This is a genomic window from Pseudoalteromonas sp. OFAV1 (assembly GCF_021532595.1).
GTDB lineage: Bacteria > Pseudomonadota > Gammaproteobacteria > Enterobacterales > Alteromonadaceae > Pseudoalteromonas > Pseudoalteromonas lipolytica_C.
In genome coordinates, this window is record NZ_JAKGBG010000044.1 from 1 (window position 1) to 40,694 (window position 40,694).

Genomic DNA, 40,694 nt, shown 5'->3' on the forward strand with positions numbered 1-40,694 from the left:
TTTGATGGCAAGCTTAGCGACACCGTAATGGACGAAGCGCTATTAGGTGAGTTCCAAGCAGCTTCTGCAAGCATCGCAAATCACTATGAAAACCGTGATTACAGCCGTGCAATTCGTGAAATCATGGCCCTTGCTGATAAAGCAAACCAATTCATCGATGCTAAAGCGCCGTGGGTGTTAATTAAAGACGAAACAAAACAACAAGAAGCACACGATGTATGCTCACTTGGTTTGAATATGTTCCGTGTACTTATCACTTACTTAAAGCCTGTTCTGCCAGGTATGGCAGCAAACGTTGAAGCCTTCTTAAACGACGGTTTAACATGGCAAGGCGCGCAAACAGCGCTTGTTGGTCACGCAATCAATAAATTCAAACCGTTAATGCAACGTGTTGAAATGGATAAAGTAAACAAAATGATTGAAGAATCAAAAGAAAGCCTAGTTGCTGAAAAAGACAAGATTGATCCAAACAGCCCACTAGCTAAAGAGCCAATCAGCCCTGAAATCGAATTTGACGACTTTGCTAAAGTTGATTTACGTGTAGCGAAAATTGCGAAAGCAGAACATGTTGAAGGCGCAGATAAGTTATTAAAACTAACTTTAGATTTAGGTGGCGAAACGCGCCAAGTATTTGCAGGTATTAAATCTGCGTATGCACCAGAAGACATCGAAGGCAAGCTAACGGTTATGGTAGCGAACCTTAAGCCTCGTAAGATGCGTTTTGGTATGTCTGAAGGCATGGTATTAGCAGCAGGCCCTGGCGGTAAAGAAATTTATATTCTTAACCCAGATGAAGGCTCAGAGCCTGGTATGCGTGTAATGTAATTACACAATTACTAGCTTATAAATGAACCGTTGTGTCTAGGCACAACGGTTTTTTTGTTTAGCTAAGGTGCTAAGTATAAATCATGCAAAACCCGCTCTTTTCGAGGTAAGTAATAATCATCATAATCGAGTGATACAAGCACTCTTTTAGCTTTACCTAATAACTCACTGCGAGGCACTAAGCCAATTACTCGCGAGTCTGCACTATTATCGCGGTTATCGCCCATCGCTAAATACATGTCCTTGGGGATAACGACAGGGGCAAAATGCTGCATCACCGAAGGCGTTTTTGATACTTGAATAGCGTGTTGAACACCAGCAAGGTTTTCAATAAGTGTCTGCTGCTGTTGCTCATCATTATCTAGTTCGTAATCAAGCGCTTTGCCGTTAATGATCAATTTATTATCTACTAATGTCACTGTATCTCCCGACACGCCAACGACACGCTTTATTAAGCGATTATTTGCAGCTTTAGAGTCAAATACAATGATATCACCGGCTTTTGGCTCATCTGTGCGCATTAGAGAAATATGACTAAATGGCACACGCAGATCATAAGCCATTTTATCCGTTAAAATTCGATCCCCTTCAACGATGGTCGGGTTCATTGAACCTGTTGGCACTTCATACCAATCAGCCACCGCACTTCTAAAAACACTCATCAAGCAGATAAATAAAATCAAAGAGCGGTTATTTTTCCATACTTTCAAAAGCCAGTTCATATTCGTTCCTTATTTGTTGTTTGTTTTCATAAGAGCCACTGCGGTTCGAATTAGTTCTTAACTAAATGTAACGAAATACGTCAATGATAAAAATACCATACATGATGTCAAAATTATTTGACACCACAAGTAATGAGTAGTTTACTTAACATCAAGTCAAATATTTTTTACATTGGATAATAACGATGAGCTACAAAGAAATGACAATTTGGGGCACCTTAGTGGTAACCATTGGCCTTTTAAGCTATTACCTTTTAGGGATTAATTCACTTCAAGCTGCAGGTGAGCTTAACCAAGATACCATGGTGTCTTATTTGTATAAGGTTGTTGTAGTAGCGGTGATCTTAGAGATCATTATGCAATCTCTGCTTGCGGCTATTAAACACAAAGAAGCAGACTTAGGAGATGATGAGCGCGATAAGCTTATTGAGCTAAAAAGCACCAAACTTGGTCATTGGTTTTGCTCTGCAATTATTTTAATGTGTGTATTTTTAACAACGCAAATTGAGCGTGTGTCTGGACGTATGCTGTTACCTGAGGTCTCTGATCTATATAATATTATGCACTTTCTTATTATTGGTTTTTTAGTGAGTGAAATTATTACTATTGCTAGCAAAGCGTATTTATATCGAAGAGACAGCTAAATGACAAAACAGCTCAGTAATACCATTCGAGAACTTCGATTTCATCACAATGAAATGACTCAGCAAGCATTAGCAGAGGCTGTTGGTGTTTCAAGGCAAACCATTGTAGCGATTGAAAAAGGTAAATATTCCCCCTCTCTTGAGGTGGCTTTTAAGATTGCACAGTTGTTTGATAAAAAACTGGACGACGTGTTTTCGTATCAATAATACTAACAAAAAAGGTTAGCCAAATAGCTAACCTTTTTTCAATTCGAATCATTCAATTTTATGACTGCTGATTTTTGAACTGCGCTTTGGCTTGTTCAACTTCATCATCACTGATGCCAACTGATTCAGCCGCTTCTTTAATAAGATGTGGCTGAGTCATCACTAATGCCATCAATTGTTGAAGCTTCTCTGGTGGAATACCTAACTGTTGAACCAAACCCATTGCCATCATTGGGTTTTCCATAAACGCTTGGAACAGCTCACGCACTTTTTCATCACTGACATTGTGCTCTTTGAGCATTGCAATAATTGGGTTCATACTAACCTTTACTTTTAACTACTAATAAAACCAATAATATGGGCAAATTGCTGTTATTCAACTAACAGAACCACTTTTCCCGAATTTTCGTTGTTATCTAAAATGCGGTGCGCCTCATTTGCCTCTTGCCAATTTAAGGTTTTATAGATATTGCAATCGAACAACCCTTTAGCCAAATCATCATAAAAGCGCGATATAAACTGCTCTTTTAAATCGCGCTTAAATTCAATTGAACGGTTCCGTAACGTTGATGCATGAAATGAAATCCGCTTACTAAGCAGCCTTGCAAAGTCAACCTCAGCAAAGCGTGCATCTAAAAATGCTAACATCACAATTTGGCAATCCATGGCTGCAACAGCAGCATTTTTATTTAAATAGCTTCCTGATACAGGATCAACAATGGTATTGGCCTGTAAATTATTAGCTTTAAAATATTCTACAAAGTCGGTGGTTTTATAATTGATAGTATGGTCTGCGCCAAGCTGCTTGGCATGCTCGCACTTTTCATCGCTGCCCGCGGTAATCACTACTTGAGCGCCTGCGCGCTTTGCCATTTGAATTGCCGCACCACCTACACCACTGGCTCCCGCATGGATCAGTGCCGTTTGCCCTGCTTTAAGCTGACCAAATTGAAATAAGGCAGAAAAAGCCGTTAAGTATACTTCGCTGATAGCTGCGCCCTGTGCCATGCTCATTGCATCTGGTAAAGGCATCACTTGCGCAGCATCAACGGCAACATATTCACTATAAGCACCACCCGCACACAAGGCAAAAACGCGCTTATTAAGCAGGTCACCCGATACTGCACTACCTTGCTCAACAATGGTTCCGGCGCATTCTAAACCTAATATTTCACTGTCACCTTTGGGTGCTGGATATTTGCCCTGTCGCTGTAAACAATCTGCGCGATTAACGCCGATCGCCGCTACAGCAATAAGAACTTCGTTATCTTTTAGAGTTGGTTTATCTGTTTGCGCAAAATGTAACTGTGAGTCTTCGTGCTTAATATAACGCATATCACCTTCTATTTAATTCGTTGCCAGACCTCAGCTTCGACTAATTTGCCATTTTCATACAAGGTGTGGTGCCACAAATCACCTTCTATTTTGTAATCAAATGCCATGGTCTTACCAAGTAATGAAGGTACATTACCATAGGAAAAAGTTTCGATAAATTGCTGGTCTTGCAAAACATATTTGCCGCCACCAGCATAATGAAAGTTGCCTTGCTTTTGGGTGATATAGCTAAAATGACTGGGTGTAATCAGTTTAACAGAGGTAATTTCTGGCGCTTTTGCCGTCACATAGCCGTCATTGGTTGCATATTTGCCTTCAACAAATTGCCAGCTACCTAATAACGGATTGGCGCTTACCATAGACGAAATAAATAAACTCGATAATAACAGTGTGTTTTTCATAGTGCGTTCCTTAGCAATTTTTCAATAGCATACGCTAACACTATGTTCCTATTAAACAGTTGTAGGATGAGATTTTTTCATTTGAGCTCTCATCGAAGAAAAACGCCAAGACTGTTTATAAGGATATACATCAAGCAATTGCCCATCGTTTATAGCCGCTTGGAGTTGCTGCCACATAGTAGCTGTAAATATATCTTGATGGGCTGCATTAAAGTGCTCAAAGGCCCGCTTATTGGCACTAAAAAACACTTTAAACTGGCTCGGAAATACGTCGTTTTCGGCAATATCGAAGTAGCTCTCGCTACTGAGTTCATCCAATGAATCCTCTGTTTTTGGCAGCTCTCTAAATTGACACTCTGTCAAAGGGCAAATTTCATCGTAGTCATAGAACACCACTCTTCCCCAACGTGTAACACCAAAGTTTTTCATCAGCATATCACCGGGAAAGATATTAGCCCCCGCGAGCTCTTTTATTGCCTTACCGTAATCAACCATAACTTGCTGCAGTTTTCGCTCATCACAGTCGTTGATGTACAAATTAAGCGGTGTCATTTTGCGCTCTACATACACATGGCGCAAAATAAGTGCATTTCCCGAAATCACTAGGCTATCAGCAATTTGCTGCTGCATAGTTTCTATAAGCTCATCACTAAATCGGCTTAAATCAAACGCTAAATAGCGAAATTCATGGGTATCGACTAGCCGTCCTACTCGGTCGGCTTGTTTAACAAAGTCGTACTTGGCCATTACTTGTTGTTTGGTGGCCGTTTTTGGCGCACTAAATTTATCCTTTATTACCTTGTACACATAATCTGAGCCTGGGGTGGTAAATACCAGCATCACCATGCCCGGCGTACCCGGCGCAAGTATGTATTTATCGTCAACGGGGCTATTACGCGTGGTATCAACTTTATAACGATAAAACTCGGTTTTCGCGTGTTTGATAAAGCCTATGGCATTAAACAGCTCAAAACGTTGCTTATGAGGCATTAAAACACTGAGGTAATCAACATATCGGGCGGGTTGGTCAGTGTCGACCATAAAATAAGTACGCGCAAAGCCAAACAACAAGCTGAGTTGATCAGCTCCCATCATTACAGCATCAATATGAAGACCTTTTTCACTGTTTAATAGCGCAATCGCAAATGGCATGTTATCGCCATTTTTAGCAATACAACGACCTATGATGTAGCACGCTTTATTTCTGAAAAACAATGAATTAGCGTATTCAATATAGCCATCGTTAAGAGCAAGCAGCTCATAAACTTGTGGGCATTGCTGTTTTGCTCCGGCAATCAAGGTGCGCTGTAACATGGCAACATCATCAGCAAAGTTAGCGTATTGTGAGCGAAACACATGACGTTTGATCAAGCTGCTGATCGCAGTTTCAAAGCCATTTTGCAGGGAAATACGGCTAACCAATGAATCAAAGGGCCTTGGCCCCAATTGATAGCGCGCTTTTAGTACAAACAAGTGCACATTGCGGATTTTTCGAGAGTCCCAGATTGCACCGAAGGTTGAATTAAAAAACGTATGAGCAATGGGCTGATTTTCGTGGCTTTGCACCATCTCTGCGTATATTTGTTTGGCTAATAGCCAAAGCGCTGGGTCGTCCACTTCACTATAAGCAATAATTTTTACCGCTTGGCTTACCTTTTTGACTTGCCCCTCGTAAACCTGCAATCGCGATTTCATAGCCCCTTGAACTTGATGCCACTGGCGCTGTTCAAAGCGACTTTGCGCACCGAGGGTAATATTTAAAAATTCTGCAAACATAGCCTCAAAGCCAGCATACACCGCACGGGCAAGCTTAGTCGCTACGACCTGATTTAACTGTTCGCTGTGTGATTTAACAGCCAAATGTGAACTCTGCTGTGGCATTATTTTTATCGCTTATGCTGATTATTTTAGTTGCCTTGTTTACACACAATAGCAAGCGCGCTTTAATTTAGGTAATTAATAAAGATAATAAATAAGATTGATCAAATGAATATTAGGCACGTCGACCTCAACCTATTGGTGTATTTAAATGTCCTCATTGATGAACAAAGTGTGTCTAAAGCCGCCAATAAACTGGCTTTGACTCAACCTGCAATGAGTAACGCACTTAAACGTTTGCGTGATTTATTTGATGATCCATTATTAGTGAGAGCCGCAGGCACAATGACGCCAACTGCAAAAGCACTCAGCCTCAAACCTGAAATAGAATCACTGTTAAAAATGGCCGAAGAAATTACTCAGCCAAGTGAAATATTCGACCCGAGCACAGCAAATATTACGTTTCGGATCATGGCAAACGACTACCTTGAATCAACGCTTATTGCGCCGTTTATCACCCAGCAACTAGCAAAAAATCCGGGGCTTAATTTTGATATTTTGAGCCCAAGCGATGTTAACCTTCAGGATATGGAAAAAGGCACCATCGACCTTGCAATTAATCGCTTTAACGGCCTACCCCGCTCATTCCATCAAGCCAGTGTGTGGCGCGACAATTACTGCTGCTTAACACACCCAGACAACCCTTATTTACAGCAGCAAAACCTTGAAGGCTACCTTGCACAAGAGCACATTTGGGTGAATCGGGCTGGTTGGGGCGTAGAAGCGGCCGTGACGAATAAATCAGGCAGCCAAAAACTCGGCTGGGTCGATGAGGCCTTATGGCAACTAGAACAAACCCGCAATATTCGTGTATTCACCCGCCATTACATGGTGGCAAGCTTGCTGTGCCAATCACCAAAACTTATCGCCACACTCCCTCGCCGCCAAGCCATGTTATTAGCAAAACACACTGATTTGGTGATAAGTCCAGTGCCATTTCAAATAGTTCCTATTGAAGTGAAAATGTTATGGAGCCCTTTGTTACATCACGCAAACCCGCACCAGTGGCTGCGCAGAGAGCTACTTGCCTTTGCCGGTACGGTGGCTGATCGCTAAAAACAACATAATATTGATTAAATCAATATCAGTTATTGAAAACAACAATTTCATAAATAATGAGTGAAGGGCTAGAGTGAAGTTAAGCACATAAACAAAGAGAAAATGATTATGGAAACTTCAGCGCAATTCACTCAACAGGACGGCCTTTACATCAATGGTCAATTACACTCATTCATCGAGCAGCAGCTTTGTAAAAAAAGCGATTTAGCTTGCGAAGAAATTTACCAAACACTGGCAACGATGGTTGATGAGTTTGGCTGCCAATGCCGTAAAACCAAACATCAAGATGATGATGTTTTACAAGCAGACACACTGTTAAAAGCATATAGCTCTGTATGTTCTCACCCGCATTGTCATGTAGATGCGCAAACTACAACCGCAGTGCTCGATGAATACTGTTGCCAAGTACCGGCAATTTTAGTGGTAGCGTTAATGGACACATTAACAGGCATAACAAGTAACGAACCAGGTGCAGAGCACATTTACCAACGTGCAGCACAATTAACAGGTAAACCATGTGTCTACGCTGTTAAAAATGCCAATGCCGCTTAATATGGTTAATTATTTGGGTTACTTATTCGAGCGATGATGCTTTTTGCAAAATCACTGCAACTAAGCATCGTCGCACCGGCTACTAGGTTAGCTAAATCAAACGTCATTTCATTTGCGCTAAGCGTCTGTTCAAGCGCTTTTTCAATGCTATCCGCAGCTTGATGCCAGCCCATAAAACGTAGCATCATGACCGCACTTAAAATACTGCTTGTTGGATTTGCACTGTCTTCACCGGCGATGCGATTAAATGTACCATGAGTCGGTTCAAAAAAAGCCACTTCATTATTCAAATTTGCTGCAGGCATAATACCCACGCCACCCACCTGAGCTGTAAGCATATCAGCCAAGTAATCACCGTTTTGATTTGTTGTCACCACCACATCGAACTGCTCTGGGGTGAGCAGCGCTTGTTGAAGCATGTTATCGGCAATCACTTCTTTGATGATTAAATCATCTTGATCGTCTCGTTTGATCACTAACCAACGACCATTTTCATGCGCTACAGCGTTAAACTCTTGCTCAGCAAGTGCAAATGCCCAGCGTTTAAACGCGCCATCGGTAAATTTGAGTACATTGCCTTTGTGCACCACAGTAAGGGATTCACTGTGCTCTTTAAGGGCAAAGTTGAGAGCGTAACGCATCAAGCGTTCTGCCGCCTCTTTCGAGCTATTTTTAATGCCAATGCCGCATTGGTTATCAAAACGAAGTCGGGTAACACCCATTTCTTGACACAAAAAATCAAGCATACGCTCGTTATCAATACTGCCAGCCTGCCACTCAATGCCCGAGTAAACGTCTTCAGAGCTGTCGCGTATTACAGTGATATTGGTTTTTTCAGGTTCTTTTAAAGGTGATGGTAAGTGTGGGTAACTGCGAATGGGCCGCATGTTTACGAATAAATCCATCTCATGACGAAGAGCCACATTTAAAGAACGAAAACCACCACCAAGAGGAGTTGTTAACGGCCCTTTGATAGCAATTTTATATTGCCTGACAGCATGTAAGGTTTCTTGCGGGAACCAATCACCATCGTAAAGCGCGGCAGCTTTTTCGCCATTGAACACTTCCATCCAATGTATTTGTTTATCACCTTGATAAGCATGACTCACCGCAGCGTCGACAATATCACGCATCACTGGGCTGATATCTTGACCAACACCATCGCCTTCAATATAAGCAATAACCGGATTGTCAGGAATATGCCATCGCCCTTTACTATCGATAGTAATTTGTGCGCCCTTTGCTGGCACCGAAATGTGTTGATACTGCATCAAACTTTCCAAGCAATATGTTTTAACATTATTAGTATCAAGAAATAGCTAATTTGTCTGTGCTCATAGCGAAATAACGAGCATTCAACTAATTGATGTATCAATTATTAGTGAATGACATTGGCTATCTCATCTTCCATCGCGCAGAACAACGAGGCGATAAGTTGTGTATCAATCGTGACGGTGTCGTTTTTGAGCGCAGTATCTACAGCAACGGCCTTAACATAAAGCTTTTCACATTCGAACATATTGGCTGCGCCTTTTAACATATGCACATTTCTACTTAAACCATCGATATCCATGTTTTTGTACTGTTCACGCATTTCTACATACTGGCTTTCAAGGCCTTTAATATAGTCATCTTTGAGGGCCTGAAACTCTTTTTCGGGCAACTTGATGTCTGCCAATTCATCACAATCTAAATAGCTGGCAATTTTGTGGCTAAAACCATTTCTGTCAATTGGTTTGGCTATTAAATCATTAAAACCTTGTTTCATATAACGGGTGACTTCATGTTTCATAGTATTGGCTGTTAGGGCAATGATAGGTGCAGTAACACCTGTTGCCTGCATCATTTTTAATGCTTCTTGACCGTCCATAATCGGCATTTGAATATCAAGTAAAATAAGATCAAAGCTGTCTTCTAAGGTCGCTTGCACAGCGTCTTTGCCATTTTCGACTGTGGTCACTGTTAGGCCCATTCGCTCTAATATTCTTGCAATTAAACGTCGGTTATCTGGGTGGTCTTCAGCAAGTAGCACGCGCCCTTTTAGATTTTCTGGCGCATCGAGTTTACTAAATGGTGAGGTTTCAACGAGCCTAACTTCACTCATATCATTAAGCCAGCGAGTATTATCGGTAATGTATACTGACATAGAAAAAATAAACTCACTGCCAGAACCGACATTGCTTTTAACAAAGATATCCCCATCAAGCTTCTTAGCAAGACTTTTTGAAATATTTAAACCAAGCCCGGTGCCACCATACTGGCGAGAAATACTTGAATCAGCCTGATAAAAAGCACTAAATAAAGCTTGCTGCTCTTTATCTGTCATGCCGATACCTGTGTCTTTTACACTGATCGAAAGCACGTCATTTTCACAACTAACCGTAAGTGTTATTCTGCCGACTTGTGTGAATTTAAGTGCATTGGTAGTTAAATTTAACAGAATTTGTCGTAAACGACTTGGGTCAGTAATAATATAATCTGGTAGTGGAAACTGATAATCCACACTGAATTTTAAGCCTTTATCGCGTATTTGCTTACCGATCAACGACTCAATATTGGCAATGGTGGCAAACAAATCTGTTTCGACTAAATCAATCTCTAGCTTGTTTGCCTCAATTTTTGACATATCGAGTATATCGTTTATTAACCCAAGAACATGGCGACTATTTTGTAAAATAACGCCAATACCATGATTACGCTCATGTGGCTTGATATCACCAAGCATTATGCCGTCTGCATAGCCAATTATTGAGGTCATTGGGGTACGAATTTCGTGGCTGATATTTGCCAAAAAGCGACTTTTGGCTTCATTGGCATCTCGTAATTCATCAGCCAACTCTTCAAGCTCTAAGGTTCTTAATTGTACTTTTTCTTCTAAGTTTTTGTTTAGCTCTACGTTGTCATCATGTAATAACCTAAACTTGTCAGCAACAGCAAATGCTAGCAACATAGCGTCCATTGCCGTGCCTATCAAACCCAATAAATACAAATTAATTGAGGTGGCTGGCAACAAGCCTAAATTAGTTAAATTCCCGACCATGTTCGGTAGCATCATGGCAATATAGGCAAGCACAAAATAACGTGCCGGCTTAAAGCCAATCAGCATACAACGAATACCAATGTACAAGCCTAAACACAAAGCAACACCGGTAACTAATGTCGCCCAATAAAAACCAAAGCTTGGCCATAAAACACAAAAAGGGATGCCTAAAGTCGCAATAACCCCTACCGTTAAGGATAATTGAGCGAGCTTAGGGAACGTTTCTTTTAATTTGAGTAAATTATTGTAAAACAGAATATTGGTTAATGGTGTTAAGGCAAAACCTAGCCAATGAAGGTGCGGGTTATAGTAGCCAAACAATTGGTCTGATATATGAAAAAAATGACTCCATGCAAACACCCAAGATGCCGTAAATAACGCATAGTAAAGGTGAGTAACATCACGTGAGACTAAATAAATTAATAAGTTATAAAGTCCTAACGCAATCCCCACTCCAAAACAGAGCATCATGATCATATTTTCAAGAGTAATGGTTTCAAAATAATCTTGATAAGGTGTTAGTACCAGTTTTGCTGGGGTATAAAAGTAATCACTTTCAAAATAAGTGATTAGCGTATAGTGTTTATCTTTTTCAAGAGATAAGCGGTTACCATAGTGAAAGGCAAATTGATTTGGTTTTACACCGCCTGTAACAAACTGCTGAACCGGTGAGTTTGGATCAGTCATGTCGTAGATTCGACTTTCTATTTTTGATACAAGAGTGTTGTAGGGATAAAGTACTAAATCTTCAAATTCACTTTGATTTTCTATTTCAACGATTAGCCAATAACTGCCTCCGACTGAGCTAATACGAGATTGTGGCTTTTTATTTGCGCGCCATTTAGAGATCTCAGCCACTGACGACGGAAACATATTATCATTTGCGCTTAAAACTTGCCCAACATCATGCAGGTTTTGCTCCGCTGAGACATTCGTGTATACAAATGTCTCTTGTGCAAAGACCGAAGAACATAATAATAGAAAAAGCAGACCACAAATACACAGCTTTAACCGCATTCACTAGACTCCTTCACTACAACAAGCCTGCTGGTAATTAAAATTGAAAAGAAACGTCAAAACCATATCGTCTCCCTTCTCCTTTAAAGTCTTCAAGCATGCCTAGGAACGAGCTTAAATCGAACTTTAACTGACTGTATTCAGTATCAAATAAATTTTTGCCCCACAAAGTAAATGACCAATTATCAACATCGTATTTTAGATGCGCATTAACAATACTAAAACCTTCTTGGCGGGCATAGGGATTCATGTTCTGGTCAAAATAAAACTCAGACTGATAATCGTAAATAATGTTGGCCGATAACGGATACGACGCCAAGCTGGTATCGTATTTTAATCCCGCTGATACATTCCATTTAGAGGTAAAAGGCAGTTGATTATCGGTAATGCTATTACCAAGTGGGTCAACATAGTCCTCAAATTCTGCATGGGGGATATAACCCACTGCAAGTAACATGGCTAATTGCTTAGTTGCTTGATAGTTAATTTCAGTTTCAAGACCATAGATTATTGAATCAGCAACATTTTCAAGTAATTGCACAGGCGGCATTTGCGGTGTTTCTGACGCTTGGTTCATAAACACTTGTTGGTCGTTGTAATCATAATAAAACGCCGCCCAGTTCATTCTTAATTGTTGCTTAGGCCAGTACGACTTTAAGCCAATTTCATGGGCATTCAAGCGCTCTTTACCGTAATTCGCTAAAATTGCTTGTTCTTCAGATGATAAGAAGCCGCCATTGTAGCCGCCACTTTTACTGCCATTTGCAAATCGATAATAAACATTGCTTGCATCAGAATAACGGTAATTAATCGCAATTTGCCCTGTAAAACCGTTATCTGATTGCTCATCAGTAACGCGGTAAAATGGCACCAGCACACCAGTTAAATCGTTCACATCAACCACGGTATTTAATGTGGCGATTGAGTCATACTCTAGTGATTCATAGTCATATCTAAGGCCTGCTGTAATCATCCACTGTTCTGCGACAGGCACTTCAATTTGGCTAAACACGGCCAAATTCTGCATCTTGATTTCATTATCGTAGATAAAGGTAGCAGTTAAGTTTGTTGGTAAAATGCCGCGAAAATCGCGTAAAATATCATTTAAATTATCTTGCTCAATGGTTTCATCCGCGAAATAAACACCACTCGTTAGCGTGTAATCTGCAAATTCATTTAACAATCTAAATTCTTGGCTAAACATTTGGGTATCTAACCCAAGTACCCCTTCGCATAAGCGAGCTGGTGAACCATCGCAATTAAAGGCATGGCTTCTTTGAAGATCATTAAAGCTCGACAATGAAGTAAATGTAGTTTGCTCGTTTACATGCCAATTTACTTCAGCGATAAAGCCATAGCCATCAGATTTATGAGGTGAGTCATTATTTACGCTTACCTCAAAAAAGTCATCACTACCATCATTAAAGCCAAAGTTATCAGAACAGCGTGTTGACCCCGCATCTGCTGGTGAACAAAGTTCACCGGTTAAAGGGTTCGCTACAACACCAATACTCCCTACAGGCTGGACAATACCGTCCCAATCTTCAATATGCGCTTGCAGGTAAAGATCAACCTCATCCCATTCAGACGAAAAAGATACACGGGCATTTTTTTGCTCCATGCCTGCCGTTGGCGAGTCTGCAAAGGTATTTTTTGTTGAGTATTGGTAGTCTTGATAGTTAACAGCAACACGTAATGCACTAGAGTCAGTTAATTGCTGATTCCACACGCCATCGAGGCTCGTGCCATTGTTATTGGCTACTCCTAAGCTCAATGATCCATAGCTATCAAGCTCAGGCCGGTTTGAGCGAATAAGGATAGCACCACCCGTTGAATTACGACCAAATAAAGTCCCTTGTGGGCCGCGTAAAATTTCGAGTTGCTCAATATCATACAAATTCACAATTTGGTTATTGGCGGAGCCAACGGCCACACCATCAAGATACATGGCAACAGGTGACGTATTTGCGGTGTTGTAGTCAAGAAGGCCCACCCCACGAATACTTACTGCGGGGGGTGTCCCCTCTGCGGCGTTTTGCGTTATTTTTACATTAGGTGAGAATAAACCAACCTCAGTTGAATCTTTAATATGTTGATTCTTGAGTAATTGTCCTTTCACTTGGCTCACCGCCACGCTAACGTCTTCAATTGCTTGAGGACGCTTTTGTGCGTATACACTAATGACTTCCATGTCTTTTCTAGTCTCTGCAGCCTGCGCAACAGCGCTTGCAATGACACAGAGTACCAAGCTTGAACAAGATAGTGTCTTCAGCTTTGGATCAATAAGAAAAGGACGCTTCATTCGCATTTTGACCTTAAAAGAGGGAAACCTGTTAAATTCTTGTAATTTCCAGCTTAGTATAGACCAAAACAAAGATTAAAGTCGCATACAAATAACAAAGACTAGTTATTTGTAATCAACACCATAATTGCCATCAGCATGATCATTCTTTTTCAAACGCATGTTCACCGCTAATCGTTTTGGGTAGACCGCAAATAGAACGTGCCGTTTGCATACCAGCCATTACAGCAGCTTCAACACAGCCCGCATTAACTCCGGTTTTTATCCAATCGCCAGTGATCCGTAAATTGACAAACTGACTACCATCAGTCGCAAGGCGGTATTTACTCGAATCAACCACAGATAACACATAGCGCTCACTGGGGTCTATATTAACGCGCCAGTACTGCTGTTCTGATACTGGTAAAATACTGTGAGGATCACTATAAAAAACCTGCCAATCAAATTTGTTATCAACATACGCATCAGGCCAAAGTGCCTGCATATCTGAACTAAACAAATTATGTATATTGCGTTTGACTTCTGCCTTCATTTGCTCTGGAAACTGATGCGCAGTTGCAGGAGGGTAACTATCACAACTAAATGCACTACAAAAATAAGCAATATTTTGTGGGCCACTGTCGCTTGGCCAATCTTCTTTATCGACTAAATTACCCATCGCAGCCCAGGTATCAAACGGCTCAACAAAACCACTTAAAATAGGCCCCTCATTGCTTGGCACTGTGTCTTTAAAACCCAGTTGCTGGTTAGTTTTATTCAACCAGACTTGGCAAGCTTGCGTAGCCACACTTTGAACTTTTGTTGCTTGCAGAGAGAGCGCATAATCAACAGCAAGTAATTCTGGGGCTACATGCTCAAGTGAAGCAACCGACACACCTAAAATAAGCGTATCAAAGTCGATACCATGACGAAGAGTGATAGATGGCAGTGCTGTATTAAAATGCTCTTGATAAACTTCTGGCCAGTTACTCCAAAAAGACTCAAGGTTTATTTGATACTCTTGCAGAAGGTGTGCTTGTTCAGAATTAATTTGTGAGTAAATTGGCTCACTTGGCCAACAAGGTAATTGTTTAACATCAATTAACGGCGCATAGTCTTCATTTTTTAGGCTCACTTGCTGACAAAGCTCTATTTCACTTACCAGCGGCTCACCTTGGTCAGTTTGCCCAGCAGATAAGTTAGTTAACTGATGGAAGAACTTAAACTTAACGCCACGCTGTTTTAATAATTCATAAATTGGCGCAAAAATAACATCGCCCATACCCGCTTGCATTTTCCACATTACACCGCCTTTATAGCAAAGGCCAATACGTAACATAGCAAGCGCAGCCACACCGGCTTCAACATTCGGCTTGTTAAAATCACCATTTGGATAAGCAAACACTAAATCATAAAAACCGCGTATCGGTGCTGAATTCACACTGTAAGTTTTATTAGCTCCATTTTTTTCAAGCCACTGACGAAAATCGTAGCAATTAATGACACCAAAGCCATCTCGGTAGACTTTATCTTTTATCAGCCCTGTGAGCATAGCAATGGCTAAGTCAGCGCAGATATAAAGTCGTCTTAGTTCTGCGTTTTCATCCAGTAAGTCAATTATCTGCTCTTTGAACCAACGCTTTATCTTGCGAACGATATACCAAATAACGAGGCGATCAGCTTGTTTACTTGTGTGGGTTGTTTGCTGCGAAGTAAACTGCAATAAGTGCGTCAGTAATGAGCGAGGGCTTGATACTACTTCTGCCGCTCCTGCCTCAATATCATCGATAAATTGCCTTGCCCCACTAAGCTGCGTATCAATATCCGTTTTGATCTCTTGGTACATATACTTAAGTAAAGACTGATCTCGTGATTTTTTGGTCACCAATTTTGTTTTAGCTTGGTGCTGCTGACACACTAGTTCAATGCCTTCTGTCCATTTTTTGAGCCATGCTAATGTCATGGTGATAAAATCCCACACCGAAAAATCAAGGCTGCCATCAGCAGGATTTCCAGCAACAGTTGGAAAATCAATAGGCCAAGTTTGCCATTCGTTATCAATGAATTCTTGCAAAGCAATAAAACTATGCGGTTTGAATGCCTGCTGCCAGGTTGCCAGCGAACAACTAGCAGGTCGGTTGAGTGAGTTATATACTCCTTCAAGGGTACGAAAACTATTTACATAAGCACCAAACCACACGTGTAAACCATGCTCTTCAATACGCTGACCAAAATGGCTATTACGACCACTTGCGCCCTTGCCTCCTAAGCGCCAGCCCTGTTGATACACGGTTATTTCACGATGTTGCTGCCAGTCTGACTGCTCTGTCAGATAAACTGCTGCGGTCATTGCTGCTACACCGCCACCGACAATAGTAATTTTTTCTTTTTGCATGGTTATCCTTTACTCTGGTAAAACTTGAGTTGCGCCAAGTTGGTCAAAATCCATATTGACGTAAAACGGTAAGTGAACAGATTGTTTGCCAAGTGCTATGCCGAACATGTCATTAAGCGGAAAACTCGCCAGAGATTTAACATTAAGCTTAAAATCATTATGTAAAAGTGTTAACTGATGGACTTTTTTGATTACAGACGGTGAATGAACCACGCTCTGATAAACTGCTTTATCACCCTCTCCATCGGGAAATTGCTTAAACAAAATTTGATCCATCTGGGGATGAATGAAACCCTCTAACAATTGTTTTAGCAGTGCTAAGTCAATACCTTTAACTTGAGGGTCAAATAAATCAGCAACGCGTTTTGAAAATCGTGAAACGTTGTCGAGCAAATATTCAGAGATGCTCGCGTCCGTTTGTTCAATAGTTAGTAACTCATGCATTGCTAATTTAGAATCAGGTTTAAACACATCAAAGCATTCAAGGGATATAGCAAACCGACCAGCGTCATCTAACGCAGATGGCATTTGATATTCACATAAATATTTATTGTAACCCCACGCCTCTCTGCCATTAATTAAAGCATAAATGTTATTTACGCTGATAAACGCCGGATACCAATAGAGGTGATTAATATCTCCCTTGACCATTTTTGCTACGGGAAGCCAAATAATGATATCCGTTTCTTGCATCCACCCATGCTCTGAAAAGGGAGGTGTCAAAGAGGAGATTTTTTCTATGTCAGTGAAGGTGAGCAAGCAACTGCTACCTAATACATTAAAAGAGACTGAATCTGTAGCCAGTAAATTCAATGTGGTATCAACATAAGCCTGCATCTTTTGCTCACATGCTGAGACAAAAAAACCATACATTTGCGCATTCGTCATGCGACAGGGAGGTTTAGCAACAGGGTTCGATAAAAAGTGGCTGTAATTTGAATGGTCCGACATAGTTATTACTTATAATATTGTTTAGTAATAACTATAGACTAGTATTTATGCATTAGTCACGAGTTGTTCGCAATCATGGCTGAGCAAAAGTTGTTTTGTAAAGTACTGAAAAGCGCGTTGATTAAAGTTATCTGATAAAGGGTTCATAAACCCATGCTCATATTGTGTAATATCACATTGAACACCTGCTTTGGCTTTTAAAGCAGACACCACCGGAGCAAGCTCAAAATGCGTTTCTTTTTTAGGAAAAATGAACCTAAAAGGAATAGACGCTTCAAGCTCAAGGTGATTTCTCACTTGTGATGGGTAAAAAGCAATAACCCGTTTTATCGCTGTATTTTTCAACTCTGCTTGAGCACGCCAAACGGCTGTTGCTCCAGCACTAAACGCGATAATTGTTGTAGGCTCACGCAGGGATGACATCTTCAGATGCACTTTTTCGAGATAACCGTCATGGCCACAATGAGTCAGAAAGTGTTGATATTGAAACTGTTCATTAATAGGAAGTTGAATTTGACCCGAATATGGATCACATAGGCACGTTTTGCCACGAAGCTGCTGAGCAAGCTGGGTTAAATGCGCAGTTTTCCCAAAAATATCCGTTACTAACAGGTAATTCATGGTCATACCTATTTATTGTTGTTTTTGTGCCAATTCACACTACACTTGTTTCGAAAAAATATCCAGAAATTAATTGCTGTGTTTAAAAAATAAACCTTGCACTATGAAAAATCTTAACGTAATCTAGTCCTCTGGTTTTAAAAAACCTCGCGGTTAACCCCTTACCTTGATCCAGTAATTCCCGCATATTCGTATAAACACTTGCAACCCGAGTTGCTAAATGACATTTAGATGAATTTATAAATCATCACTAAACTGTCACAAACTTAGTCAACACTGTATGCAAGACAACAAATGTCGGTCTGTATTTTTTAATGCCTTTTAAAGCTCTACAGACACAGACAAAAAGAAAGAGTGAGTTTTATTATGTCATATAAATACAATGGATCTTTGATCCAAATCGCACATCCAGTGCAATCAATTTCGGTTAACAAACAGCGTGTAATCTTTAGTGACACGCAGGGCTTGAAAAATGCCATTTTCCAAAAGGCGAGTGATGCCCGTCAATTTGTTAAGTGGTTAAAAGCCAACTAAAACCAACCGATTAACGCCAGCTACAATGCTGGCGTTATAGTCTACATACCTACTATCACAAACCTAAATCCCTGCTAAACTTAGATTTAACAATACTTAATTATAGGTAGTAACAATGCGTCGTTTCTGGTTGCTTTTGTTATTTTTTTGCAGTGCTGTTTCACAGGCAACTGAACAACCAAAAGTCATTGAGTGGGTCATGGTTGATTTTGCTCCCTACTACATCATGAATGACAAGTATGAAGGTACAGGGCGAGATGAGAGCGTAATCAAACTGCTTGAACAAGCGATGCCTGATTACACTTTTAAGCGCTCCCTGTTTCCTGCAAGTCGCGCAGTGCATGAGCTATCAAATCCATATAATAATTACTGTATGCTATCTTTGTACCAAAGTGAGCACCGCCGTCAGCATATTGTTTTTTCTAAACATACATCAACAGTTGGGTTATCCCCTTCTATAGCAATTAGAAAAGAGTTAGTGAACACTCTAGATCTGAACACAGCAAAGCCTGTTTCATTAAAAACATTACTTGCAGATAAACACCTTGCTCTTGGAGTGTCTATGAGTCGCTCATTTGGCAAAGACATAGATAATGTTATAAACACCAGCCATGATGCCAATATTATCTCAAGACCCGGTCGCGACACTTTAGCAAGTTTGACATACATGCTTAATAAGAAACGAATTGATATATTGCTTGGCTACCCCAGCGAGCACTACTATTTAGCTCGTTCAATGGGATTTGAAGATGAGCTCACACAATTGACACTGTCAGAGGCGCCCGATTTAAGCCTTGGTTATATTGGCTGTACGAATAACGAACAAGGTAGTGAGCATATAAAACAGTTAGATATTACGCTTGAAAAAATAGCCCATACTCAGGCTTTTCACGATGTGATGATAAGGTGGCTACCCGATAATTTGCAGCCTATTTTGGAAAAGAGATTAATTAAAAGAAATGAAAGTGCCGCCCATTAAGCGGCACTGATTTAAACTGTTGTTACTTACGAATACCTTCAATAAATAAACCAATATCAACATGTGTTGATGCTGGGCCAAGGTTGTAGTCAATACCATAGTCAGCTAGTTTTAGGCTTGTTTCACCTTCAAAACCAACACGGTAACCACCCCATGGATCTTTACCTTCACCAATTTTATCAATTTCAAAAGTAATGGTTTTAGTAACACCATTTAAGGTAAATTCACCTGTTACATCTGCTTCATCACCGTCTTCATCAAACTTGATTGAGGTACTTTTAAATGTTGCAGTTGGGTATTTATCAACATTTAAGAAGTCTTTGCTGCGTAAGTGCTTGTCACGCTCAGCATGGTTTGAGTCGATGCTTTTAGTATCAATCGTTACATTGATTTTAGATGCATTAGGCGCTTTATCGTCATAGCTAAAATCACCTGAGAAAGTATTAAAGCGACCATGTAACCAGCTGTAACCTAGGTGCTTAATTTTAAAAGTTACAAATGCGTGTGCACCGTCTGTATCAATAACGTAGTCAGCTGCATTTGCGTTTGCTGTTGAGAAAAGTGCAGCACTTAGTGCTGTGCCTAATAGTAATTTTTTCATATTAATCATCCTTCAATGGTTTGATCATTCTAATTAAGGTTTTATCTTTATCGATAAAATGATGTTTTAGTGCCCCTAAAGCATGTAAAACAACCACAGCTATTAGCCCATACGCGGCATAAAAGTGAATTTTACCTGCAATATCTTCTTGGTTTGCGACCGACTCTGGTAATGCCGGTACAGCAAATAAATTAAATACTTCAATTGCACGGCCATCAGCCGTAGAAATTAAATAGCCCGATGTCACAATAACGATTAGAGCTAAATAAATCAGTTTATGTACTGAGTGAGCAACATGATTCATTGCCTTTGAGCTACCAGCAACAGGCTCAGGTTGAGTACCTAACAAGCGCCAACCAAAACGAAACAACAATAATGCCGCTAAGGTAATACCCACGCTTTTATGTAAATCCAAAGAGCCTTTGTACCATGCATCATAATAGGTTAACTCAACCATATACACGCCTAAGCCAAACAAACCAAACACCCCAAGTGCCATTAACCAGTGCACTAAGATGGCCACCCAGCCATAACTTGACTTTGAATTCTTTAACATACTCATTTCCTATGAGAATTACGAAACTAAGTACAGCTTAGCTTAGGATTTATATAATGAAAATAGCGTAAAACGAACAGCTTCTGTGCGTATATGCACACTTCAGAGTAAAGAGGAAAGTTAAAAGGCAAAGGTCATTTAACTTTTAACTTTGAGTAGCTTAAGAAAATTAAGTTTTATATTTTACTTGCTGTTATTTCAATCCTGTACACTTCAACCCCCTCAGTACCAACCTCAATCGTTGCAGGTTCGTTAAGGTTTACCATTAACTTAGGTTCTTGAAATTTATTGTAAGCGCCATTTTCAAATTTATAGAGTGCTGACGTTAGTGTCACAGTTTGGTCGTTCAATGTAGGGGTTACATCAAATTTAAGAATATCATCTGCGGTCACTGTTTGAGTTTTGTCTTCTTCAGTTTTAACAACGTGCGTTTTTACAAGTTGATTATTCAATTAAAGGTTAAGGTCTAATTGCAAACTTTCTGCAGCTGAGGCACCAAATGCAGCGAGAGATAACAGTAGCATTCCTAACTTTTTCATTATATTTTCCTTAATAGTAGGCTTACCCCAAAATGGGAAAAACTAACTTATCAGCTACTGAGTCTTGGCGCAATTGTTTAACACTTTGTAAGTTAAGTGTTTTATTAGAATACAAAGCACACTTTAGTGATTATCTTTATCTTGACTGGTGATGACCTACTTGCCATGAAGAAGTCACAGATTTTGAAACTTAAATCTAACCACTTAAAGCTTTAAATAGAAAAATTTTAGCTTCCAGCTATTCGCTTTCTTCCACTAAACCAACATATATCTGGCTATTGGCATCTACCTGAAAGCAGCTGATCAGGTTTTCTTTCACCAGTTCTAACATGGCGATAAAGCTAACTACAACACCGCTTCTGCCCTCTTCTACCGTAAAAAGAGTACTAAAAGGCAACTGTGATTGCGCTTCTGAGAGCTTATCTAAGATTAAGCTCATACGTTCACGGGTCGATAAAGCCTCTGCAGTAATATGATGGTGCTCAAATGTTTTAGCTCGGGCCATAACGTCGCTTAGTGCAACTAACAAGTCTTTCATGTCAACGTCAGGTAACAGTGACTCACGCTCACCAAATTCTGGCACCATTGCTTCGGCTACAAAGATATCGCGGCCTTCGCGAGGAATTTCGTCAAGATTTTCGGCAGCTTTTTTAAATTGTTCGTATTCCTGTAAACGTCTTACAAGCTCAGCTCGTGGGTCTTCTTCCTCTTCAAGCTCTTCATGTTTTGGTAGCAATAATCTAGATTTAATTTGTGCTAATAACGCTGCCATGACAAGGTATTCACCAGCCAGTTCAAGCTGAAACTCACTCATCATTTCAACATAACTAACGTATTGCTCAGTAATGCTAAAAATAGAGAGCTCTAGCACATCTAGTTTGTGTTTTTTGATTAAATACAGAAGTAAATCAAGAGGGCCTTCAAAGGTCTCTAAAATGATCTCCAACGCATCGGGAGGAATATATAAGTCTTCAGGTTTGTCGACCACCGCTTTGCCATGCAAAAAAGCCAGTGGCAGCTTTTGCTGTACTGGCTCTTGTAAGTTATCTTGGGCATCAAGCTCTTGGCTAGTCAATGAAATCTCTACAGTTCAAATGGTTTAGTATCACCACAACCCACACGTAAAATTTCGATATCATCATCCGACAAATCAATCACTGTGGTTGCCTGTTCAGGAAGATAACCACCATGAATAATTAAATCAACTTGCTTTTCAATGCGATCGCGAATTTCATCAGGATCAGCTTCTGTAAATTGCTCACCCGGTAAAATTAAAGAACACGACATTAAAGGCTCACCTAACTCAGCCAATAAAGCACAAGTGATCGGATGTTCTATAACACGAATACCAATGGTTTTTTTCTTCTCGTTCAATAAACGCTTTGGTACTTCTTTAGTGCCTTTGAAGATAAAAGTATAAGGCCCTGGAGTGTTATTTTTAATTAATCTGAATAACTGATTATCGACGCGAGCATAGGTTGATAGCTCCGATAAGTCGCGACATACCAAAGTAAAGTTATGATGTTTTTCAACACCACGGATACGCTCAATGCGCTCTTTTGCTTGCTTATTACCAATACTACAACCAATTGCGTAGCCTGAATCGGTTGGATAAACAATCACACCACCTTGTTTAATTATATCAACCGCTTGGCTGATCAAACGTGGTTGCGGATTATCTGGATGAATATGAAAAAACTGACTCATTATACGCTCCTATTGCCCTTCCCATGCTTGCCAAACCCCTTGGCAATCTTTTGGTAAGTATAAATTTTTACCCAGCTCTAACCAACTTGTCGGAAAATGAAAATCTGAGCCTTGCGATGCAAGTAACCCGTATTCACGACTCAATTCACCTAAAAACTGGCGCTCACTCGGCGCTTGCTGTGGTTGTGCCACTTCCATAGCATCGCCACCCGCGTCTTTAAATTCAATAATTAACTTACGCAGCCACTTGTTCGACATTTGATAACGCCCAGGATGTGCAAGTACAGCAACTCCACCAGCTTGATGAATAGCAGCAATTGCTGTTTGCATATCGCACCAACTACTTGGCACATAGCCTGTTTTTCCTCGCCCTAAGTATTTTTTAAATACGCCTGGGAAGTTTTTAGCTACACCACGCTCAATCAGTGCACGGGCAAAATGCGCGCGTGTGATTTGTGCGTTTTCAGCAAATGTTTTTGCTTGGTCGTAAATGCCTTCAAAACCATTTTTAGCAAGGCGGCGACCAATCTCGGTTGCTCGCTCTTCACGTTTGGCTTGTTGCGCTTGTAATAATGACAACAGTGAGTCATTTTCATCATCAACATTTAAGCCAACAATATGAATTTCGAAGCTTTCCCATTTTGTTGATACTTCAACACCAGCAATTAATTTAAGCGGTAAATTATCATCAGCTATGACTTGGCGAGCTGGTTTTATGGCACTTAACGTGTCGTGATCGGTAATTGCAAACACATCTATGTTTTTCTCAACCGCGCGGTGTAACAATTGCTCGACTGATAGCTGACCATCAGAGTATGTGGTGTGGCTATGTAAATCGTATTTTATCAAAGGGAAAGACTGCTTTACGTAAGTTCTTGAATCAATGATGTGAGTATAACAAAAATTTACTGCGAGGGCGTGATTATCTTTTTATGTTAGACATATAGCTGTGTGTACTAGTCACATAAATGGGCAATTTCGATAGGTAAATACACAACACGTATTAATATGTAAATTAATGCTTGACAGTATCGGCTCAGGTACGCTTTACTGTATGCACTTTCAGACACGTTAAATAAGAAACAATAATGAACAAAACAATTCAAATCACAATTTGGTGGTGGCACTCGTAACAAGCGGGTGACGAATTGTCGTGTCTAACGATTTCTAAACCCGCTCATGTAGCGGGTTTTTTTATATCTAAATTTTAAGGTTTTATAATGAATTACATAGCAACTCTTACACATCATTGGTGGTGGCGCCTGGCTTAGCGGGACGGTAAGGGTCTATCTAATTTATAGGCATCTTTATACGAACCCCGCCAAGCATCGCTTTGCGGGGTTTTGTTTTTTAGAGAGTTTTTGGGAATGAGGGAGAATGAGGTTTGATTTTTAGTCATATAACAACGACACCGGGTGAAGTAACCAGTATCACTCAAGTGCGCGATTACATAAGTAGCCCACTTGCGTTATACAGTTTACTCGATAAGCCTAACTCACTGCTGTTAGAGTCTGCTGAAATTGATTCTAAAGACAGTGTAAAAAGTCTAATTTTGGTTGACTCAGCGCTACGTATTGTTTGCCAAGGCAAACAGGTCACACTCACTGCACAGTCAAATAACGGCAAACAATTACTGCCTTATTTACAAACTCATGTGCAAAATTGCTCTGCTGAGCTTGTAGAAGACACATTAACCTTAACCTACAACGAGATTGCCAGCGATATTGATGAAGCCAGTAAACTAGTTGCAGATAACGCATTTAGTGCACTACGCAGCTGCATAAATAGTATTAAAAGCACCACAGACAATCCGTTTTCTGTGTTTTTAGGTGGTGTGTTTGCCTACGATATGGTTGCTAATTTCGAAACTCTTTCTGATGTGCCTGACGGCGAAAACAGTTGCCCTGATTATGTTTTCTACCTAGCCGAAACGTTAGTTGTCATTGACCACCAAGCAAAAACAACTGAGCTAATTGGCAATGTGTTTAACGGGCCACAAGTCCATGCTAACTGCTTTGAGGTTGGTCAACAGTTAGAGCGTTTAAATACTGTTTGCGACAATGCACAAAGCTACCAAGGGCAAAAGCAAGCAGGCTCAAACCCAATCTCTGTGGATGTAAGTGACGAGCAATACTGCGAACATGTCATCAAGTTGAAAAAGAACATCGTTGATGGCGATATTTTCCAAGTTGTTCCGTCACGTACTTTTTCTCTCGCCTGCCCTGACTCACTTCATGCTTACAGCCAATTAAAACTACAAAACCCAAGCCCATATATGTTTTATATGCGCGATGAAGAATTTGTGTTATTTGGCGCATCGCCCGAGTCAGCCCTCAAATATTGCCCAGAGAGTAAACAAGTTGAGGTATACCCTATTGCCGGCACTCGCCCTCGAGGCAAGTTTGCTAACGGGCAAATTAATCCAGACCTAGACAGCCGCATTGAGCTTGAACTTCGCAACGACCAAAAAGAGCGTGCTGAGCACCTTATGCTAGTTGATTTAGCGCGAAATGATGTTGCCCGTATTAGCGTACCAGGCACACGTCACGCGAAAGAATTATTAAAAGTAGACCGCTACTCACAAGTGATGCACTTAGTTTCACGCGTTGTTGGCACTTTAAAGCCTGAACTCGATGCGCTGCATGCCTACCAAGCCTGTATGAACATGGGCACCTTAGTGGGCGCGCCTAAAGTTCGCGCCGCTGAATTAGTTCGTCAAACCGAACAAAAACGCCGTGGCAGCTATGGAGGTGCAGTGGGTTATTTAACTGGCGATGGCGCTATGGATAGCTGTATTGTTATTCGCTCTGCCTTTGTTAAAAACGGTACAGCCTATGTGCAAGCAGGTGCAGGTGTGGTGTTTGATTCAGATCCACAATCAGAAGCCAATGAAACCCGCGCTAAAGCACAAGCTGTGATCACTGCGATTCAATCGACTTACGAGGCACAATAATGACGACAACATCAGCCTATAAAATCTACTTTTTAGATAACTTTGATTCATTTAGTTATAACTTAGTCGATGAACTTTCTATGTTAGGGTGCCAGTTAGTGGTATACCGTAATAACATCAGTGCACAAAGCATCTTTGAGAAAATGTGCCAAGAGACAGTACCGGTGTTATTAGTGCTTTCACCCGGCCCTGGCGCGCCATCTGATGCGGGTTGTTTAATGGAACTCATTGAACTATGTAAAGGCCGCTTCCCGATGCTGGGTATCTGTTTAGGACAGCAAGCTCTAACACAAAGCTACGGCGGGGTTATTGGTCATGCAGGCGAAACTGTGCATGGCAAGTCATCAATTATTACGTTGACTGAGCACCCAGTATTCGCAGGTATGGGCGATAAAATGCCAGTTGCTCGTTATCATTCATTAATGGCAACTAAAGTCCCTGATGATGTTGAAGTAATTGCTTGTTATGAAAATATTCCAATGGCAATTTACCATCAACAAGATAATGCCCTTGGCTATCAGTTTCATCCTGAGTCAATTTTAACGCCAAATGGCGCATTGCTATTACAGCAAAGCATTGAATTTTTAACCGCACGCGTGCAGTAGAGGAATAACATGGAAGCAACAACTCAAACCCAGTTAAACCAATTATTAGCAAAGCAAGATTTATCGTTTTCGCAAGCAACTGCATTGTTTGATGCCATCATGAATGGCCAGCTTAATGATATTGAATTAACTGCTGCACTTATCGCCCTAAAACTAAAAGGCGAAACAAGTGATGAAATCGCCGGTGCGGCAGCATCAATGCGCGCCAATGCAGTGCCATTTAAAACCAGCAAAACCTTGCTTGCTGATAGCTGTGGTACCGGTGGCGATGGCTCAAACACCATTAATATTAGTACTACTGCTGCTATTGTAGCCGCCGCTGCGGGCATCAACATGGTCAAGCATGGTAATCGCAGTGTATCGAGTAATTCTGGCTCAGCGGATTTACTAAAAGCCTTGGGTATCAATATCGATATGAGCCCTGAGCAAGCGGCCTATTGTTTAGAAAATACGGGGTTTGCATTTTTATTCGCACCGCATTATCACAGTGGTGTACGCCATGCGATGGGCGTGCGAACAGCCCTTAAAAGCCGCACAATTTTTAATATTTTAGGGCCGCTGGCAAACCCTGCAGCCCCTGAGGTGCAATTGCTTGGTGTTTATAACCCTTCGCTGTGTTTACCAATGGCCGAAACCTTAAAAACCCTTGGCACAAAACGCGCCATGGTGGTTCACGGTGCAGGCACTGACGAAATTGCCTTGCACGGGACAACCAAAGTGGTTGAGCTAAATAACGGTGAACTGAGCGAATACACGCTAACAGCGAGCGATTTTGGTCTTGCAAACTATTCACTTGAACAACTTGCAGGCCAAGGGCCAGAATATAACGCAAAAGCAAGCTTAGCAATTTTACATGGTCAAGGTGAGATGGCGCATAACGCAGCCATTATAGCCAACGTTGCCGCCCTTCTTTATTTAACCGATAAAGCAAGTGATTTAAAAGCAGCCGCAGATCAAGTAAGCGAATTATTAGCATCAGGCAAAGCGATGGACACATTGAACGCAATTATTGAGGTAAGTCATGGCTAACGTGTTAGACAAAATTGTTGCCGACAAACGCATTGAATTAGAACAAAGAAAAGCACAGCGCCCGCTTGAGTCATTCATTGGCGATGTTGTGCCAACCAAGCGAGACTTTGAAGCGGCGTTAGCAGCAACAGGCACACAATTTATTTTAGAGTGTAAAAAGGCCTCACCGTCAAAAGGGCTTATTCGCGAACCATTCAATTTAGACGAAATTACATCTGTTTATAAAAAGTACGCAACCTGTATGAGCGTACTAACTGACGAAAAATATTTCCAAGGCAGCTATCAGTACCTTGAATACGTGCGCAGCCAAGTGGAGCAGCCACTTATTTGTAAAGACTTCTTTATTGATGAGTACCAAGTTTACTTAGCACGCTTATCTGGTGGTGATGCCATTTTATTAATGCTCTCAGTCCTTGATGACGAGCAATATTTAGCGCTTCACAAAGTGGCTGACTCTTTAAACATGTCGGTACTAACAGAAGTCAGTAATGAGCAAGAAGTAAGTCGTGCACTTGCACTTAATGCCAGCCTAATTGGTATTAATAACCGCGACCTTCGTGATTTAAGTACTGATCTTGCAACAACAGAGCGATTACGCCAGCTTATCCCAAATGACAAAGTGGTTATTTCAGAGTCGGGCATTTATACCCATAAAGATGTAAAACGCCTTGCGCCACTGTGCGATGGCTTTTTAATTGGCAGCTCACTAATGGCTGAGCGCGACTTAGAAGCCGCATGTCGTAAAGTCATTTTAGGTGAAAACAAAGTGTGCGGTTTAACTCGCTCACAAGATGCGATGGCAGCCTATGCCAGTGGTGCTGTGTATGGTGGCTTAATTTTTTATCCTAAATCGCCACGTTATGTCGATATCGACTGCGCCAAGCAAGTTACGCAAAGTGCCCCACTCGCGTATGTAGGTGTGTTTGTCAATGCACCGCTTGAACAAGTGGTCGATTATGCACAAAGCTTGAAACTAGCTGCAGTGCAATTACATGGCGATGAGAATAGCGAATATATTCAAAGCCTCAGAAAGCAATTACCGCTTGGCTGTGAAATTTGGAAAGCCCAAGCCGTTAAAGGTGAATTACCTAAACCGCTTGAAGGGGTTGACCGCCATTTATACGACACTTACAGCAAAAACCAAAAAGGCGGCACAGGCGAAGCATTTGATTGGTCAGTGCTAGAGACGGCAACGGTACCTTTTATGTTAGCCGGGGGTTTAAACCCAGAAAATATTCATGCAGCGCTTTATCGCGGTGCTAATGGCCTTGACCTAAATTCTGGCGTTGAAGCGTCAGCGGGCAAAAAGTGCCAAACAAAATTACAAAATGCGTTTTCGCATATCAGAAATTATTGAGGTTAGAATGCAAAATCCAGCTTATTTCGGTGAATTCGGTGGTATGTTTGTACCACAGCTGCTTGTGCCAGCACTCAAGCAACTAGAAGCAGAGTTTAATAAATCACAAAACGATCCAGCTTTTCAGGCTGAGTTTGAAAAACTATTAAATGAATACGCAGGTCGTCCTACGCCATTAACTCTGACACGTAACTTAGTTAAAAATCCTAAGGTAAAACTGTATTTAAAGCGTGAAGATTTACTCCATGGTGGTGCGCACAAAACCAACCAAGTACTTGGTCAGGCATTGCTCACCAAGCGTATGGGTAAAAAAGAAGTGATTGCAGAAACAGGTGCCGGCCAACACGGTGTTGCAACGGCCCTTGCGTGTGCCCTACTTGGCTTAAAATGCCGTGTTTACATGGGTGCAAAAGACGTTGAACGTCAGCAACCAAACGTATTTCGTATGAAACTAATGGGTGCAGAGGTTATTCCTGTCACAGCAGGCTCTGGTACTTTAAAAGACGCAGTAAACGAAGCACTGCGTGACTGGTCAGCAAATTATAAAGATGCTCACTATTTACTAGGCACTGCAGCAGGCCCTCACCCATTCCCAACCATGGTGCGTGAGTTCCAAAAAATGATTGGTGAAGAAGCAAAACAACAAGTGCTTAAAGCTGAAGGTCGCTTACCGGATGCGGTGCTGGCTTGTGTAGGTGGTGGTTCTAACGCCATTGGTATGTTCACAGACTTTATTGATGAGCCAAGCGTAAAACTAATTGGTGTAGAACCCGCTGGTAAAGGCTTAGATACCCATCAACACGGTGCTACGCTATGTAAAGGCACAAAAGGCATTTTACACGGTACCTATACTTATATTATGCAAAATGACGATGGCCAAATTGAAGAGTCTTATTCTGTATCAGCAGGTCTTGATTACCCAGCTGTAGGCCCACAGCATGCTCATTTGCATGAAACTGGCCGTGCAGAGTACGTTGGTATTAGCGATACTGAAGCGCTTGAAGCGTTCCAACTACTGGCTAAAAACGAAGGGATTATTCCAGCGCTTGAATCAAGCCATGCCCTTGCATACGCCCTTAAATATGCCGAACAACAAACCGAAGACACTATTTTAGTAGTAAACCTAAGTGGCCGAGGCGATAAAGATTTGGCTCACGTACACAGTGTTTTATCAGAAGGAGGCGCGCTATGAGCCAGACCAACCGTTACGGACAAATGTTCGCCACATTAAATGAAACGAATCAAGGTGCCTTTGTACCGTTTGTTACTATTGGTGATCCTAATAAAGCACTCAGTGTAGAAATCATTAAAAGCTTAATTGATGGCGGTGCTGATGCCCTTGAGCTTGGTATTCCGTTTTCAGATCCGATTGCAGATGGCCCGGTGATCCAAGCTGCCAACATTCGCGCGCTTGATGAAAACATTAATACCCAAGATTGCTTTGATATCATCAAACAAGTGCGCCAGTACAATGCCGATATTCCAATTGGCCTGTTATTGTATTCAAACCTTGTGTTTAAGCGTGGCCTTGAAAAGTTCTATCAAGATGCTAAAGAAGCAGGCGTTGATTCAATTTTAGTGGCTGACGTACCGCTGCATGAGTCAAAGCTATTTCGCCAAACAGCAATGAAAAATGGTATTGATCCAATTTTTATTGCAACACCGAATGCAGATGATGACACTCTTCGAGAATGTGCGTCATATGGTCGTGGTTATACATACCTTCTTTCACGCGCAGGTGTAACAGGTACAGAAACCAAAGCACAAATGCCAGCAGATTCATTAGTTAAAAAGCTAAAAGATTACCATGCTGCACCGGCATTATTAGGCTTTGGCGTATCAACACCGGAAGATGTTAAATCAGCACTCGATTCAGGGGCTGCTGGTGCGATTTCAGGCTCTGCGGTTGTTAAAATCATCGAGGCGAACCTTGATGACCAAGCAGCAATGCTAACTGGTTTAAAAGAGTTTGTAGCCAGTATGAAAGCCGCTACAAAGTAAGTTGTTTTATTACTTAAAAAAGGGCCTTAAAGGCCCTTTTATGTATCTACTCATTAATTTTTAATGGTGGCGGTGCACACCCTCTTTAATCTCTTCGATAAACTTACGATTAAAAGCCTCTAAGTCGGCTGGGCTTCGGCTTGTGACTATGCCATCATCAACACACACCTCTTGATCAACCCAATTTGCACCAGCATTGATTAAATCAGTTTTGATACTTGGGTATGACGTCACTTTGCGGTCGCGTAGTTTGTTAATTTCGGCTAGTAACCATGGGCCGTGGCAAATCGCGGCAATAGGTTTGTTTTTGCCTGCACTAAAAAAGCCATCAACAAAGGCTTTAGCTTCACTGTTTTGGCGTAAAGTATCTGGATTAAATAAACCGCCCGGTAGTAATAGAGCATCATATTCACTTGAATCTGTCTCACTGACTATGCGGTCAACGCTTACACGTTTTCCCCATTGATTTTCATCCCAACCAGTAATGTCATCTCTTTCAAGCGAAACAACTTCGACTTCAGCTCCTGCTTCAAGCAACGCACTGCGCGGTGATAGCAGCTCACTCTGCTCAAAACCATTTGTTGCTAATATCGCTACTTTCTTACCGTTTAGTTGGCTATTTAGATTTGACATGCTATCTCCTTATTTGTGAAAACTCACACTAATACAGCAGACACCATGCCAAATATAACCAACTGAAAATATTGCATTTATTGAAAATTCAAAGCGACACACCCTGTAAAAGCTACAAGACCTTTGCAAATCCTGCTTATAGGGCGTCTTTTAGGGCTTTTGCAGGTTTAAAAACAGGTTTGTTGGCGCCTTCAATTTCAATTTCTTCACCAGTTTGCGGGTTGCGCCCTTTTCGTGCAGGGTAATAACTCAAGGCAAACGTACCAAAGCCATTAATTTGCACTTGGTCACCCTCAGAAAGAGACTTTTCGATAGCATTTAACATGCTCGTTAAAGCTGCTTGTGTGTCTTTTTTTGTTAATTCGCTGTAGGCAGCCATTTGAGATACTAGTGCGGCTTTATTCATAAAAATGCTCCAAAATACGCCGCTTAATCATCTGAGGTTAAGCGGAAAAAGATAAGGTAAAACAACCTAAACGCAGGTTTAGGCCAGATTGGCTCGGGAGGCTAAGCTTTCAGGGCAACTAAGTCAACCTTGTATCTTGCGCAATAACTTGATACAACCCAGTATCTTTTTAAATTAGAGCATTTATAAATTTATGCATGCGATTATTGAATACATCCCGCTGATTTTATTTTTTGCGGTTTTCAAGTTAGTTGATATTTATTGGGCAACAGCCTTGCTGATGCTAACCACCTTAATTCAAGTTGCTTATTGTTATTTTAAAGATGGCAAAGTACCAACCCGTCACTGGGTGTTTTTTGCTATAGCGGTGGTATTAGGTACGCTGACCTTAGTATTCCACGACGAGCAGTTTGTAAAATGGAAAGCCACCATTGTTTATGCCATTTTCAGTGTCACTTTGTTAGTAAGCCGCTATGTGCTTGGCAAAAATCTTGTGAAAAAAGCACTTAGCTCAGTTTTAGAAAATGCCTCTGAAAGTAAACAAGAAATTGATGTACCAGAAGCACTATGGAATAAACTTAACCTGTTTTGGGTTGCAGTGACCGCAGGTATCTCTGCGCTAAATATCTACATTGCCTATAACTTCTCGCTCGATTTTTGGGTTAACTTTAAAGTGTTTGGTTTAATGGGTATTACCTTTGTTTGCGTGTTAGCAACGATCATTGCCCTTTTCAAATACTTACCTGAAGATGACGAAAAGAAAGATCCTAAGCGATCTTAATGTCATAAATCTGTCGTCTTAGCTTGTTAGCGTAAATAAAAAACACGCTGAGACGACATTGAACGCTAACCAATACCGCTGGTTTGAATTTACCCTCATATTTGTTTCTTTACCGCTATTAGGCTTTTTTCTGCGTGCCTATCTCGCGAACTGGCTTATTCCTGCACTTATTATTTTAATGACTGTTTGCGGCATGTTGCTGTTATCAGACCCCCATTTTAAGCGTTTTCGTTTAACTAGCCTTGGGCAATTTAGTGCGGTAAAACGTCGCTTATTTAGTTTTTTCTTTTTAGGAGCGCTATTCTCAGGGATGTTTTACGGCATCATGAATCAAGAAAACTGGTTTTCACTGCCAAGAAATTCATTTAACGATTGGCTAATGTTGTTATTGCTCTACCCCATTTTATCGGTGATGCCGCAAGAGCTTATTTTTAGAACCTACTTTTTTCACCGCTATAAACGGATTATGCCAAGTAAAACCGTGCGTATCATCGTCAGTGCATCGGTGTTTGCGTTGGCTCACATTGTCTATGCGAATGTACTCGCAGTACTGCTGGCATTTTTAGGTGGGCTGCTGTTTTCTTACACCTATGCGCAAAGCCGTTCTACCTTCGTGTGTGTTATAGAGCACAGCTTATGGGGGTTATGGATGTTTACGCTTGGCTTAGGTGATGTGCTTGATGCAGGGGCATTCTAGGGCTATAAAAAAGCCGCGCAAGTGCGCGGCTGAGTATTGAGCTGGCTTTTAAAATCCGAAAATACTAAATGCAAAAAACTTTGTTGCGACCGTATTTACAAAGATAAGTAATAAAATTGCCGGAATAAACGTTGATAGCGAAAAGTTCACATACTTCTCTGTAAAACTACCGATATAGCCTTCAGAGCCTTGGCTTAACTCTTCAGAAAGATTCGCTTTTTTCCAACGATACATAACGAATAAACACACCATTAAACCATTAAGAGGTAAAATCGTGTCGTAAAACACATCATAAACAATATCGAATAAGCTCTTATCCGCACCGCCGTAACTAACAAAATTTGTTAATGATTCAACCATACCAAACGACATTGTACACAGCACAGTTAAAACACCGGTTGATAGAGTTAAAATAGCTAACGCTTTTTTACGGCTAATGCCTTTGCGATCACTTAATGAAGCTGTCGGTACCTCAACAATCGATACAAGCGATGTAATTGCAGCAAAAAAGACTAATAAGAAGAATACAAACGCTACAATTGATGCACCCACGTAACCAATATCAGCTTGAAGCGCTAATAAAATTTTCGGTAGGTATACAAAAATCATCGACACTGATGAGTCAGATAACGTACTTGGATCTGTATTCGGGTTAAAACTAAAAATAGCCGGTAGCACCATAAGACCCGCAATAAAGGCAACAAGAGAGTCTGTTACAGCAACCATTTTAGCACTGCCAACTATATCGTCTTTCTTAGAGATATAAGATGCATAGGTCATTAAAATACCCATACCCAGTGACAATGAGAAAAACGCTTGAGCTAATGCACCATTTAAAACGCTCGCATCCATTTTACTGAAATCAGGAACGATGTAGTACTTCACACCTGCCATGGCATTATCCAGTGTTAAAACGTAAACAACCAGCGCAGTGAGTAGTACAAATAAAGCTGGCATCATAAACTTAGCCGCTTTCTCGATACCTTCTTTTACACCACCAACCAGAATCAAGTTAACAATGATTGCAACAACGGCCATATAGCCAAACACTGTGTAGCTATTGATAAAAGTGCCAAAATTATCAGGCTGTGCCAAGGCATCTAGATTACCGAATGCAGTTTGCGATAAATAACCGAAAATCCATACGGTGATCACCATGTAAAAAACGGCAATCATAAACGGCGTTAATACCGCTAAAAAGCCAGCAAAGTTCCATTTTGGATCATTACCCGCTAAGATTTTGTATGAACCAAGCGGATCTTTCTGTGCTTTTCGGCCCATCGCCATTTCGGCCATCATCACAGGCAAACAGATAAAAATCACAAACAGTGCATAAACTAAAAGAAAAGCACCACCACCGTTTTTTGTAGCTGAAACAGGAAAACCTACTAAGTTTCCGATACCTACAGCAGAACCGGCTGCCGCTAAAATAAAACCGAGGCGGGAGCTAAAGTGCTCGCGTTTTTCGCTCATTTAAAAACCTTATTATTATTTTCTCAACCCAGCGACTCTACCAGTGTTACACCGCGTATTTCAAGCTTTATAAGTGAAAGCTATAAGCAAAGCTGTAAAGATTATTTAGCGACTGAACACATATGTATGACACAATAATCTCTCGTCTATTGGTAACAATATGCTACTATTTTCTAAAAATAACATTGAGAACTCACTATGCTGTATATGATTTATTCAACTGATGTTGAAAATAGTTTAGAAGCCCGTAAATCTGCACGCCCAGCTCACTTAGCTCGCCTTCAAGAGTTAGACGATCAAAATCGTTTATTCACAGCAGGCCCTCTTCCTGCAATTGATAGCGAAGACCCAGCTGAGGCTGGTTTTACAGGCTCATTAGTGGTCGCGCAATTTGATTCATTAGAAGCAGCACGCGAATGGGCAGCAAACGACCCTTATATTGCTGCAGGCGTTTATGACAACTCAGTAGTAAAACCATTTAAAAAGGTGTTTGGTTAAAGCCTGAACTCAACTGAATCAATAATTCAGTGTTTGTTCACGGCTTATTAACTAAGATCTGGCTATCAAATTACAGAATTTAACGTAATTACTTGAATTTTAGTTAATTGGTTAATTAAACTAAATGGGTCTGGTTTAGGAGTTCCCCGTCATGCGCACATTATTAGCCTTCAGTTTTAGTCTTTTATTTGCATTATCAAGCTTTCATGCTGATGCCAATAAAAACCAAGCACCTGAGGTGACTAAAAAGCAAGCTGTGATGATTGCCAAAAAGTCTGAAGATGGCCGAACCCTAAAAATCACAGAGCAAGACAAAGTATTTACCGTAAGAATTTTAAAAACGAACGGCCATGTGGTTGACGTCCATGTGAACAAAAAGACTGGCGAAGTGAAAAAGGATTAAGAATGCGAATTTTAGTTATTGAAGATGATTTACACTTAGCAGATAACCTTCGTAATGCTCTAGAAAAAGAGCGTTATAGCGTTGACCTTTGTCACGATGGTGAAGCTGGTTTATTCCACATTACTGAGTACCCGCTTGATATGGCGGTGGTAGATTTAGGCCTTCCAAAAGTAGACGGTATCGAATTAATTACCAAAGCTCGCGCTCAAGGCATTACCATCCCTATTTTGATTTTGACGGCGCGCGACCGTTGGCAAGACAAAGTAGAAGGCCTCGATGCAGGTGCTGATGATTACCTTACAAAACCGTTTCATGTTGAAGAGCTAATTGCCCGCTGTAATGCCCTTATCCGTAGAAGCGCAGGTAAAGCAAACCCAGAGATGACAGCTGGTCCTATCAAAATTCATACTCGCTCACAGCAAGTGTGGGTTAACGATAAAGAACTTAGCTTAACTGCATACGAATACAAAGTATTAGAATACCTCATGGTTAATCCTCAGAAGGTAATTTCTAAATCTGAGCTAACAGAGCACATTTACGATCAAGACTTCGACCTTGATTCAAACGTAATCGAAGTATTCGTATTGCGTTTACGTAAAAAGCTTGACCCTGATGGCACCCTTAACCCAGTTGAAACATTACGCGGCCGTGGTTATAGGCTTAAAAGTCAGTGGTAGCATCACAAATACCGCTTAAAGTAAGGCAAGGATTTATCCTTGTCTTTGTTTTATTAGTAGCCCTACCAATTCTGTTTTTCTCAATTGGTAAGGCTTACTACGCCTCTTTAGTCGAAGCGACCGAAAAAACCCTTGAAGCTCACTTATATTCATTAATCTCTGAAGTCGATTTCACTGAACGCGGCATTGTTATGCCAAGTACCATCTTAACTCCAGAGCTAAATAGATTAAACTCAGATACCTATGCGATGATTTATCGCGGCGACTTACCTGTTTGGTATTCTGAATCAGCCACCAACATCAACTTTATTCCTGATAACTTTGAAGCTCCAGCAGGCTCTGCTGACTTTCGCCGTGTTGAATACAACAATACCGTCTATTGGCAATTAACACTTACCGTTATTTTAGAAAACATTGACCAATCGGAGCATGCCCGTTTTATCTTATTAAAACGTAATGATGCTCTACTTAGGCTGATGGATGGCTTTAAACAAACACTGGTTAATTGGATGTATGTGATGGGTGTGGCCATTGCTGCGCTGATGGCAATTGGTTTTGTGTGGAGTGCAAGACCACTGCAGCGTCTCGATAAAGAAATTAAAGCCATTGAATCGGGCGATAACCAGCAAATAAAAGGTCTTTACCCGGTTGAGTTGCAAACTATTAAAGCCGATTTAAACTTATTGCTTGAATCGCAGCAGCGCCAAAAAGAGCGTTACCGCGCATCATTAAGCGATCTTGCTCATGCATTAAAAACGCCATTGGCAGTGCTTAAGTCAAGCCCATTAGCCAATGATGCTGATGCACAAGAGCAATTGGATCGTATTAATGTGATGATCGAACATCAATTAAAACGTGCCGCTACGGGTGCCTCTGATACATGGAAAAAGCAAACCCATATTAAGCCGGTTATCGAGTCAATTTTAAGTGCAATGAGTAAAGTGTATCGCGATAAAGATATTATTTTCACTTCTGAGGTCAGTGAAAAAGATTATTTTTTAGGTGATAAAACAGATTTAATGGAACTGCTTGGTAATTTAATCGATAATGCTTGTAAAGCTTGCCGTTCGCAGGTCGATATAAAGGTTAAGCAAAATAAGCAATTAACTCTCAGCATTTGTGATGATGGACCAGGTGTCCCAGAGCAAAAACGTGAATCGCTACTAACCCGCGGCACCCGACTCGATACATATGAGAGTGGGCATGGTGTTGGTATGGCCATCGTATCAGATTTAGTAAACTCATATAATGGCACATTGACTATCCGAGATGCAGAAAAACTGGGTGGTGCTGAGTTTATATTAGAGTTTAATTATCATGATAAAAAATAAACAATTCACTATAACACTCACTTTGTGCGCTGCTCTTGTAACACTGGCATCACAGGCTTCACAAGCGCCACATGATTGCCAGTTAGCAAGCAACAATACCGAAGAAACTAAGCGTTATATTCAATGTCTTGACCAAGTGATTAGCGATTTGCAACGCGATCAAAAAATGTGGGTAAATAAACTCACTATGGATATTGAAAAAATCAAAGAAGACACGGGAAATAGTCAATTACTGCCTATCTTTAAAAGAAGCTTAGTGAATCAAGAGCGCTATCTAGAAGACAGCTGTCGTTGGCGATACTTAAATGAAATGCCAAACGCAACCAAGGCAGCCATTACCTATAAGCTTTGTGAAATAAATATCCTTGGTAATCACTTAAATATTCTAAAACAACCTCTTAAATAAAAGGCGCGTTAGCGCCTTATTATTTAAATTTTGCTTAATCTAGCAAATTGCTATTGATCAATTGTTAACTCTTCACCGTTACCAAGTAAAGTTGCAAGCCACCGCCCTTCTTGGCTGGTTTCTAAAGCAATTTTTACTATCATGGTCAGTGGAACTGACAGCAACATACCTACTGTTCCCATCAACCAGCCCCAAAAAATTAACGATAAAAAAACCACCAGCGTTGATAAACCTAAGCCTTTGCCCATGAACTTTGGCTCGACGATATTACCCATCACTGTATTAATCACTAAATAGCCACCTGCAATGATCCCTGCAACTAGCGGCCCTTGCGTTATCAAAGCAAGTAATACAGGAGGTACCGCTGCAATGATAGAACCAATATTAGGAATGTAGTTAAGCATAAAAGCAACAACACCCCACAATACAAAATAATCAACGTCCAGTGCCCAAAGCATAAACCCAGCTAAAAGACCTGTCGCCAAGCTAACCATGGTTTTTATTGCGAGGTAAGAGTTTATTGACCCTAGAAAGCGATCAATTTGTTGCATTTTCATTTCTGGGTCATCGAGTGCTAAATGAATTTTTTTATTCAGCATCGGCCCTTCAAACAGCATAAACACCACGGTTAATATAATTAGGAACAGGTTGGCCATTACTCCCCCTAATCCCGTTAGCATATTTGTTGCAACATCGATCATTTTGCCCGGATCGAATAAAGAAATAATCTGCTCTTTATCAATCAAAATATTATAACTTGCAGCAACATTAACCACCCAAACAAACTCTTCTTTTAGTTGTGTTTTATACTCGGGTAGTTTTTCAGAGAAATCGGTCATCGATTGCCCAACTAAACCGGCAAGGCTAATCCCAACGCCAACAATAATGAGCATTACTAACACCACTGCAACGCCCTTGGGAATTTTATACCCGGCAAAAAAACGTATAAGGGGATTACATATAATGGCAATAAAGGCAGCCAAAACAAAAGGAATAACAATCACACTTGCAGCTTTTATACCTGCTAAAACAATCACTAAAGCCGCAAATATAACTAAACTCTTATTAACACCAGTCAGGCTCGACAAAATAAAATCCTTGTAAACTTTTTCCCATCAGTGTATGTCAAATAAGTAGTAAAAGAAAATCGAAAAACATCTGGCACAATAAATGCTCATAATTCATACAATTTGTGATATTATTGGCCAGTCGTATTGTAAAAGGAGCTAAGGATGGCGCATTTAACAGAACAAGAACTCTCATTTTTTAACCAACTCTTTGAAAATGCAGATGATGGCAGTGATGAAGTCACAAACACCAAAATGTCTGTAAAACTAAACTTACCCGATAAACTCAACGGATTATTAAAGAACGCTAAATTGACCTTACTTGCTGAAGTGGGTGTTTATCAATTATGGTTCCCGCTGGAGTTTGTTAATGATGAAAATGGCCAGGTTATTCCTCTACTCAGTGCTCCTGAGGTTATAGATACGAAAGGCATTGAGCGGAGTTGGCGAGCACCTCATCTAAATCTGCAAACTGACCACTACATTATTCTGTCACTATCAAGTACGGGAGTTTTGTTAAAACCAAAACAAAATAAGCCAGACTTTTCAAAAGAGCTGTTATTAGCATTTGAGCTGCCAAAAAAAGAGCGTATTGTTCTGTCTGCTAAACCTGTTCGTGTTACCAGCAATGGTATTGCAGCAAAAATTATTACGGTACACGAGGGCGAAATTGCTCTTCGTCAATACCTTTTCGAGACTCATAAAAAGCAACATGCCCAGCTATACGAACATGCCAATATAAGCACTGACCTTATCTAGTTGCAGGTAATGCTAAGCTTCGATAAGCTTGGCATTTTGCACCTCAACACAACAAGGTATTTTTATGAGTTACCCAATCGGAACGCCTGGTAAGCCATGGACCGACGCCGACAAAAAAGCGTGGCTTGAATTACAATCAGTAAAACGCAGTTACCGTGAAGATGTTGTCTCACAACTTGATGCTCTGTCTACACTCTTTGAAATTGAGCAGTATGGTGCACTGAGCTATGACAGCGATAAGTATCCTCTTTACATTTTAAAAAGCAAACAATGGCAAGCAGACAAACCAACTGTTTTAGTCACAGGTGGTGTACATGGTTACGAAACAAGCGGTGTGCATGGTGCATTAGCGTTTGCTAAAGACAAGGCCAAAGACTATTTTGCAGAATTTAATATCTTAGTGGCACCGTGTATCAGCCCTTGGGGTTATGAAACAATTAACCGCTGGAACCCTAATGCCACGGATCCAAATCGCTCATTCTATGCAGGTAGTCCAGCTGAAGAGTCTGCCGCAATCATGCAATATTTAGCCGACAACGCTATTGCACCCTATGTGCATATTGACCTTCATGAAACAACTGATACTGACAATAGTGAATTTCGCCCTGCTCTGGCAGCACGTGATGCAACGACTCACGATAACTGGAACATTCCAGACGGCTTTTATCTTGTTGCTGATAGCGAACGTCCGCATGATGCATTTCAAACAGCGATTATAAAATCAGTTGAGAAAGTAACCCACATCGCACCAAGTGATGAGAATAACCAGTTGAT

At 40.8% G+C, this 40,694-nt stretch carries 43 protein-coding genes; 22 read left to right on the forward strand and 21 right to left on the reverse strand.

Annotation, left to right across the window (positions count from 1 at the left end; translation table 11 throughout):
* The coding region (metG, locus tag L1267_RS18660) for a methionine--tRNA ligase subunit beta (RefSeq protein WP_235383748.1) at positions 1-825 on the forward strand (825 nt) is incomplete at its 5' end.
* A 62-nt stretch (positions 826-887) separates the two neighbouring features.
* Here the strand turns inward: metG and lepB are convergent.
* Positions 888-1,547, reverse strand: coding sequence for a signal peptidase I (gene lepB, locus L1267_RS18665; protein ID WP_235383749.1), 660 nt, complete (start codon positions 1,545-1,547; stop codon positions 888-890).
* A 185-nt stretch (positions 1,548-1,732) separates the two neighbouring features.
* Between lepB and L1267_RS18670 the strand changes: the two genes are divergently transcribed.
* Together L1267_RS18670 and L1267_RS18675 are read left to right on the forward strand one after the other, a co-directional pair.
* The gene (locus L1267_RS18670; RefSeq protein WP_235383750.1) at positions 1,733-2,191 is read left to right on the forward strand and encodes a hypothetical protein; all 459 of its coding nucleotides are present in this window, start codon (positions 1,733-1,735) and stop codon (positions 2,189-2,191) included.
* On the forward strand, positions 2,192-2,398 hold the full coding sequence (locus L1267_RS18675) for a helix-turn-helix transcriptional regulator (RefSeq protein WP_054552938.1): 207 nt from the start codon (positions 2,192-2,194) through the stop codon (positions 2,396-2,398).
* Between the two features lie 58 nt (positions 2,399-2,456).
* Here the strand turns inward: L1267_RS18675 and L1267_RS18680 are convergent, their stop codons facing one another.
* Genes L1267_RS18680 through aceK form a run of 4 tightly spaced genes read right to left on the reverse strand, consistent with a single transcriptional unit; the run spans position 2,457 to position 6,015 of the window.
* On the reverse strand, positions 2,457-2,717 hold the full coding sequence (locus L1267_RS18680) for a DUF2999 family protein (protein WP_054561248.1): 261 nt from the start codon (positions 2,715-2,717) through the stop codon (positions 2,457-2,459).
* Positions 2,718-2,770: 53 nt separating this feature from the next.
* Positions 2,771-3,733 carry a zinc-binding dehydrogenase gene (locus tag L1267_RS18685; protein ID WP_235383751.1) on the reverse strand — a complete coding sequence of 321 codons (963 nt, stop codon included), beginning with the start codon at positions 3,731-3,733 and terminating at the stop codon, positions 2,771-2,773.
* A gap of 8 nt (positions 3,734-3,741) precedes the next feature.
* Positions 3,742-4,134: a hypothetical protein gene (locus tag L1267_RS18690; protein WP_171040403.1), complete on the reverse strand. Its 393-nt coding sequence runs from the start codon at positions 4,132-4,134 to the stop codon at positions 3,742-3,744.
* Positions 4,135-4,185: 51 nt separating this feature from the next.
* Complete coding sequence (aceK, locus tag L1267_RS18695) at positions 4,186-6,015, reverse strand: bifunctional isocitrate dehydrogenase kinase/phosphatase (RefSeq protein WP_235383752.1); 1,830 nt, start codon at positions 6,013-6,015, stop codon at positions 4,186-4,188.
* 105 nt (positions 6,016-6,120) lie between these two features.
* Between aceK and L1267_RS18700 the strand changes: the two genes are divergently transcribed.
* Complete coding sequence (locus tag L1267_RS18700; protein WP_105180795.1) at positions 6,121-7,068, forward strand: LysR family transcriptional regulator; 948 nt, start codon at positions 6,121-6,123, stop codon at positions 7,066-7,068.
* Between the two features lie 111 nt (positions 7,069-7,179).
* A complete protein-coding gene (locus tag L1267_RS18705; RefSeq protein WP_235383753.1) occupies positions 7,180-7,623 on the forward strand; it encodes a hypothetical protein in 444 nt (147 codons plus the stop codon).
* 5 nt (positions 7,624-7,628) lie between these two features.
* On the opposite strand, the gene icd is transcribed toward L1267_RS18705, so the two are convergent.
* The 6 genes from icd to L1267_RS18735 form a co-directional block, all read right to left on the reverse strand.
* The gene (gene icd / locus L1267_RS18710; RefSeq protein WP_235383754.1) at positions 7,629-8,894 is read right to left on the reverse strand and encodes an NADP-dependent isocitrate dehydrogenase; all 1,266 of its coding nucleotides are present in this window, start codon (positions 8,892-8,894) and stop codon (positions 7,629-7,631) included.
* A gap of 107 nt (positions 8,895-9,001) precedes the next feature.
* Positions 9,002-11,680, reverse strand: coding sequence for a 7TM diverse intracellular signaling domain-containing protein (locus L1267_RS18715; RefSeq protein ID WP_235383755.1), 2,679 nt, complete (start codon positions 11,678-11,680; stop codon positions 9,002-9,004).
* Positions 11,681-11,717: 37 nt separating this feature from the next.
* A complete protein-coding gene (locus L1267_RS18720) occupies positions 11,718-13,982 on the reverse strand; it encodes a TonB-dependent receptor (RefSeq protein WP_235383756.1) in 2,265 nt (754 codons plus the stop codon).
* 142 nt (positions 13,983-14,124) lie between these two features.
* A complete protein-coding gene (locus L1267_RS18725; protein WP_235383757.1) occupies positions 14,125-16,356 on the reverse strand; it encodes an NAD(P)-binding protein in 2,232 nt (743 codons plus the stop codon).
* Between the two features lie 9 nt (positions 16,357-16,365).
* Positions 16,366-17,307 carry an acetoacetate decarboxylase gene (locus L1267_RS18730; protein ID WP_235383758.1) on the reverse strand — a complete coding sequence of 314 codons (942 nt, stop codon included), beginning with the start codon at positions 17,305-17,307 and terminating at the stop codon, positions 16,366-16,368.
* A 45-nt stretch (positions 17,308-17,352) separates the two neighbouring features.
* A complete protein-coding gene (locus L1267_RS18735; protein WP_168246738.1) occupies positions 17,353-17,928 on the reverse strand; it encodes a dienelactone hydrolase family protein in 576 nt (191 codons plus the stop codon).
* Between the two features lie 366 nt (positions 17,929-18,294).
* Here L1267_RS18735 and L1267_RS18740 point away from each other — a divergent pair, with 366 nt between their 5' ends.
* A complete protein-coding gene (locus L1267_RS18740) occupies positions 18,295-18,462 on the forward strand; it encodes a hypothetical protein (RefSeq protein ID WP_165381452.1) in 168 nt (55 codons plus the stop codon).
* 115 nt (positions 18,463-18,577) lie between these two features.
* Entirely contained in the window at positions 18,578-19,441 is an 864-nt protein-coding gene (locus tag L1267_RS18745) for a TIGR02285 family protein (protein ID WP_235383759.1), read from the forward strand.
* 22 nt (positions 19,442-19,463) lie between these two features.
* Here L1267_RS18745 and L1267_RS18750 read toward each other — a convergent pair whose 3' ends face one another.
* From L1267_RS18750 to rnm, 6 genes are all read right to left on the reverse strand, one after another.
* A complete protein-coding gene (locus L1267_RS18750; RefSeq protein ID WP_138557347.1) occupies positions 19,464-20,042 on the reverse strand; it encodes a YceI family protein in 579 nt (192 codons plus the stop codon).
* 1 nt (position 20,043) lies between these two features.
* Positions 20,044-20,598, reverse strand: a complete 555-nt coding sequence (locus tag L1267_RS18755; protein WP_063529650.1) for a cytochrome b — start codon at positions 20,596-20,598, stop codon at positions 20,044-20,046.
* Positions 20,599-20,774: 176 nt separating this feature from the next.
* Positions 20,775-21,050 carry a hypothetical protein gene (locus L1267_RS18760; RefSeq protein WP_235383760.1) on the reverse strand — a complete coding sequence of 92 codons (276 nt, stop codon included), beginning with the start codon at positions 21,048-21,050 and terminating at the stop codon, positions 20,775-20,777.
* 325 nt (positions 21,051-21,375) lie between these two features.
* On the reverse strand, positions 21,376-22,212 hold the full coding sequence (locus L1267_RS18765) for a segregation and condensation protein A (RefSeq protein ID WP_235383761.1): 837 nt from the start codon (positions 22,210-22,212) through the stop codon (positions 21,376-21,378).
* 8 nt (positions 22,213-22,220) lie between these two features.
* Entirely contained in the window at positions 22,221-22,844 is a 624-nt protein-coding gene (locus L1267_RS18770) for an L-threonylcarbamoyladenylate synthase (protein ID WP_135925218.1), read from the reverse strand.
* Between the two features lie 9 nt (positions 22,845-22,853).
* Complete coding sequence (gene rnm / locus L1267_RS18775; RefSeq protein ID WP_135925220.1) at positions 22,854-23,693, reverse strand: RNase RNM; 840 nt, start codon at positions 23,691-23,693, stop codon at positions 22,854-22,856.
* Between the two features lie 535 nt (positions 23,694-24,228).
* Here rnm and L1267_RS18780 point away from each other — a divergent pair.
* From L1267_RS18780 to trpA, 6 genes are read left to right on the forward strand one after another with little or no spacing between them, the layout of a single operon-like run.
* On the forward strand, positions 24,229-25,797 hold the full coding sequence (locus L1267_RS18780; protein WP_235383762.1) for an anthranilate synthase component 1: 1,569 nt from the start codon (positions 24,229-24,231) through the stop codon (positions 25,795-25,797).
* Positions 25,797-26,402, forward strand: coding sequence for an aminodeoxychorismate/anthranilate synthase component II (locus L1267_RS18785; RefSeq protein ID WP_135925225.1), 606 nt, complete (start codon positions 25,797-25,799; stop codon positions 26,400-26,402). The genes L1267_RS18780 and L1267_RS18785 overlap by 1 nt, the downstream gene beginning before the upstream one ends.
* A 9-nt stretch (positions 26,403-26,411) precedes the next feature.
* On the forward strand, positions 26,412-27,431 hold the full coding sequence (gene trpD, locus L1267_RS18790; RefSeq protein WP_235383763.1) for an anthranilate phosphoribosyltransferase: 1,020 nt from the start codon (positions 26,412-26,414) through the stop codon (positions 27,429-27,431).
* Positions 27,424-28,788: a bifunctional indole-3-glycerol-phosphate synthase TrpC/phosphoribosylanthranilate isomerase TrpF gene (gene trpCF / locus L1267_RS18795; RefSeq protein ID WP_235383764.1), complete on the forward strand. Its 1,365-nt coding sequence runs from the start codon at positions 27,424-27,426 to the stop codon at positions 28,786-28,788. Before trpD ends, trpCF begins: the two co-directional genes overlap by 8 nt.
* A gap of 7 nt (positions 28,789-28,795) precedes the next feature.
* The gene (trpB, locus tag L1267_RS18800; RefSeq protein WP_135925232.1) at positions 28,796-29,980 is read left to right on the forward strand and encodes a tryptophan synthase subunit beta; all 1,185 of its coding nucleotides are present in this window, start codon (positions 28,796-28,798) and stop codon (positions 29,978-29,980) included.
* Positions 29,977-30,789 carry a tryptophan synthase subunit alpha gene (gene trpA / locus L1267_RS18805; RefSeq protein ID WP_199526206.1) on the forward strand — a complete coding sequence of 271 codons (813 nt, stop codon included), beginning with the start codon at positions 29,977-29,979 and terminating at the stop codon, positions 30,787-30,789. The genes trpB and trpA overlap by 4 nt, the downstream gene beginning before the upstream one ends.
* A gap of 60 nt (positions 30,790-30,849) precedes the next feature.
* Here trpA and L1267_RS18810 read toward each other — a convergent pair whose 3' ends face one another.
* On the reverse strand, positions 30,850-31,422 hold the full coding sequence (locus tag L1267_RS18810) for a type 1 glutamine amidotransferase domain-containing protein (RefSeq protein WP_138557336.1): 573 nt from the start codon (positions 31,420-31,422) through the stop codon (positions 30,850-30,852).
* A 136-nt stretch (positions 31,423-31,558) separates the two neighbouring features.
* Positions 31,559-31,828 carry an HU family DNA-binding protein gene (locus tag L1267_RS18815; RefSeq protein ID WP_138557335.1) on the reverse strand — a complete coding sequence of 90 codons (270 nt, stop codon included), beginning with the start codon at positions 31,826-31,828 and terminating at the stop codon, positions 31,559-31,561.
* Positions 31,829-32,021: 193 nt separating this feature from the next.
* Here L1267_RS18815 and L1267_RS18820 point away from each other — a divergent pair, with 193 nt between their 5' ends.
* Together L1267_RS18820 and L1267_RS18825 are read left to right on the forward strand one after the other, a co-directional pair.
* Positions 32,022-32,609, forward strand: a complete 588-nt coding sequence (locus tag L1267_RS18820) for an inner membrane-spanning protein YciB (protein ID WP_235383765.1) — start codon at positions 32,022-32,024, stop codon at positions 32,607-32,609.
* A 58-nt stretch (positions 32,610-32,667) separates the two neighbouring features.
* Positions 32,668-33,306 (forward strand): CPBP family glutamic-type intramembrane protease, encoded by a 639-nt coding sequence (locus tag L1267_RS18825; protein WP_188730278.1) that lies wholly within the window; start codon positions 32,668-32,670, stop codon positions 33,304-33,306.
* Between the two features lie 48 nt (positions 33,307-33,354).
* Here L1267_RS18825 and L1267_RS18830 read toward each other — a convergent pair whose 3' ends face one another.
* Positions 33,355-34,779 (reverse strand): sodium-dependent transporter, encoded by a 1,425-nt coding sequence (locus L1267_RS18830; RefSeq protein WP_235383766.1) that lies wholly within the window; start codon positions 34,777-34,779, stop codon positions 33,355-33,357.
* A gap of 198 nt (positions 34,780-34,977) precedes the next feature.
* Here L1267_RS18830 and L1267_RS18835 point away from each other — a divergent pair, with 198 nt between their 5' ends.
* The 5 genes from L1267_RS18835 to L1267_RS18855 all read left to right on the forward strand — a co-directional run bounded on the left by L1267_RS18835 (position 34,978) and on the right by L1267_RS18855 (position 38,094).
* Entirely contained in the window at positions 34,978-35,277 is a 300-nt protein-coding gene (locus L1267_RS18835) for a YciI family protein (protein WP_135925245.1), read from the forward strand.
* Positions 35,278-35,428: 151 nt separating this feature from the next.
* The gene (locus L1267_RS18840) at positions 35,429-35,680 is read left to right on the forward strand and encodes a PepSY domain-containing protein (RefSeq protein ID WP_235383767.1); all 252 of its coding nucleotides are present in this window, start codon (positions 35,429-35,431) and stop codon (positions 35,678-35,680) included.
* A gap of 2 nt (positions 35,681-35,682) precedes the next feature.
* Positions 35,683-36,357: a response regulator transcription factor gene (locus L1267_RS18845; protein ID WP_054552907.1), complete on the forward strand. Its 675-nt coding sequence runs from the start codon at positions 35,683-35,685 to the stop codon at positions 36,355-36,357.
* Positions 36,351-37,688 (forward strand): ATP-binding protein, encoded by a 1,338-nt coding sequence (locus L1267_RS18850; protein WP_135925250.1) that lies wholly within the window; start codon positions 36,351-36,353, stop codon positions 37,686-37,688. The genes L1267_RS18845 and L1267_RS18850 overlap by 7 nt, the downstream gene beginning before the upstream one ends.
* Positions 37,675-38,094, forward strand: a complete 420-nt coding sequence (locus L1267_RS18855) for a hypothetical protein (RefSeq protein ID WP_138557332.1) — start codon at positions 37,675-37,677, stop codon at positions 38,092-38,094. The genes L1267_RS18850 and L1267_RS18855 overlap by 14 nt, the downstream gene beginning before the upstream one ends.
* A 50-nt stretch (positions 38,095-38,144) precedes the next feature.
* On the opposite strand, the gene L1267_RS18860 is transcribed toward L1267_RS18855, so the two are convergent.
* Positions 38,145-39,182 carry an AI-2E family transporter gene (locus L1267_RS18860; protein ID WP_135925254.1) on the reverse strand — a complete coding sequence of 346 codons (1,038 nt, stop codon included), beginning with the start codon at positions 39,180-39,182 and terminating at the stop codon, positions 38,145-38,147.
* 144 nt (positions 39,183-39,326) lie between these two features.
* Here L1267_RS18860 and L1267_RS18865 point away from each other — a divergent pair, with 144 nt between their 5' ends.
* Both L1267_RS18865 and L1267_RS18870 read left to right on the forward strand, forming a co-directional pair.
* A complete protein-coding gene (locus tag L1267_RS18865) occupies positions 39,327-39,920 on the forward strand; it encodes a hypothetical protein (RefSeq protein ID WP_135925257.1) in 594 nt (197 codons plus the stop codon).
* A gap of 64 nt (positions 39,921-39,984) precedes the next feature.
* A partial coding sequence (locus L1267_RS18870) for a M14 family metallopeptidase (protein ID WP_235383768.1) occupies positions 39,985-40,694 on the forward strand: 710 nt, incomplete at its 3' end.

Bases quoted from the DNA above. Each gene is read 5' to 3' on its own strand.
- lepB (WP_235383749.1), bottom strand. From the start codon at position 1,547: ATGAACTGGCTTTTGAAAGTATGGAAAAATAACCGCTCTTTGATTTTA.
- L1267_RS18670 (WP_235383750.1), top strand. From the start codon at position 1,733: ATGAGCTACAAAGAAATGACAATTTGGGGCACCTTAGTGGTAACCATT.
- L1267_RS18675 (WP_054552938.1), top strand. From the start codon at position 2,192: ATGACAAAACAGCTCAGTAATACCATTCGAGAACTTCGATTTCATCAC.
- L1267_RS18680 (WP_054561248.1), bottom strand. From the start codon at position 2,717: ATGAACCCAATTATTGCAATGCTCAAAGAGCACAATGTCAGTGATGAA.
- L1267_RS18685 (WP_235383751.1), bottom strand. From the start codon at position 3,733: ATGCGTTATATTAAGCACGAAGACTCACAGTTACATTTTGCGCAAACA.
- L1267_RS18690 (WP_171040403.1), bottom strand. From the start codon at position 4,134: ATGAAAAACACACTGTTATTATCGAGTTTATTTATTTCGTCTATGGTA.
- aceK (WP_235383752.1), bottom strand. From the start codon at position 6,015: ATGCCACAGCAGAGTTCACATTTGGCTGTTAAATCACACAGCGAACAG.
- L1267_RS18700 (WP_105180795.1), top strand. From the start codon at position 6,121: ATGAATATTAGGCACGTCGACCTCAACCTATTGGTGTATTTAAATGTC.
- L1267_RS18705 (WP_235383753.1), top strand. From the start codon at position 7,180: ATGGAAACTTCAGCGCAATTCACTCAACAGGACGGCCTTTACATCAAT.
- icd (WP_235383754.1), bottom strand. From the start codon at position 8,894: ATGCAGTATCAACACATTTCGGTGCCAGCAAAGGGCGCACAAATTACT.
- L1267_RS18715 (WP_235383755.1), bottom strand. From the start codon at position 11,680: ATGCGGTTAAAGCTGTGTATTTGTGGTCTGCTTTTTCTATTATTATGT.
- L1267_RS18720 (WP_235383756.1), bottom strand. From the start codon at position 13,982: ATGAAGCGTCCTTTTCTTATTGATCCAAAGCTGAAGACACTATCTTGT.
- L1267_RS18725 (WP_235383757.1), bottom strand. From the start codon at position 16,356: ATGCAAAAAGAAAAAATTACTATTGTCGGTGGCGGTGTAGCAGCAATG.
- L1267_RS18730 (WP_235383758.1), bottom strand. From the start codon at position 17,307: ATGTCGGACCATTCAAATTACAGCCACTTTTTATCGAACCCTGTTGCT.
- L1267_RS18735 (WP_168246738.1), bottom strand. From the start codon at position 17,928: ATGAATTACCTGTTAGTAACGGATATTTTTGGGAAAACTGCGCATTTA.
- L1267_RS18740 (WP_165381452.1), top strand. From the start codon at position 18,295: ATGTCATATAAATACAATGGATCTTTGATCCAAATCGCACATCCAGTG.
- L1267_RS18745 (WP_235383759.1), top strand. From the start codon at position 18,578: ATGCGTCGTTTCTGGTTGCTTTTGTTATTTTTTTGCAGTGCTGTTTCA.
- L1267_RS18750 (WP_138557347.1), bottom strand. From the start codon at position 20,042: ATGAAAAAATTACTATTAGGCACAGCACTAAGTGCTGCACTTTTCTCA.
- L1267_RS18755 (WP_063529650.1), bottom strand. From the start codon at position 20,598: ATGTTAAAGAATTCAAAGTCAAGTTATGGCTGGGTGGCCATCTTAGTG.
- L1267_RS18770 (WP_135925218.1), bottom strand. From the start codon at position 22,844: ATGAGTCAGTTTTTTCATATTCATCCAGATAATCCGCAACCACGTTTG.
- L1267_RS18785 (WP_135925225.1), top strand. From the start codon at position 25,797: ATGACGACAACATCAGCCTATAAAATCTACTTTTTAGATAACTTTGAT.
- trpD (WP_235383763.1), top strand. From the start codon at position 26,412: ATGGAAGCAACAACTCAAACCCAGTTAAACCAATTATTAGCAAAGCAA.
- trpCF (WP_235383764.1), top strand. From the start codon at position 27,424: ATGGCTAACGTGTTAGACAAAATTGTTGCCGACAAACGCATTGAATTA.
- trpB (WP_135925232.1), top strand. From the start codon at position 28,796: ATGCAAAATCCAGCTTATTTCGGTGAATTCGGTGGTATGTTTGTACCA.
- trpA (WP_199526206.1), top strand. From the start codon at position 29,977: ATGAGCCAGACCAACCGTTACGGACAAATGTTCGCCACATTAAATGAA.
- L1267_RS18810 (WP_138557336.1), bottom strand. From the start codon at position 31,422: ATGTCAAATCTAAATAGCCAACTAAACGGTAAGAAAGTAGCGATATTA.
- L1267_RS18815 (WP_138557335.1), bottom strand. From the start codon at position 31,828: ATGAATAAAGCCGCACTAGTATCTCAAATGGCTGCCTACAGCGAATTA.
- L1267_RS18820 (WP_235383765.1), top strand. From the start codon at position 32,022: ATGCATGCGATTATTGAATACATCCCGCTGATTTTATTTTTTGCGGTT.
- L1267_RS18830 (WP_235383766.1), bottom strand. From the start codon at position 34,779: ATGAGCGAAAAACGCGAGCACTTTAGCTCCCGCCTCGGTTTTATTTTA.
- L1267_RS18835 (WP_135925245.1), top strand. From the start codon at position 34,978: ATGCTGTATATGATTTATTCAACTGATGTTGAAAATAGTTTAGAAGCC.
- L1267_RS18840 (WP_235383767.1), top strand. From the start codon at position 35,429: ATGCGCACATTATTAGCCTTCAGTTTTAGTCTTTTATTTGCATTATCA.
- L1267_RS18845 (WP_054552907.1), top strand. From the start codon at position 35,683: ATGCGAATTTTAGTTATTGAAGATGATTTACACTTAGCAGATAACCTT.
- L1267_RS18855 (WP_138557332.1), top strand. From the start codon at position 37,675: ATGATAAAAAATAAACAATTCACTATAACACTCACTTTGTGCGCTGCT.
- L1267_RS18865 (WP_135925257.1), top strand. From the start codon at position 39,327: ATGGCGCATTTAACAGAACAAGAACTCTCATTTTTTAACCAACTCTTT.